Origin of the sequence: Iamia sp. SCSIO 61187 (assembly GCF_019443745.1) — a bacterium.
Lineage (GTDB): Bacteria > Actinomycetota > Acidimicrobiia > Acidimicrobiales > Iamiaceae > Iamia.
Genome location: NZ_CP050948.1, coordinates 3736789 through 3793997 on the forward strand (window position 1 = coordinate 3736789; position 57209 = coordinate 3793997).

The 57209-nt window shown below is 73.7% G+C and carries 50 protein-coding genes and 1 pseudogene (2 of these 51 only partly in view); 16 read left to right on the plus strand and 35 right to left on the minus strand.

Annotation, left to right across the window (positions count from 1 at the left end):
• Window positions 1–410 carry the 5' portion of an SH3 domain-containing protein gene (locus HC251_RS17840; protein WP_219941960.1) on the minus strand. It extends 397 nt beyond the left edge of the window, so the window shows 410 of its 807 coding nt (coding positions 1–410); it begins with the start codon at window positions 408–410; the stop codon falls past the left edge of the window.
• Between the two features lie 80 nt (window positions 411–490).
• On the opposite strand from HC251_RS17840, the gene HC251_RS17845 reads away from it, so the two are divergent.
• Window positions 491–2038 (plus strand): acyl-CoA synthetase, encoded by a 1548-nt coding sequence (locus HC251_RS17845; RefSeq protein ID WP_219941961.1) that lies wholly within the window; start codon window positions 491–493, stop codon window positions 2036–2038.
• Window positions 2039–2053: 15 nt separating this feature from the next.
• Here the strand turns inward: HC251_RS17845 and HC251_RS17850 are convergent, their stop codons facing one another.
• Window positions 2054–2662: a DsbA family protein gene (locus tag HC251_RS17850; RefSeq protein WP_219941962.1), complete on the minus strand. Its 609-nt coding sequence runs from the start codon at window positions 2660–2662 to the stop codon at window positions 2054–2056.
• A gap of 78 nt (window positions 2663–2740) precedes the next feature.
• Here HC251_RS17850 and HC251_RS17855 point away from each other — a divergent pair, with 78 nt between their 5' ends.
• Entirely contained in the window at window positions 2741–3556 is an 816-nt protein-coding gene (locus tag HC251_RS17855; RefSeq protein ID WP_219941963.1) for an aldo/keto reductase, read from the plus strand.
• Window positions 3557–3571: 15 nt separating this feature from the next.
• Here the strand turns inward: HC251_RS17855 and HC251_RS17860 are convergent, their stop codons facing one another.
• From HC251_RS17860 to HC251_RS17870, 3 genes are all read right to left on the minus strand, one after another.
• Complete coding sequence (locus tag HC251_RS17860; protein ID WP_219941964.1) at window positions 3572–4258, minus strand: TIGR00266 family protein; 687 nt, start codon at window positions 4256–4258, stop codon at window positions 3572–3574.
• Window positions 4259–4324: 66 nt separating this feature from the next.
• Window positions 4325–4918 (minus strand): TetR family transcriptional regulator, encoded by a 594-nt coding sequence (locus HC251_RS17865; protein ID WP_219941965.1) that lies wholly within the window; start codon window positions 4916–4918, stop codon window positions 4325–4327.
• A gap of 12 nt (window positions 4919–4930) precedes the next feature.
• The gene (locus HC251_RS17870; protein ID WP_219941966.1) at window positions 4931–6154 is read right to left on the minus strand and encodes an acyl-CoA dehydrogenase family protein; all 1224 of its coding nucleotides are present in this window, start codon (window positions 6152–6154) and stop codon (window positions 4931–4933) included.
• A 110-nt stretch (window positions 6155–6264) separates the two neighbouring features.
• Between HC251_RS17870 and HC251_RS17875 the strand changes: the two genes are divergently transcribed.
• Complete coding sequence (locus tag HC251_RS17875; protein ID WP_219941967.1) at window positions 6265–7740, plus strand: wax ester/triacylglycerol synthase family O-acyltransferase; 1476 nt, start codon at window positions 6265–6267, stop codon at window positions 7738–7740.
• 13 nt (window positions 7741–7753) lie between these two features.
• On the opposite strand, the gene HC251_RS17880 is transcribed toward HC251_RS17875, so the two are convergent.
• Complete coding sequence (locus HC251_RS17880) at window positions 7754–8437, minus strand: DUF4190 domain-containing protein (RefSeq protein WP_219941968.1); 684 nt, start codon at window positions 8435–8437, stop codon at window positions 7754–7756.
• Between the two features lie 44 nt (window positions 8438–8481).
• Here HC251_RS17880 and HC251_RS17885 point away from each other — a divergent pair.
• From HC251_RS17885 to HC251_RS17895, 3 genes and pseudogenes are all read left to right on the plus strand, one after another.
• Window positions 8482–9624 (plus strand): annotated as a pseudogene (locus HC251_RS17885) (cation:proton antiporter); the annotation flags it as partial.
• Between the two features lie 496 nt (window positions 9625–10120).
• On the plus strand, window positions 10121–11785 hold the full coding sequence (locus HC251_RS17890) for an acyl-CoA synthetase (protein WP_219941970.1): 1665 nt from the start codon (window positions 10121–10123) through the stop codon (window positions 11783–11785).
• A gap of 88 nt (window positions 11786–11873) precedes the next feature.
• Window positions 11874–12545 (plus strand): VOC family protein, encoded by a 672-nt coding sequence (locus HC251_RS17895; protein ID WP_219941971.1) that lies wholly within the window; start codon window positions 11874–11876, stop codon window positions 12543–12545.
• A gap of 30 nt (window positions 12546–12575) precedes the next feature.
• Here HC251_RS17895 and HC251_RS17900 read toward each other — a convergent pair whose 3' ends face one another.
• The 9 genes from HC251_RS17900 to HC251_RS17940 all read right to left on the minus strand — a co-directional run bounded on the left by HC251_RS17900 (window position 12576) and on the right by HC251_RS17940 (window position 22988).
• The gene (locus HC251_RS17900; RefSeq protein ID WP_219941972.1) at window positions 12576–13376 is read right to left on the minus strand and encodes a crotonase/enoyl-CoA hydratase family protein; all 801 of its coding nucleotides are present in this window, start codon (window positions 13374–13376) and stop codon (window positions 12576–12578) included.
• Between the two features lie 34 nt (window positions 13377–13410).
• Complete coding sequence (locus tag HC251_RS17905) at window positions 13411–14022, minus strand: hypothetical protein (protein ID WP_219941973.1); 612 nt, start codon at window positions 14020–14022, stop codon at window positions 13411–13413.
• Entirely contained in the window at window positions 14019–14849 is an 831-nt protein-coding gene (locus tag HC251_RS17910; RefSeq protein WP_219941974.1) for an ABC transporter ATP-binding protein, read from the minus strand. The genes HC251_RS17905 and HC251_RS17910 overlap by 4 nt, the downstream gene beginning before the upstream one ends.
• Window positions 14846–15634: an ABC transporter ATP-binding protein gene (locus HC251_RS17915; RefSeq protein ID WP_219941975.1), complete on the minus strand. Its 789-nt coding sequence runs from the start codon at window positions 15632–15634 to the stop codon at window positions 14846–14848. Before HC251_RS17915 ends, HC251_RS17910 begins: the two co-directional genes overlap by 4 nt.
• Window positions 15631–17733, minus strand: a complete 2103-nt coding sequence (locus tag HC251_RS17920; protein WP_219941976.1) for an ABC transporter permease — start codon at window positions 17731–17733, stop codon at window positions 15631–15633. Before HC251_RS17920 ends, HC251_RS17915 begins: the two co-directional genes overlap by 4 nt.
• A 15-nt stretch (window positions 17734–17748) precedes the next feature.
• Window positions 17749–19179 carry an ABC transporter substrate-binding protein gene (locus tag HC251_RS17925; RefSeq protein ID WP_219941977.1) on the minus strand — a complete coding sequence of 477 codons (1431 nt, stop codon included), beginning with the start codon at window positions 19177–19179 and terminating at the stop codon, window positions 17749–17751.
• Window positions 19180–19186: 7 nt separating this feature from the next.
• A complete protein-coding gene (locus HC251_RS17930; RefSeq protein WP_219941978.1) occupies window positions 19187–20566 on the minus strand; it encodes an ABC transporter substrate-binding protein in 1380 nt (459 codons plus the stop codon).
• 89 nt (window positions 20567–20655) lie between these two features.
• The gene (locus HC251_RS17935; protein ID WP_219941979.1) at window positions 20656–21795 is read right to left on the minus strand and encodes an acyl-CoA dehydrogenase family protein; all 1140 of its coding nucleotides are present in this window, start codon (window positions 21793–21795) and stop codon (window positions 20656–20658) included.
• 11 nt (window positions 21796–21806) lie between these two features.
• Complete coding sequence (locus HC251_RS17940; protein ID WP_219941980.1) at window positions 21807–22988, minus strand: acyl-CoA dehydrogenase family protein; 1182 nt, start codon at window positions 22986–22988, stop codon at window positions 21807–21809.
• Between the two features lie 203 nt (window positions 22989–23191).
• On the opposite strand from HC251_RS17940, the gene HC251_RS17945 reads away from it, so the two are divergent.
• A complete protein-coding gene (locus HC251_RS17945; RefSeq protein WP_219941981.1) occupies window positions 23192–24634 on the plus strand; it encodes an HNH endonuclease signature motif containing protein in 1443 nt (480 codons plus the stop codon).
• 36 nt (window positions 24635–24670) lie between these two features.
• Here HC251_RS17945 and HC251_RS17950 read toward each other — a convergent pair whose 3' ends face one another.
• Complete coding sequence (locus tag HC251_RS17950; RefSeq protein ID WP_219941982.1) at window positions 24671–25597, minus strand: alpha/beta fold hydrolase; 927 nt, start codon at window positions 25595–25597, stop codon at window positions 24671–24673.
• Window positions 25598–25775: 178 nt separating this feature from the next.
• On the opposite strand from HC251_RS17950, the gene HC251_RS17955 reads away from it, so the two are divergent.
• Complete coding sequence (locus tag HC251_RS17955; RefSeq protein ID WP_219941983.1) at window positions 25776–26711, plus strand: DUF559 domain-containing protein; 936 nt, start codon at window positions 25776–25778, stop codon at window positions 26709–26711.
• A 90-nt stretch (window positions 26712–26801) separates the two neighbouring features.
• Here the strand turns inward: HC251_RS17955 and HC251_RS17960 are convergent, their stop codons facing one another.
• Together HC251_RS17960 and HC251_RS17965 are read right to left on the minus strand one after the other, a co-directional pair.
• On the minus strand, window positions 26802–28466 hold the full coding sequence (locus HC251_RS17960) for an acyl-CoA synthetase (protein WP_219941984.1): 1665 nt from the start codon (window positions 28464–28466) through the stop codon (window positions 26802–26804).
• A gap of 51 nt (window positions 28467–28517) precedes the next feature.
• On the minus strand, window positions 28518–29687 hold the full coding sequence (locus tag HC251_RS17965; protein ID WP_219941985.1) for an LLM class flavin-dependent oxidoreductase: 1170 nt from the start codon (window positions 29685–29687) through the stop codon (window positions 28518–28520).
• 98 nt (window positions 29688–29785) lie between these two features.
• Between HC251_RS17965 and HC251_RS17970 the strand changes: the two genes are divergently transcribed.
• Window positions 29786–31024 carry a CaiB/BaiF CoA-transferase family protein gene (locus HC251_RS17970; protein WP_219941986.1) on the plus strand — a complete coding sequence of 413 codons (1239 nt, stop codon included), beginning with the start codon at window positions 29786–29788 and terminating at the stop codon, window positions 31022–31024.
• 22 nt (window positions 31025–31046) lie between these two features.
• Here HC251_RS17970 and HC251_RS17975 read toward each other — a convergent pair whose 3' ends face one another.
• The 4 genes from HC251_RS17975 to HC251_RS17990 form a co-directional block, all read right to left on the minus strand.
• Entirely contained in the window at window positions 31047–31532 is a 486-nt protein-coding gene (locus HC251_RS17975; RefSeq protein ID WP_219941987.1) for a hypothetical protein, read from the minus strand.
• Window positions 31529–32221 carry a hypothetical protein gene (locus HC251_RS17980; protein WP_219941988.1) on the minus strand — a complete coding sequence of 231 codons (693 nt, stop codon included), beginning with the start codon at window positions 32219–32221 and terminating at the stop codon, window positions 31529–31531. The genes HC251_RS17975 and HC251_RS17980 overlap by 4 nt, the downstream gene beginning before the upstream one ends.
• 88 nt (window positions 32222–32309) lie before the next feature.
• Window positions 32310–34121, minus strand: coding sequence for a M3 family oligoendopeptidase (locus HC251_RS17985; RefSeq protein ID WP_219941989.1), 1812 nt, complete (start codon window positions 34119–34121; stop codon window positions 32310–32312).
• 87 nt (window positions 34122–34208) lie between these two features.
• Window positions 34209–35813, minus strand: a complete 1605-nt coding sequence (locus tag HC251_RS17990) for an alkaline phosphatase (protein WP_219941990.1) — start codon at window positions 35811–35813, stop codon at window positions 34209–34211.
• Between the two features lie 82 nt (window positions 35814–35895).
• Between HC251_RS17990 and HC251_RS17995 the strand changes: the two genes are divergently transcribed.
• The gene (locus HC251_RS17995; protein WP_219941991.1) at window positions 35896–36627 is read left to right on the plus strand and encodes a DUF3152 domain-containing protein; all 732 of its coding nucleotides are present in this window, start codon (window positions 35896–35898) and stop codon (window positions 36625–36627) included.
• A 45-nt stretch (window positions 36628–36672) separates the two neighbouring features.
• Complete coding sequence (locus HC251_RS18000; protein WP_219941992.1) at window positions 36673–38922, plus strand: acyl-CoA dehydrogenase; 2250 nt, start codon at window positions 36673–36675, stop codon at window positions 38920–38922.
• A gap of 43 nt (window positions 38923–38965) precedes the next feature.
• On the opposite strand, the gene HC251_RS18005 is transcribed toward HC251_RS18000, so the two are convergent.
• Together HC251_RS18005 and HC251_RS18010 are read right to left on the minus strand one after the other, a co-directional pair.
• The gene (locus HC251_RS18005) at window positions 38966–39175 is read right to left on the minus strand and encodes a hypothetical protein (protein ID WP_219941993.1); all 210 of its coding nucleotides are present in this window, start codon (window positions 39173–39175) and stop codon (window positions 38966–38968) included.
• A 61-nt stretch (window positions 39176–39236) separates the two neighbouring features.
• The gene (locus HC251_RS18010; protein WP_219941994.1) at window positions 39237–41975 is read right to left on the minus strand and encodes an AAA family ATPase; all 2739 of its coding nucleotides are present in this window, start codon (window positions 41973–41975) and stop codon (window positions 39237–39239) included.
• A 74-nt stretch (window positions 41976–42049) separates the two neighbouring features.
• On the opposite strand from HC251_RS18010, the gene HC251_RS18015 reads away from it, so the two are divergent.
• Window positions 42050–42877 (plus strand): hypothetical protein, encoded by an 828-nt coding sequence (locus HC251_RS18015; RefSeq protein ID WP_219941995.1) that lies wholly within the window; start codon window positions 42050–42052, stop codon window positions 42875–42877.
• Between the two features lie 409 nt (window positions 42878–43286).
• Window positions 43287–44465, plus strand: coding sequence for an HNH endonuclease signature motif containing protein (locus HC251_RS18020; RefSeq protein WP_219941996.1), 1179 nt, complete (start codon window positions 43287–43289; stop codon window positions 44463–44465).
• A 209-nt stretch (window positions 44466–44674) separates the two neighbouring features.
• On the opposite strand, the gene HC251_RS18025 is transcribed toward HC251_RS18020, so the two are convergent.
• From HC251_RS18025 to rsmD, 11 genes are all read right to left on the minus strand, one after another.
• Window positions 44675–44935 carry a hypothetical protein gene (locus HC251_RS18025; RefSeq protein ID WP_219941997.1) on the minus strand — a complete coding sequence of 87 codons (261 nt, stop codon included), beginning with the start codon at window positions 44933–44935 and terminating at the stop codon, window positions 44675–44677.
• A 27-nt stretch (window positions 44936–44962) separates the two neighbouring features.
• Complete coding sequence (smc, locus tag HC251_RS18030) at window positions 44963–48472, minus strand: chromosome segregation protein SMC (protein ID WP_219941998.1); 3510 nt, start codon at window positions 48470–48472, stop codon at window positions 44963–44965.
• 49 nt (window positions 48473–48521) lie between these two features.
• Window positions 48522–49355, minus strand: coding sequence for an Fpg/Nei family DNA glycosylase (locus HC251_RS18035; protein ID WP_219941999.1), 834 nt, complete (start codon window positions 49353–49355; stop codon window positions 48522–48524).
• Window positions 49348–50190: a ribonuclease III gene (rnc, locus tag HC251_RS18040; protein ID WP_219945740.1), complete on the minus strand. Its 843-nt coding sequence runs from the start codon at window positions 50188–50190 to the stop codon at window positions 49348–49350. The genes HC251_RS18035 and rnc overlap by 8 nt, the downstream gene beginning before the upstream one ends.
• Window positions 50187–50456 carry an acyl carrier protein gene (locus HC251_RS18045; RefSeq protein WP_219942000.1) on the minus strand — a complete coding sequence of 90 codons (270 nt, stop codon included), beginning with the start codon at window positions 50454–50456 and terminating at the stop codon, window positions 50187–50189. Before HC251_RS18045 ends, rnc begins: the two co-directional genes overlap by 4 nt.
• Before the next feature lie 156 nt (window positions 50457–50612).
• Window positions 50613–51608 (minus strand): phosphate acyltransferase PlsX, encoded by a 996-nt coding sequence (plsX, locus tag HC251_RS18050; protein WP_219942001.1) that lies wholly within the window; start codon window positions 51606–51608, stop codon window positions 50613–50615.
• Between the two features lies 1 nt (window position 51609).
• Window positions 51610–51789, minus strand: coding sequence for a 50S ribosomal protein L32 (rpmF, locus tag HC251_RS18055; RefSeq protein ID WP_219942002.1), 180 nt, complete (start codon window positions 51787–51789; stop codon window positions 51610–51612).
• Window positions 51790–51928: 139 nt separating this feature from the next.
• On the minus strand, window positions 51929–52474 hold the full coding sequence (locus HC251_RS18060; RefSeq protein ID WP_219942003.1) for a DUF177 domain-containing protein: 546 nt from the start codon (window positions 52472–52474) through the stop codon (window positions 51929–51931).
• Window positions 52471–53172 (minus strand): DivIVA domain-containing protein, encoded by a 702-nt coding sequence (locus HC251_RS18065; RefSeq protein ID WP_219942004.1) that lies wholly within the window; start codon window positions 53170–53172, stop codon window positions 52471–52473. The genes HC251_RS18060 and HC251_RS18065 overlap by 4 nt, the downstream gene beginning before the upstream one ends.
• A complete protein-coding gene (gene coaD, locus HC251_RS18070) occupies window positions 53169–53648 on the minus strand; it encodes a pantetheine-phosphate adenylyltransferase (protein ID WP_219942005.1) in 480 nt (159 codons plus the stop codon). Before coaD ends, HC251_RS18065 begins: the two co-directional genes overlap by 4 nt.
• Window positions 53645–54217 carry a 16S rRNA (guanine(966)-N(2))-methyltransferase RsmD gene (rsmD, locus tag HC251_RS18075; protein WP_219942006.1) on the minus strand — a complete coding sequence of 191 codons (573 nt, stop codon included), beginning with the start codon at window positions 54215–54217 and terminating at the stop codon, window positions 53645–53647. The genes coaD and rsmD overlap by 4 nt, the downstream gene beginning before the upstream one ends.
• Before the next feature lie 78 nt (window positions 54218–54295).
• Between rsmD and HC251_RS18080 the strand changes: the two genes are divergently transcribed.
• The 3 genes in view from HC251_RS18080 to HC251_RS18090 are tightly spaced (each overlapping or abutting the next) and all read left to right on the plus strand, a layout consistent with a single transcriptional unit that may run on beyond the window.
• Complete coding sequence (locus HC251_RS18080) at window positions 54296–55585, plus strand: NAD(P)/FAD-dependent oxidoreductase (protein WP_219942007.1); 1290 nt, start codon at window positions 54296–54298, stop codon at window positions 55583–55585.
• The gene (locus HC251_RS18085) at window positions 55582–56592 is read left to right on the plus strand and encodes a DUF1365 domain-containing protein (protein ID WP_219942008.1); all 1011 of its coding nucleotides are present in this window, start codon (window positions 55582–55584) and stop codon (window positions 56590–56592) included. Before HC251_RS18080 ends, HC251_RS18085 begins: the two co-directional genes overlap by 4 nt.
• Window positions 56589–57209: the start of a cyclopropane-fatty-acyl-phospholipid synthase family protein gene (locus HC251_RS18090; RefSeq protein WP_219942009.1), read on the plus strand. The gene runs 750 nt beyond the window's last position; the window shows 621 of its 1371 coding nt (coding positions 1–621); its start codon is at window positions 56589–56591; its stop codon lies beyond the right edge, outside the window. Before HC251_RS18085 ends, HC251_RS18090 begins: the two co-directional genes overlap by 4 nt.

The following is a 57209-nucleotide window of genomic DNA, read 5'->3' on the forward strand; positions in this document are numbered from 1 at the left end:
TCCTCGAGCGTCCGGTTCCGTCCCGTGGCGGTGGCGTCGGCGGCCAGCGGGCCGAGCTCGACGACGACGTCGAAGGAGGTGCCGGGCCCGGCGCGGACGTTCAGGGTGTCGTCGGCCTCGACGCCCACCACGGCGAGGACGGCGCCCTCGTAGGGGTAGATGTCGATGGGCTCGCCGGGCAGGTCCTCGTCGGGGACCGACGGAGTCGACGAGGTTCCGTCGGCGGCGGTCGTGGTCGTCGAGCCGTCGGCGGCGGTGGTGGTGTCGGTCGCGGACGACGACGCGCCGCCGGCCTCGGTGGTCGACGATGCGGTCGTCTCGTCCTCGTCGCCGCCGTCGTCGCCGCACCCGGCCGCCCCGAGCACGAGCACCACGGCGACGGCGACGGTCAGGGCGAGGGGGCGACGCATGGTGTCCACCGTAGGAGCCGAGCCCGGGCCCTGCGGTCCGCGCCTAGAACGTGTTCTCGTTTTCCGCCTAGGCTCGGGGCATGGGAGATCTCGGGTTCTGGAGGCTGGCGGAGGCGGACGGCGACTGGCTGGCGGTCGTGGACCCGGCGGGCGGCGAGCACCGCGCCGGGGACCTGCTGGCCCGCTGCAACCAGGCCGCCCACGCCCTGCGGGGGCTCGGCCTGGGCGAGGGCGACACCCTCGCCGTGCTCCTGCCCAACTCGATCGAGCTCATCGAGCTGTTCCTCGCCGCCCTCCAGATCGGCGTGCGCATCACGCCGATCAACTTCCACCTGGTGGGCCCGGAGGTGGCGTACATCCTCGACGACAGCGACGCCAAGGCCTTCGTGGCCCACGAGCGCTTCGCCGCCGTCGTCACCAAGGCGGTCGACGAGGCCGGCTTCCCCGCTGACGCCCGCTTCGCCGTCGGGTCGATCGACGGGTTCCGGCCCTACGCAGAGCTGTTCGACGGCGAGCCGACCACCGCCCCCGAGGGGCGCACCACGGGGGCGGCGATGCACTACACGTCGGGCACCACCGGGCGGCCGAAGGGCGTGAAGCGCCCGCTCGCCGGCATCGACCCCAGCGACATGTCCGAGCTGATGGCCTACCTGCCCAACCTGTTCGGCATCGGGCCCCACGACGGCCACGTGCACCTCACCGTCTCGCCGCTCTACCACACGGCCGTGCTGATGTGGACGGGCAACGCCCTCGCCCTCGGCCACACCGTGGTGCTCATGGACAAGTGGTCGGCCGAGGAGACGCTGCGCCTGATCGACCGCCACCGGGTGACCTACTCGCACATGGTGCCGACCCAGTTCGTGCGCCTGCTCGACCTCCCCGAGGAGACCCGGGCCTCCTACGACGTGTCGTCGCTGCGGAACATGGTCCACGGCGCGGCGCCGTGCCCCCACGAGATCAAGCGGCGGATGATCGAGTGGTGGGGGGACACGATCCAGGAGTACTACGCCGCCACCGAGGGCGGCGGCACGCTCATCTCGGCCAAGGAGTGGATGGAGCGACCCGGCTCGGTCGGCACGGCGTGGCCCGGCAGCGAGATCCGCATCTACGACGACGAGGCCAACCAGCTCGGCCCCGGCCAGATCGGCACCGTCTACATGCAGCTCATGGCCGACTTCGAGTACAAGGGCGACTCGGCCAAGACCGAGGCCAACCGCATCGGGAGCTTCTTCACGGTCGGCGACCTGGGCGAGCTCGACGCCGACGGCTACCTGTACCTCCGCGACCGCAAGAGCGACATGATCATCTCCGGCGGGGTGAACATCTACCCGGCCGAGATCGAGGGCGAGCTGATCAACCACCCCAAGGTCCAGGACGTCGCCGTGTTCGGCATCCCCCACCCCGACTGGGGCGAGGAGATCAAGGCCGTCGTCGAGACGCCGCAGGGCGTCGAGGGCACCCCCGAGGTCGAGGCCGAGATCCTCGAGTGGGCCGCCACCCGCATGGCCAAGTTCAAGCTGCCCAGGTCGGTCGACTTCGTCGACGCCCTGCCGCGCGAGCCCAACGGGAAGCTGATCAAGCGCCGCCTCCGCGACCCCTACTGGGCCGACCAGCAGTCCCAGATCTGACCCCCACCCCCGACGTCAGTCGAACTGGGGGTCCTCGTGGCGGGTGCGCTTCAGCTCGAAGAAGTGGGGGTAGCCGGCGAGGAGGACGGCGCCGTCCCACACCTTGCCGGCGTCCTCGCCGCGGGGGATGCGGCTGAGCACCGGGCCGAAGAAGGCGACGCCGTTGACGTGGATCGTCGGCGTCCCGACGTCGTCGCCGACGGCGTCCATGCCCTCGTGGTGGCTCTTGCGCAGGGCGTCGTCGAGCTCGTCGGAGTCGTAGACGTCGAACAGCGAGGCGGGGAGCCCGGCGTCCTCGAGACCGGCCTTGACGATCGCCGGCAGGTCCTCCTCGCCCCGGTCGTGGATCCGGGTGCCGACGGCGGTGTAGTACGCCGCCAGGCCCTCCTGGCCGTGGTCGCGCTCGACGGCGATCGCCACGCGAACCGGGCCCCAGCCCTTCTCCATCAGCTCCTGGTAGTGCTCGGGCAGGTCGCGGCCCTCGTTCAGCACGGCGAGGCTCATCACGTGGAAGGTGGCGTCGATGTCCCGCACCTCCTCCACCTCGAGGATCCAGCGCGAGGTGATCCAGCACCACGGGCACAGGGGGTCGAACCAGAAGTCGACGCGGTCGCGATCAGCCATGGGGGCCCTCCAGGGGGGTGACGGGTGCCGTCGGTCTACCGAGTTGGGGAGCCCGTTCCACCCCGATAGGCATGCCGGATGCTGCGCACCATCCAGGGCACCGACGTCCCCGCCATCGGCTTCGGCACCTGGGAGCTGGTCGGCGACGACACCTTCCCCGGGGTCACCGCCGCCCTCGAGCTGGGCTACCGCCACATCGACACCGCCCAGGCCTACGGCAACGAGGCGGCCGTGGGCGAGGCCATCACCGCCTCCGGCATCGACCGGGACGAGATCTTCCTCACGACCAAGGTGTGGAACGACAACCTGACGCCCGAGGCGATCAAGAGCTCGACCTACGAGAGCCTCTCGAAGCTGCAGACCGACCACGTCGACCTGCTCTTGATGCACTGGCCGCTCAGGCTCGACCAGCTGGAGACCAACCTGGCCGCCTTCGTCGAGCTGGCCGAGGCCGGCGCGGCCCGTCACATCGGCGTCAGCAACTTCCCGCCCGACCTGCTCCGCCGGGCGCTCGACGCCGCCCCGATCTTCACCGACCAGGTCGAGCACCACGCCTACCTGGCCCAGCCCGAGCTGCTCGCCCTCACCGCCGAGCACGGCATCCTCTTCACCGCGTACTCCCCCCTGGCTCGCGGCGACCTGCTCACCGACGCCGCGGTGGTCGCCATCGCCGAGGAGCGGGGGGCGACCCCGGCCCAGGTGCTGCTGCGCTGGGTCCTCGACGAGGGCGACCACGTGTCGGTCATCCCCAAGGCCACGGCCCGGGAGCGCATCGAGGAGAACCTCGGTGCCCTCGACGTCGAGCTCACCCAGGGCGACCGTGACGTGCTCGCCGCCCTCGACCGCGGCCGCCGCCAGGTCGACCCTCCCTGGGCTCCCGACTGGGCCCGGTAGTCCCGCCGCCCGGCGCTAGGCCCGGCTGCCGAGACCGTTCGACGACAGGTAGCTGATCAGCCCGGCCGGGTTGCGGCTCTGCATGAGGACCTCGCCGGGGCCGGTGAACTCGAAGACGAACCCCTCGCCCGTCTTGGCCGACTGGATGAAGCTGCCCTGGGCGGCGCGGCGCAGCTGGTACTGGATGTTGGCGTGGGCGGCGACGAAGTGGCCCGAGTCGACGACGACGGTCTGACCGGCCTCGAGGGCGATGCGGTCGATGGCCCCGAAGGCCGAGATGACCAGCGAGCCCTGGCCCCCCGCCTGGAGGAGGAAGGCGCCCTCGCCGCCGGCGAACATCTTCATGCCGGTGAACTGGGTGTCGACGGTGACGTTGGTGTCCGACCCGAGGAAGGCGCCCTTCGAGAGCAGCCACGGGTTGACGCCGTCCATCGGGATGACGGCGAGGTCGCCGGGGAGGTTGGCGGCCAGGTCGACCCAGCCGCCGCCGGGCCCGGCGGTGAGGGTCGTGATGAAGAACGACTCACCGCCGAGGGCGGCCCGCTTGAGCGACTTCATCACCCCGCCCTGGGCCTTGGCCTCGAGGTGGGTGTCGGCGGCCATGGCCATCATGGCCCCGGACTCGGCCCGCAGCGGCTCGTTGGGGGCGAGGAGGCAGCGAGCGATGGCGAAGCTGGGCTGATGGCGGAGCTGGACGTCCATGGTCGCCATCTTGGCCGGTCCGGACGGCGACAGGTGCCGCACGGATGGTGCCTGGCACCATCCGTGTCAGCTGAACTGGTCGAGCAGGAGGCGGCTGGCGTTGGTGATCTCGGTGCTCACGTCGGTGGTGCCCGCCCAGCCGTTGACCCAGCCCAGCAGGGCGCCGTACCAGACGAAGTTGAGGACCCGGGCGACCTCGGCCCGCACCTCGGGGTCGAGGTCCTCGGGCATGGCCCGGTCCATGACCCGGGCGAACGAGCCGGCCACCTCGCCCTGGCACGACGCCGCGCCCTGGTCGGGCGAGGAGATGGCCAAGATGACCGCCTCGGTGAGCTTGGGCTGGCGCTCCATGGCCTCGGTGGCCCGCCGGAGAACGTCGCCGACCCGCTCGGCCGGGGTGGCCCCCTTGGGGGGACGCCGGGCGATGCGGCGCTCGAGGTCGTTGGTCCAGGTGACCAACGAGGCGGCCAGCAGGTGGTCCTTGGAGGAGAAGTAGCGGTAGATCGTCCCCAGGGCGACCTCGGAGCGGGCCGCCACGTCGCGCATCTGCACGGCGTCGTAGCCCCCCTCGGCGGCCAGGTCGAGGGCGGCGCGGATCACCCGCTCGCGACGCGCCGCCTGGGCGACGGTGAGGCTGCTGGTGTCGGTGGCTGCGCTCACGATCCTCCGAACCTACCGCCGGCCGCCCACCAGCTCGCGGAAGGGCACGTCGTCGACGGCCGCCTCGCGCGGCAGGCCCAGGACCCGCTCGCCGATGATGTTCCGCTGGACCTCGTTCGAGCCGCCGGCGATGCCGATGGCCGGCGCGTGCAGGAACCGGGCCTGCCAGGCGCCACCTCCCGGGCCCCCGCCGTCCCGCATCCCGTCGGGACCGAGCAGGGCGAGGGCGGCCCCGCCCAGGCGGCGGAGGTACTCGGCGGCGAAGAGCTTCATGATCGACGTCTCGGCACCCGGCTGGGGGCCCTGGCTGAGCGCCGTCTGGAGCCGATAGCCGTGGTAGGTCTGGATCCGCTGCCGGATCCAGCAGTCGACCAGCGCCTGGCGGAGCACCGGGTCGTCACCCCGCCCCATCTCGGTGGCCAGGGCGCAGAGGGCGGCGGCGTCGGAGGCCTTGTTGCCCCCGGCGATGAGCCCCCGCTCGTTGGCGAGGGTCGTCGCCGTCACCGCCCAACCGCCGTGGACCTCGCCCAGCACGCCGTCGCAGGGGATGCGGACACCGTCGAGGAAGACCTCGCTGAAGTGGCTGGACCCCGTCATCTGGCGCAGGGGCCGGATCTCGATCCCCGGCGACCGCATGTCCACGAGGAAGTAGGTGATGCCCCTGCGCTTGGTGGCGTCGGGGTCGGTGCGGGCCAGCAGGATCCCCCAGTCGGCGTGGTCGGCCGACGACGTCCACACCTTCTGCCCGTCGACGACCCACTGGTCGCCGTCGCGCACGGCACGGGTGCGGAGGGCGGCCAGGTCGCTGCCGGCCTCGGGCTCGCTGAACAGCTGGCACCACATCTCGTCGCCCCGGAGCATGGGGCGGAGGAAGCGCTCCTTCTGGGCGTCGGTCCCGTGGCGCAGGATCGTGGGCCCGGCCATGCCGATGCCGACGGCGAAGGGCCCGACGGTCACGCCGTAGCGGGCCATCTCCTGGTTCCAGATCGACGACTCGAGCGAGCCCTCGCCCCGCCCCCCGTACTCGGTCGGCCACGTGTTCCCGGCCCAGCCGTGCTCGAACAGGGTGCGCTGCCAGGCCTTGGCCCGGGCGACGTGCGTCGCCGCGTCCGCCGTCCCCTCGAGGTAGCCGCCGGAGAAGTCCTCGGCGCTCCCCTTGGCCGGGGCGTGGGCGTCGAGCCACGCCCGGGCGGCGGCGCGGAAGGAGGCCTCCCGGGGGGTGTCGTCGAAGTCCACCCCGATGAGATTAGAACAGGTTCTCGTTCTGATGACCGCCCGGCGCCCCGTCGACCGTTCCGTGGGAGGCTGCCGGGCGACGCCGACGCACGAGGGACGAGGGTGAGCTCATGGAGCGACTGACCGGGCTGGACGCCGCCTTCTTGTACCTCGAGACCCCGACGCACCACATGCACGTGGCCATGACGATGGTGCTCGACCCGGCGACCATGCCCGACGGGTACTCCTTCGAGGCCATCAAGGACTTCATCGCGTCGCGGACGGACCGCATCGCCCCGTTCCGCCGTCGCCTGGTGTCGGTGCCCCTCAACCTCCACCACCCGGTGTGGGTCGAGGACCCCCACTTCGACATCGACTACCACATCCGCCGCATGGGGGCGCCGGCGCCCGGCGGGCGTCGGGAGCTGGGCGAGATGGCGGCCCAGATCGCCAGCGTGCCGCTCGACCGCTCCCGGCCGCTGTGGGCGATGTGGGTCATCGAGGGGCTCAAGCAGGGCCGCATCGCCGTGGTGTCCAAGGTCCACCACTGCGCCATCGACGGGGCCAGCGGCGCCGAGCTGATGGTCCACCTCTTCGACCTGGACCCGAAGGACGCGGTGGTGACGGGTCCTCCGCCCGAGCTGCCGTCGGAGCGGATCCCCAACGAGGTCGAGCTGATCGGCCACGCCATCACCTCGAAGGTGCGGCGGACCATGGGCCTGGGCGGGCTGCTCAACGAGACGGCCCGCAGCGTGTCGCGCGTGGTCAGAGCCCGGCGCGACCCCGAGGGCCTGGTCGGGGCGGCCCCGCTCACCGCACCCCGCGTCCCGTGGAACGGGCCCACCTCCGGCCGGCGCGACGTCGGCTTCGCCCGGGTCCCGCTGGCCACGGTGAAGGACCTCAAGACGGCCCTCGGGTGCACCGTCAACGACGTGGTCCTGGCCCTGTGCGCCGGCACCCTCCGCCGCTACCTCGCCGAGCACGACGCCCTGCCCGAGGAGCCCCTCGTGGCCGTCTGCCCGGTGTCGGTCCGCGCCGAGTCCGACACCGCCGGGTCGAACAAGGTGTCGGCCCTTTTCACCTCGCTCGCCACCCAGCTCGACGATCCGATCGAGCGGTTGGACGCGATCCGCACCACGACCCGCGGCGCCAAGGAGGAGCACAACGCGGTCGGTGCCACCATGTTGCAGGACTGGGCCGAGTTCGCCGGCCCCAACGTCTTCAACCTGGCGTCGCGGCTCTACTCGGGCATGAACCTGGCCAACGTGCACCGCCCGGTGCACAACCTGATCGTCTCGAACGTGCCCGGCCCGCCCTTCCCGCTGTACTTCGCCGGGGCCGAGGCGGTGGCCGCCTACCCGATGGGCCCGGTGATGGAGGGCTGCGGCCTCAACATCACCGTGTTCAGCTACCAGGAGTCGGTCGACATCGGCTTCATGGTGGACAAGGAGCTGGTGCCCGACGTGTGGACCATGGCCGAGGCCGTCGAGCCCGCCCTCGACGAGCTGGTGACGGCGGCCGGGCTCGCCCGCCCGGCCCCACCGGCCCGCACGCCGGCGAAGCGGACGAAGAAGGCAGGCCCGGCCCGGGCGCGCTCCGCGTCCTGACCGCCGGCCGAGCTCAGCCGGCGGCGACCACGGCGACGACCACCGCCACCGCGAGCGCCACGATGGCGGTCCCCACCCAGCCGATGATCACGCCGGCCAGGGCCAGCCCCCGGCCGTTCGTGCCCCGCTCGGCGATGCGCCGCAGGGCGATGTGGCCCAGGACCGCCCCGACGGGGCAGGCGAGGATCGGCAGGAGGAAGCTGAAGCCCAGCACCAGCCCGATGAGCGACGTGAGGAACGACCCCAGGGCCATCCCCTCCATGGGCGGGGGCGGCGGCGGGTACCACCCCGGTGCCGGGCCGTAGCCCGGGGGGACGCCGTACCCCGGGGGCGGCCCGTACCCCGGCGGCGGCCCGTACCCGGAGGGTGGTTCGTACCCGTACCCCGGTGGTGGACCGGACCCGGGGGGCTCGGAGGCCGGCGGCCAGGATGCCGGTGACGGGCCGCTCCACGGCATCGGATCCGGGCCGAGCGGGGGCGGGGAGATCCAGACCGACCCGCCGGCGGCGTCGCCCGCCCCGACGGGACCGGGCCCGACGGCGCCGTCGACCTTGGTCAGGTCGACGCCTTGCACCTGCGTGGGATCGGCGGACGCCCACCGCGGGTCGCCGGCGTCGTCCTCCACCGCCCCGCCGCAGTGCGGGCACACGACGTCGGTGGCCCCCACCGACGAGGAGCAGAGCATGCAGTGCGCCATCGCCGCCGCAGGCTACCCGTGACCCCGCCTGGTAGGACGAGCAGATGACCGCACTGCTCGCCTTCGCCGGGGTGCTGCTGGTCGCGGTCCTCGTGTCGGAGCGGGCGCACCGGACCGTGCTGTCCACGGCCGTCGTCTTCCTCGTGGCCGGGTTCCTCCTCGGCGACGAGGTGCTGGGCGCGGTCGACCTGGGGTCGGGCGACGAGCCCGTCGGGGTCGTCGCCGAGCTGGCCCTCTTCGCCGTCCTCTTCACCGACGGGATGAAGGTCGGCGTCAGGGAGCTGCGCACCGCCTGGCGGCTCCCGGGACGGGCGCTGCTCGTGGGCCTGCCCCTGACGATCGTCGTCATCGCCGTCTTCGGCCGCTTCGTCGCCGGGCTGCCCTGGGCCGAGGCGTTCCTCATCGGCGCCGCCCTCAGCCCGACCGACCCCGTCTTCGCCTCCGCCATCGTGGGCCGGGACGAGGTGCCGCGCCGGCTGCGCCACCTCCTCAACGTGGAGAGCGGGCTGAACGACGGGCTCGCCCTCCCGATCGTCCTCGTCCTGCTGTCGGTGATCACCGACGAGGGCGCCGACGCCACCAGCCTGGCGGGGGAGGTCCTGCTCGGCGTGGCCCTGGGGGTCGCCATCCCCTGGTTGGCCATCCGGCTCGAGCGGAGCCGCTTCCTCTCGGCGTCGACGCCCTACGAGCCGCTCAACGCCCTCGCCATCGGCCTCCTCGTCCTGGCCGCCGCCTCCCTGACCCACGCCAACGAGTTCCTCGCCGCCTTCGCCGCCGGTGTCACGGTGGCGACGATGAGCCCGGCGGTGCGGGACGCCTTCCACCGCTTCGGCGACCTCCTCGCCGAGCTGTTGAAGCTGGGCGCGCTCATGCTCTTCGGGGCCCTCATCTCCCCGTCGTTCCTCCGGGAGATCCCGCTCAGCGGCTACCTGTTCGCCCTGCTGGTCCTGGTCGCGGCGCGCCCGATGGCCCTCGCGGTGTCCTTCGCCCGCAGCGGGCTGACCCGGAAGGAGTGGTACGCGGCCGCGTGGTTCGGTCCGAAGGGCTTCGCCTCGGTGGTCTACGGCATCATCATCCTGGAGGCCGGGACCGGGCGCAGCGACGAGCTGTTCCACCTGATCGCGCTCGCCGTCGTCGCGTCGATCCTCGCCCACTCGTCGACCGACGTGCTCGTCGCCCGTCGCTTCGCCGAGCCCCCGCCAGCCGGACCGACGGCGAGGGCGCGACCGGTGACCCTGGCGCCCGACGACGCCGTCGACCAGGCGGTCGGGGCCCTCTCCGCCTGCGCCGACGCAGCGGCGGCGTGCGCCACGGGGTGGGAGGCGAGCGACGACGAGGCCCGGGCGCACGGTGCGCACCTGGCGCGCGACTGCGCCGAGCTGTGCCGGGTGACCGAGCACGTCCTGTCGACCCCGGACGACCTCCACGACGACGTGGCTCTGCCGCTGCTCCGTGCCTGCGTGGCCGCCTGCCACGGCACGGCGGTCGCCCTCGACGCCGCCGACAGGCCGGCAGGGCCGTGCGCCGGCACCGCCGACGCCTGCCGCCATGCGGAGGATGCCTGCCTCAGCCTGCTGGGCGCCCTCCGCTGAGGACAGCCGACCGGACCGGCCGAGGGGTGTTCCCTCAGAACCCGCGACGAAAACGAGAACGTGTTCTCGTTCTCTCTGGTACAACCGGGGGATGGCGTTCAACATCGCTGACCTGTTCGAGCGCGCCGTCGACGCCGTCGGCGACCGCACCGCCCTCGTCGTGGGCGACGACCGGCTCTCGTTCGCGCAGGTCGAGGAGCGGGCGAACCGCCTGGCCCACCACCTGGCCGACGCCGGCGTCGGCGTCGGCGACCACGTCGGGGTCCACGGGCAGAACTCCACGGAGTGGATGGTCGCCATGATGGCGGCGTTCAAGCTGCGGGCCGTCCCGATCAACATCAACTTCCGCTACGTCGAGGACGAGCTGGCGTACCTCTTCGACAACGCCGACCTCGTCGCCCTCGTCCACGACGTGGCCTACGCCCCGCGGGTCGCCGCCGTGGCGCCGAAGATCGCCCACCTCCGCCACCTCGTGGCCATGCCCGGGCCGCCGGACGACGAGTCCCGGGCGGCGGCCACCGAGGCCGACGTGCAGGCGGCGCTGGCGCGGCTCGGCTCGGTCTCCTTCGCCGACGCCCTGGCCTCCGGCTCCCCGGCGCGGGACTTCGACGAGCGCTCCCCCGACGACCGCTACGTCCTCTACACGGGCGGGACGACGGGCATGCCGAAGGGCGTGGTGTGGCGCCACGAGGACGTCTTCTACGCCCTCGGTGGGGGGATCGACGCCTACACCCAGGAGCGGGTCACCTCCGACGCGCAGCTGGCCGAGAAGGCGGCCGCCACCGAGACCCCGATGGTCACCCTGTCGGCCCCGCCGCTGATGCACGGGGCCGCCCAGTGGTCGACCCTGCGCTTCTGGTTCGAGGGTGGCACCGTCGTGTTCGTCCCCCGCTTCACGCCCCACGGCATCTGGGAGGCGATCGCCCGCGAGAAGGTGAACACGGTGATGATCACCGGCGACGCCATGGCCCGCCCGATGATCGAGGCCCTCGAGGAGGACCCGGGACGCTACGACCTGTCGTCGCTCTTCGTCGTCTCCTCCAGCGCCGCCGTGTTCTCCCCCACGGTCAAGGACCGCTACCTCGAGCTGCTCCCGAACGCCCTCATCATCGACTCGATCGGGTCGAGCGAGGGTGGCATGAACGGCATGGTCGCGGTGCAGAAGGGCCACACCGAGATGAAGGGCGGCGGGCCCACGGTCGACCCGTCCCGCGACGCCGTGGTCCTCGACGACGACCTGGAACCGGTGACCCCGGGGTCGGGGGTGATCGGCCGGGTGGCCCGGGGCGGCAACATCCCCGTCGGGTACTACAAGGACGAGGCCAAGACCGCCGCCACCTTCGTCGTCGCCGCCGACGGCCGGCGCTACGTGGTGCCCGGCGACTACGCCACGGTCGAGGCCGACGGCAGCATCACCCTGCTGGGCCGGGGCTCGGTCTGCATCAACTCCGGGGGTGAGAAGATCTTCCCCGAGGAGGTCGAGGCCGCCCTCAAGGCCCATCCCGACGTCTACGACGTGGTGGTCGTGGGCGTGCCCGACGAGCGGTGGGGGTCGACGGTCGCCGCCGTCGTGCAGCCCCGCCACCCCGGCGCCCCGCCCACGCTCGACGACCTCGACGCCCACTGCCGCTCCCGCATCGCCGGCTACAAGGTGCCCCGCCAGCTCCACCTGGTCGGCGAGATCGTCCGCTCCCCCGCCGGCAAGCCCGACTACCCGTGGGCCCAGCGGGTCGCCCAGGGCGCCCGCCTCTCCTGAGGGGTGGGACGCGACGTGCCCGGCACGTCGCGTGCCGTCTCGCGCAACTCCGTCGGATCCGATCGTCGGCTCGCCCTACGGTCCCGGGATGACCGAGGTGCGGATGAAGGACTGGTGCATCGCCGCCCTCGACCCGGAGCGGGTCGGACGGTTCTGGGGCGCGGCGCTGGGCCTCGACCGGTGGGTCCACACCCGCCCCGGCGTCGTCGGGGTGGGTCCGCAGGGCACGGCGCAGCTCTGGATCAACCGCACCGACCAGGCCAAGGTCGTGAAGGACAGGGTGCACCCGGACCTGCTCGTGCCCGACCTCGACCGGCTGCTCGCCCTCGGGGCGACGGTGCACTCCGAGCAGGACGTCTTCACCGTGCTGGCCGACCCCGAGGGCCACGAGATGTGCGCCTTCCCGGGCGGGGACCCCGAGGGACCGCCCGCCACCGTCTTCGCCTGGTGCACCGACAGCGCCCGGCCGGTGGAGGTCGCGGCGTGGTGGGCGGCGCGCACGGGGGCGACCGTCGGCCCCGGTCCCGACGGCACCCCCCGCTACCTCCACGGCGTGCCCGGCCTCGGGGACGTGACGTGGAAGTTCGTCCCGGTCGACGACGAGCGGGTCGGTGAGAACCGGGTCCACTGGGACCTGGAGGGCGATGCAGACGAGCTGGAGGCAGCCGGCGCCACCGTCGCCCGCCGCCCCGACGGCGACATCGACTGGACCGTCATGCGCGACCCCGACGGCAACGTCTTCTGCTGCTTCGCCCCGTAGGGACGGCCTCGCCCCCGGGCGCTCGGCGACCTACTCGCCGGTGAAGACCGGCGGCCGCTTCTCGGCGAAGGCGCGGGGGCCCTCCTTGGCGTCCTTGGTGCCGAAGATGATCGGCTCCCCGATGGTGAGCTCGTGGGCCAGGCCGTCGGCCTCGGTCATGCCCGCCGTCTCCCGCATCGAGCGCAGCACCGCCTTGACCGCCAGCGGCCCGTTGGCGGCGACGAGGTCGGCCAGCTCCCGGGCCCTGGCCAGCGCCTGACCGGCCGGCACCACGTGGCCGACGAGCCCGATGGCCTTGGCCTCCTCGGCGCTGATCCGCCGCCCGGTGAGGAGCAGGTCGGCGGCGTTGGTGAACCCGATCTGGCGCTGGAGGCGCACCGTCGAGCCGCCCAGCGGGAACAGCCCCCGCTGGACCTCGGCGATGGCGAACTCGGCGGTGTCGCCGGCGACGCGGATCTCGGTGGCCTGCAGGATCTCGGTGCCGCCGGCGACGCAGTAGCCCTCGACGGCGGCGACGATCGGCTTCGACGGCCGGAAGTGGCGCAGCAGCGCCTTCCAGTGCATGTCGGGGTCCTCGCTCCACCGGGCCTGCACGTCGTCGGGCATCCCCCCGGCCAGGGCCTTGAGGTCCATGCCCGAGCAGAAGCACCCCTCGGCCCCGGTGAGGATCCCGACCCGCAGCTCGGGGTCCTCGTCCAGCAGCTTCCACGCGTCGGCGGCCCGGACGAGCATGTCCGGGCTGAAGGCGTTGCGGGCCTCGGGCCGGTTCATGGTGACGGTCAGCACGTGGCCGTCACGCTCGACGAGCAGGTCGGGAGAGCCCTCGGTCATGCCCCGACCCTAGGGCAACGACCTAGAACGCGTTCTACTTCTTGTCGAGCGGGTCGGCGCGGAGCGGCTCGCGTCGGACCCGTGGCGCCTGGCCGCCACCGGCGGGCGAGGTCTCCACCGCGTGACCCGTGTGGTCGGCCGCGGCGTCCACCCGCTTGGCCAGGTCGACGTCGGGCGCCGACCCACCGGTCCGGGGGGCCGCGCCGTTGGTCAGCGCCGCCTCGATGCGCCCGAGGGCGTCGATCGTGCGGTCGGTCTGCACCTGGTGCTCGTGGACGATCCGGGCCAGCCAGAACCGGAACAGCCGGGCCAGCGAGAAGCGGGTGATGAGGGCGCAGCCGAGGACGATCAGCCCGAGGCCCAGCGCCCCGCCGGAGAGGGCGTAGGGGATCTGCTCGGCCGGGCTGCTGGTGCCCGACGCCCCCCAGTAGCCGATGAGGACGGCGATGATGCCGACGGCGACGATCACACCCCCGGCGACGAGCATCATCCGCTCGCGGTCGGCGTTGGGCTCGGGGACGTGGATCTGGCTCACCCGGTCGGCGAGCCCCGCCGCCGGCGAGCTGGCGAGTGGCGCAGACGATCCGGGCGAGCTGGCGGGGGGCGCAGACGGCGCGGGTCCGCCGGTGGGCGTCGGGTCGGTCATGAGGAGGCTCCCAGGTAGGCGGCGGACAGCTCGGACTCGATGGCGGAGGGGTGGCCCACGGACGTGATGCGACCGTTGGCCATGATGGCGGCGACGTCGGCCACGCCGAGGACGGTGCGGGCGAACTGCTCGACCACCAGCACCGACACGCCGTGGCGGGTGATGCGGTGCACCTGCTGGTAGAGCTCGTCGACGATGATCGGGGCCAGGCCCATCGACAGCTCGTCGAGCAGCAGGAGCGACGGCGAGGTGACCAGGGCCCGGGCCAGCGACAGCATCTGCTGCTCGCCGCCGGACAGCGTCCCGGCCAGCTGGTCTCGGCGGGCGCCCAGCTTGGGGAAGATGCCGTAGGTCCGGTCCTCGACGTCGGCCATCCTCACCCCCCGGTAGGTGGCCATGCGGAGGTTCTCGCGCACGGTCAGGGACCGGAACACGCCCCGTCCCTCGGGCACGGTGCAGAGGCCGGCCGCGGCCAGGTCCTCCGGGGCCGCGCCGGTGACGCGACGACCGGCGACGAAGACGTCGCCCTCGGTCGGGCGCATCTGGCCGCTGGCCACGCACAGGGTGGTCGTCTTCCCGGCGCCGTTGGGCCCCAGCAGAGCCACGACCTTGCCCGCCGGCACGACGAGGTCCACCCCGTGCAGGACCTCGATCTTGCCGTAGCCGGCCCTGACGCCCCGCAGCTCCAGGACGGGGGGACCGCTGTCGTCGCCGACGGCCGCGACGCTGTCACCGACGAGGGCGGACACGTCGATGTGGGTGTCGAGGTCGTCGTCGGCGGGCCGGCCGTGGCCGTTGGTCGTCGCCTTGCCGAGCTCGGGGCTCATCGGGCCGCCTCCGCCACGGGGGTGGCCCCGAGGTAGGCCTCGATGACGCGATGGTCGCCCTGGACCTCGGCCGGTGTCCCGTGGGCGAGCACCCGCCCGAGGTCGAGGACGTAGACGTCCGACGCCAGCCGCATCACCAGCGGGACGTCGTGCTCGACGAGCAGGATCCCGAGCCCGGCGTCGGCCAGCTCCTCCAGCACCGAGGCGAAGTGCTCGGTCTCGGCCTCGTCGAGCCCCGAGGCCGGCTCGTCGAGCAGCAGCAGCCGGGGCCGGGTGGCCAGGGCCCGGGCCAGCTCGACCATGCGGGCGGTGCCGGTGGGCAGCTCCTCGGCCCGCACGTCGGCCAGGTCGCCCAGCCCGAGGTGCTCGAGCAGCATCGCCGTCTCCTCGACCGCGCTGGTGTCGGTGGCGGCGCCGGGCACCCGAGGGGCCCGCTGGCCACCGCCCTGGCGGCGGAGGAGCTCGGCGGCGAGGAGGACGTTCTCGGCGACCGACAGCGATCCGAACAGCTCGAGGCGCTGGAAGGTCCGGCCCATGCCCAACCGGGCGCGCTTGTGGGCGGCCATCCCGCTGATGTCGCGCCCGTCCCACAGGACGAGGCCGGAGCTGGGGCGCTCGAGCCCGGTGATGACGTTGAACGTCGTCGTCTTGCCGGCGCCGTTCGGCCCGATGAGGCCGGTGATGCGGCCGTCCTCGGCGAAGAGGCTGGCGTCCGACACGGCGACGTTGCCGCCGAAGCGGACGGTGACGGAGCGCAGCTCGAGCAGAGGTGCGGCCGGGCTCATGATCCGCTCCTCGGCCCGACCGGCTCCGGTCGACCCCAGCTCAGGCCGAGCACGTGGTCGAGGTGGGCGACGTCCTCGGCGTCCAGCCGCCGTCCGCTGCTCAGCATCTGCTCGGGCTCCCTGGTGGCCGGGCGTCGGTCGGCGTCGGGCTCGTCCCGGCCGGCCCGCAGGCGGCCGATCGCCTCCGCCACGTCGGACGCACCGTCGGCGATCTGGCGAGCCGCCCCGTCCGGCGACTGGGCCAGGCCGATGCCGGCCAGACCGGGCAGCACGTTCATCGCGCTCTTGAGCCAGCTCACCTTGTTGCCCAGCAGGGGCATGCCCACGAAGAGGAACGCACCGAACGCCGCCCCGAACACCGAGGTGATGCCGCCGATCACGGCGACGAGCAGGAGGGGCAGGCCGCCGAGGGCGCCCCCCTCGAGCAGGCCGTACTGCGCCAGGCCCACGTTCGACGAGTTCCACATGGCCAGCAGACCGCCGCCGAAGCCGGCGATGGCCGAGGCCAGGACGAAGACCTGGAGCTTGGTGGCGGTCAGGTCCATGCCGAGGGTGACGCAGCCGTCGGGCGAGTCCTTCATGGCCGCCAGCCGCCGCCCGAACGGACCGTTGCGGATGACCGTCAGCCCCACCGCGATGAGGGCGAAGGCGACGGCCATGGCCACGAAGAAGGCCTTGTCGCTCTCGAGGAAACCGGGCCGGTCCGCCCGGGCCCCACCGGTCGCGAACGGGCGGAGGGCGGGGAAGATCGTGTTGTTGCCGTAGACCACGTTCTCCATCAGCAGCGCGAACGCCATGGTGGTGAGGGCGAGGTAGAGGCTCCGCATGCGCAGGGCCGGGAGGGCGACGAAGGCGCCGACGACGGCGCAGATCACCACACCGGCGACGAGCCCGCCCACCGGGCCCATCTTCCACACCGCGCACGCCGCCAGGCCGGAGAGCCCGAGCTGGGCCAACGACACCTGGCCGGCCCAGCCGGTGAGCAGGACGAGCGACAGCATGACGATGCCGAGGGCCAGGCCCTTGCCGTAGTTGAGGCGGGTGGTGACGGTGAACAGCTCGAGCTGGGCCACCACGGCGGCGACGAGGACCAGGGCCCCCATGCCCGCGGCGACCGTCGTGGTCGAGGGCCGGGGGACGCGGAAGTTCAGCTTCTCGGAGCGCAGCCCGCCCCGGTCCTCGCGCAAGACGATCAGCACGACGAGCAGCATCAGAACCGGCACCGCCGAGCCGAGCGTGCCGAGCTTGCCGCTGATGTTCTCGCCGAACCAGTCGTTGATGTCGATCAGGGCCAGGAGCTGCTCGGTCTCGGCCAGGATCAGGGCGCCGAGGAAGGTGAGCGGCAGGCTCCGGAGCCGGCCGACCATGGCGGCGGCGTAGGCCTGGATCACGAGCAGGGTGAGGGCGATCGCCGTGAACTGCGAGAGGTTGGGGGCGATGAGGATGCCGGCCAGGCCGGCCAGGGAGCAGCCCAGCATCCACGCCACCGACGAGACCCGGTCCGGCGAGCGCCCGTTGAGGGCGGTGAGCTCGCGGCTGTCGACGACCGCCCGCATGGCCACGCCCAGCCGGGTGGTGAACAGCAGGGCCCGCAACCCGAAGGCCACGGCCACGGCGATGGCCAGCGACAGGGCCCGGTGGTAGGTGACGTTGACCGAGAACAGCTCGAAGCTCTCGCCCGGGAAGAACCCCGGCAGCGAGTAGCTCTGGTCCTGGGGCCAGAGGATCCCGGCGATCTGGACCAGGGCGAACAGCAACCCGATGGTGGCCACGATGCCGGCGATGGTCGAGGCACCGGCCAGGCGGCGCATGATCACCCGGTCGAGCACGAACCCGATGGCGGGGGCGACGACGAACAGGCACAGGACCAGGGCCAGCCACGGGTTCAGCCCCATGCCCCCACCGAAGAACGCGTCACCCCCCGACGACGTCGAGGTCATCTGCCAGTAGGCGAAGGCCACCACCATGCCGATGGCACCGTGGGCGAAGTTGAAGATGCCCGAGGTCGTGTAGGTGACGACCAGCCCGCTGGCGGCGATGGCGTAGATCGCCGCCGACTGCAGGGCGAAGATGACCAGGTACTGGAGGATCTGCTCCATGGGTGCGGCGGCTCCCTAGCCGGCGTAGGACTCGTCGGACTCGATGACGAAGGCGGGGTCGCACTCGAAGCCCTCGTCGGGGTGCTCGCGCGTGAACTCGCCGTCGGTGATCCGCAGGTAGAGGAAGCAGTCGTTGTGGAGCGCCTCGCCCGGGTTGGTGGGCATGTGGAGCCCGCCGCCGTCCCACTCGGTGATGCCCTCGAGGGCGGTGACGAGGCCGTCGCGGGTGATGTCGTTGCCCAACGAGTCGACCGCGGTGGCGAAGAGCAGGCCGGCGCTGAAGGCCTGGACGCCGAGCGAGGTGATCTTGTCCTCGTCGGCCCCGGTCTCGCCCATCCACTCGGTGTAGAGGCCGAGCGCCGGCGTCTGGTCCGTCTCGCTGAACGGCGTCGTGTTGGTGAGGACGTAGGCGCCGTTGGTGAGCGCCTCGGCGGCGACGGCCCGGTCGTAGTACTGCTGGCCGAGGTCGATGACGTTGAACTCGAGGCCCTGGGTGTTGGCCTCACGGAGCACCGCCAGCATCTCCGACGAGGCGCTGACCATGGTGAAGTAGGTGACGCCGGCGGACTGCATCTCCTCGATGGCCGGGCCGAAGTTGGTCTCGCCGAACGGGACGGGGACGTCGGCGACGAACTCGAAGCCGGCCTCGGCGGTGCAGTTGTCCTTGATCTGCTGAGCGCGGACGCTCGCGGTGGGCAGGTCGGTGTAGACGATGGCCGCCTTGGTGACGTCGTCGGGGAACTGCTCGGCCATCCACAGGCACGGCCCCACGTTGAAGTGCTGGGACTGGGTGGCGGGGATGGGCTGGAAGAACAGCTCGGACTCGGACCGGTTGGAGGTGGCCGAGTAGGCGCCGACCTCGGGCAGCCCGCAGCCGATGCGGGACTCGATGCCCAGCTGGTCCTGCACCGACCCGGTGCCCACCAGGGCGAACAGGTCGTCGGCGCACGCCTGCTTGGTGACGTCGTCGGTGGCCGTGATCATCGAGTCGTAGGTCTCGAGCTCGAGGGTGCGACCGTTGATGCCGCCGGCGGCGTTGCAGAACTCGACGAAGGCCTTGACGGACTCCTCGATGCCGACGGTCGGCAGCGGCACGCTGGGGTTCTCCTTGTCGGAGATCACGCCGATCCGGATGGTGTCCTCGGTGACCCCGGGGGTGTCGGCCGGCAGCTCCCCCTCCGCGGCCTCGGCCGAGCAGGGGTTGTCGATCGTGCCGATGGTGTCGGACTCGGGGGTCGGCACCTCACCGCCGTCGCCGGACCCGTCCTCGCCCCCCTCGTCGCCGCCGCCGCCGTCCTCGGCGCTCAGGCCGTCGTCGCCCCCACCGCCGTCATCGGCGTCGTCGGCGCGCGACCCGCAGGCGCTGGCCCCCAGGAGGAGAAGCAGCGCCACGAGGGCGGCGCCGAGGCGGTGGGTGCTGATCGTGGTCCCCCGGGATCGGTTCATCGGTGTCCTAGCTCTCGAAGCGCTCGTCGGATGTGTGGATGTACGCCGGATCGCAGTCGTAGCCCTCTTCTGGGTGCTCACGGACGAACTCCCCGCCCTCGACCCGCAGGTAGAGGAAGCAGTCGATCGTCTCGTTGGTCCCGGGGCTGCCCACCAGGTTCAGACCCCCGCCGTCCCACTCGGTGATGCCCTGGAGCTCGGTGACGAGACCCTCCCGGGTGACCTCGGCGCCCAGGGCGTCGGTGGCGGTGGCGAAGAGCAGACCGGCGCTGAAGGCCTGGACGCCCAGGGTGCTCTGCACGCCGCCGACCTTGTCCAGGTACTCCTGGTAGAGGCGGAGGGTGGGGTTGGAGTCGGCCTCCGAGAACGGTGCCGTGTTGGACAAGACGTAGGCCCCTTCGGCCACGGGCTCGGTGGCGAAGTTGGCGTCGTAGTACTGCTGGCCGAGGTCGATGACCTCGAGCTCCAGCCCCTGGGTCTCGGCCTCCCGCAGCACGGCGAGCGTCTCGGAGGTGGCGCTCACCATCTGGAACATCTCGACGCCCTGCTCCTGCATCTGCTCGACGATCGGGCCGAAGTTCGTCTCACCGAAGGGGAGGGCCTCCTCGACCACGTACTCGAACCCCGCCTCGGAGGAGCAGCCCTCGACGACCTGCTGGCCGCGCACCGACGCCGCCGGCAGGTCCGTGTAGAGCATCGCCACCTTCTTCACCGCGTCGGGGTGCTGCTCGGCCATCCACAGGCAGGGGCCCACGTTGTAGTCGGTCGGGCTGAGACCGGGGACGCCGGTGAAGAAGTCCTCGGACCCGGCGCGGGCCGAGGTGGCCGAGTAGCCGGCGACCTCGACCAGGCCGCAGCCCTCCCGGGTCTCGATGCCCAGCTGGTCCTGCACCGACCCGGTGCCCACCAGGGCGAACAGGTCGTCGGCGCACGCCTGCTTGGTGACGTCGTCGGTGGCCGTGATCATCGAGTCGTAGGTCTCGAGCTCGAGGGTGCGACCGTTGATGCCGCCGGCCTCGTTGCAGAACTCGACGAAGGCCTTCACCGCCTCCTCGATGCCCACCGTCGGGAGGGGCACGGCCGGGTTCTCACGATCGGAGATCACGCCGATCCGGATGGTGTCCTCGGTGACCCCGGGGGTGTCGGCGGGCAGCTCGCCCTCCGCCGGCTCCCCCGAGCAGGGGTTGGGGATCGTGCCCAGCTCCTCGGACTCGGGGGTGAGGTCGTCGTTGGCGGCCTCCTCCTCCTCGGACCCGCCGCCCTCGCCCTCGGCCTCGAGGTCGTCGCCGCCTCCCCCTCCCCCGTCGTCCGCGTCGTCGACGCGAGACCCGCAGCCGACGGCGGTCAGCGCGAGGAGGAGGGCGAGCAGCAGGGCGACACGGCGCATGGGGGAGGAGCTCCAGATCGGGTCGGTGTCTCGGGTCACACTACATCTGACGGGTCGTCAGATGTGAGGGGTGCGGGTCACGGTGTGGATCACGCCGCGCCCACGATCCGGCCACCCAGTGCGACGAGGTGGGGGCTGGCGGTCCCGAGCGTGTGCTCGGCCGCCTTGGCGGCCCGGAAGAAGCGGTGGAGGGGGTAGTCGGTGTCGACGCCGATCCCTCCGTGGACGTGCTGGGCCCCGTGGACGACGCGCTGGCCGCCCTCGGCGGCCCAGATCTTGGCCACGGCCAGGGCCTCGTCGGCGGGGAGGCCCTCGGCGAGCAGCCAGGCGACGTGGATGCTGGTGAGGCGGATGGCCTCGGTGTCGATGTAGGCGTCGGCGAGGCGGTGGGCCACGGCCTGGAAGGTGGCGATCTTGGTGCCGAACTGCTCGCGCTCGGAGGTGTAGGCGGCGGCCAGGCGCAGGGCGGCCTCGCACGTCCCCGCCTGGCGGGCGCAGATGCCGGCGGTGCCGAGGGAAGCGATCGTACGGACGACCGCGGCCCCGTCGTCGGGAGCGCCGAGGAGCCGACCGGGCGCGTCGCGCAGCACCAGCGTCGAGACGGGCTCGAGGTCGGTGCCGACGTTCCGGGAGGTGCTGACGCCCGCGCTCGTCGGGTCGATCAGGGCCACGACGACCCGGCCCTCGGCATCGGCGGCGGGCACGAGGACGCGCACGGCGACGCCGGACTCGGCCAGGTGGACGCTGGGCACGACGTGCTTGGTGCCACTCAGCAAGACGTGGTCGGGCCGCTCGGCGTCCGGGGTCGCCGTCGTCGCCGGCGTGTCCGGCGGCAGGCTCCCACCGTCCTCCACCAGCGCCGCGGTCAGCACGAGCTCACCCCTGGCCACGGCGGGGAGCACCTTCGCCTTCAGGGCGTCGGACCCGTGCTGGGCGATCGGCAGCGCACCGAGCATCAGGGTCGACCACAGGGGCACGGGGGCGGCGGTGCGGCCGACCTCCTGGCACAGCAGGGCGGCCTCGAGGACGCCGTAGCCACCGCCCCCGTCGGCCTCGGGGAGCACGAGGCCCAGCAGGTCCGCCTCGGCGAGGAGGCGCCAGAGCTCGGGGTCGAAGCGGTCGCCGGCCGCCTCGGCGGCGGCGAGGGCCTCGGGCGAGCAGCGGTCGCCCAGGATGCGGGCGGCGAGCTCGACGATGGCGGTCTGGTCGTCGGTGAGGGTGAAGTCCACGGGTCGGTCCCTTACATCCGGGGCATGCGCGGCATCTGCAGGCCGAACATGGCGATGAGGTCGCGCTGGATCTCGTTGGTGCCGCCGCCGAAGGTGAGGATCAGCGTCCCCTGGTACGAGCGCTCGAGCCGGCCGGCGAGGAGGGCCTCGGGGCTGTCGGCCCGGAGGGTGCCCCGGGCGCCGAGGATCTCCATCAGCAGGCGGTAGGCCTCGATGAACAGCTCGGTGCCGAAGACCTTCGACGAGCTGGCGTCGGCCGGGTTGGGCGACTGGCCGGCGGCGTCGAGGGCGGCGATCTTCCAGTTGATGAGGCGGAGGAAGTCGAGGCCGGCCCGCACCCGGGCCAGGTTGACCTGCACCCACTCCTGGTCGGCGAGGCGGCGGCCGTCGGGCAGGGTCGTCTCCTTGGCCCAGGCGATGGTGTCCTCGTAGATCGACTCGACCATCCCCGGGGGCGACAGCCCGACCCGCTCGTAGTTGAGCTGGTTGGTGATCAGGTGCCAACCCTGGTTGAGCCCGCCGATGATGGCGTCGTCGCCCACCTTCACGTCGTCGTAGAAGGTGTTGAAGGTGCTGGCGTTCACCATCGTCGAGATCTTCGAGTACGAGTACCCGGGGTCCGTCGTGGGGACGGCGAACATGGTGATGCCCCGGTGCTTCGGGGCATCGGGGTCGGTGCGGGCGGCCAGCCAGATGTAGTCGGCGTAGCTGGCCAGCGACGTGTAGATCTTCTGGCCGTTGATGACCCACTGGTCGCCGTCCTTGACCGCCTTGGTGGTCAGGCTGGCCAGGTCGGTGCCGCTGCCGGGCTCGGTGTAGCCGATCGAGAAGTGGAGCTCGCCGGCGAGGATCTTGGGCAGGAAGAACGCCTTCTGCTCCTCGGTGCCGAACTCCATGATCGTCGGGCCGACGGTGTTGACGCTGAGGAACGGCACCGGTGCCCCCGAGCGCCAGGCCTCGTTCATGAAGATGAACTGCTCGACCGGCCCGAAGCCCCGACCCCCGAACTCGGTGGGCCAGCCCACGCCGAGCCAGCCGTCGGCGCCCATCTGCCGCACCGCGGCCAGGCAGGCCGGGTCGCCGGTCTCGCCCGCCGTCGCCGCCGCCGCCACCTCGGGCGTCATGATCGCCGCGAAGTAGGCACGGAGCTCCTTCTGGAGCGCGGTCTGCTCGGGCGTGTAGGCGAGGTGCACGGCCGTCCTCTCCGGGTCGGGACTAGAACACGTTCTAGTTCACCGACGTGTCGCCTGCCACCTGCCCCCGCACCCGACATCTCCCGTGGGGACCTGGCGCACGTCCCCGCACGGGCGCTCGGGACCCCCGGGGAGGCGACGCAAACCCTTGATCTTCCCAGGTCTCGCGTTTCACTCCAGCCGGTTCGGGGTACCCCGTACACATGTTCCCCCTGTGTGACGAGGTCCCGAAGGAGCAGCCACCGCTGCCTCCTCTCGACGCCTCTGCGGTGCTGGGGGTGGTGGCCGGGGACCTTGATGACGCGGCCCTGGCCGAGCGCCTCACGGAGCTCCACCGACTGCGGAACCAGCTCGACGCCGCCCTGGCCGAGACCTCCAGGGTGTTCGACGCTCGGGCCGGGTGGGCGCGGGACGGCGCCCGCAACGGTCCGACCTGGGTGACCGCCCGCACGGGCACCAGCCACGGCCGGGCCAAGGGCGACATCGTCCACGGCCGGGCCCTGTGCGAGATGCCGGTGGTCGCCGCCGCCCACGCCGAGGGCCGTCTCTCCCGCGAGCAGGTCGACGCCCTGGTCCGAGCCCGTACGGGGCTGGAGCCCATGTTCGCGTCGGTCGAAGCGATCCTGGCCGACGAGGTCGCCCGCACCACCCTCGCCGGCGGCCAGCGGTTCCTGCGCCGCTGGGTCGCCGAGGTCCGCGACCGGCTGGGCCTCGACGACGGCGACGGCTCCGCCCCCACCGACCCCTCCGGTGTCCACCTCTCGCCGACGTTCGAGGGCCGCTGGCGCCTCGACGGCAACCTCACGACCGAGCAGGGCGAGATCTTGGCCGGCGCCATCGAGGGCCAGGTCGACGACATGTTCCGCACCGGCACCTTCACCGGCGACGACGGCCTCTCCCCTGCCGAGCGCCGGGCCATCGCCCTGGTCGAGCTGGTCACCCGAGGCACGCGCAGCACCGGGGACGACGGTTGCGCTCGCCCCCTCGTCCTCGGCGTGCTCGACCTGCGCCCCGATCCGGATCGACCCGCCGAGCTCGACCCGACCCTGTCGAGCCTGCCCATCGGCCTCGCCGGCCGTCCTCCCGGGGTGACCGTGGGGATGGCCGAGGCAGAGTGGGCCGGGGTGATCCCCCGGGAGACCGTCGAGCGGTGGCTGTGCGAGGGCACCTTCCAGGCCGTGGTCATCGGCCCCGACGGCGAGCTGAACATGGGCCGCAAGGTGCGCACCGCCACCCGGGCCCAGCGCCGCGCCCTCCGGCTGCGCGACGGCCACTGCGTGTTCCCCGGCTGCTCGGCCGGACCGCACCAGTGCCAGGCCTACCACATCATCTGGTGGGAGCACGACGGCCCGACCGATCTCGACAACCTGGTCCTGCTCTGTCGGTACCACCACCAGGCGGTGCACGACCGGGGCTTCACCATCACCCGCGACGACGGCATCGTCGAGGTCCGCCGCCCCGATGGCAGCCCGGTCACCTCGGTCCGATGTCCCCGGGCCGACGCCCGACGGGGCCGGCCCCCACCCCGGGCCCGCGAACCCATCGACCAGCCCGATCCCACCGAGGTGATGGAGACCCGCGCCATCCGCCGCCGGGTCGACGCCCTGATCGCCGAGGTCCAGGGGCCCAGCCCCGCTCGTCCCTGAATCGAACGAGGGGGCGCCGGACCCCGGCGCACTTCGTCAGGGGAGGCGGGAGACGGTGTCGTCGACGGCGCGCCGGAGGGCGCCGCCGAAGAGCGGTCGGGCGCAGACGACGTGGCCGTCGCGCACCTTGTGCATGGTGGCGGTCGGGATCTTGAGGGCGAGGCGCGCCTGGTCGATCGGCGCCACCGCCTTGTCCTCGGTGGTGACGAGGACCGTGGTCGGCACGTCGATGTCGCCGATCCACCGCGACGAGTCGTAGGTGCCGATGGACGCAGCCGCCTCGGCGACCAGGCGCCAGTCGTGACGGCGCATCTCGGCCCGGGCCCACCGGCGGAAGCTGTCCGGCCGACCCCGGTCGCCGGCGGGCATCTGGCGCTGGACCCAGCCGACCGGGAGGCGGGTGACGACGTCGCCCAGCCGGGTGGTCCCGGCCACGGCCCCCATCGCCGTGACGAAGACCAGCTGCTCGCGCCGACCGGGCAGGAACCGGTCGCTCGTGGCGCACATGACCAGGCCGGCGACGTGGTCGCGGTGGCGCTTCCAGAGGAGCTGGGCGATCGGTCCGCCCATCGAGTAGCCGACGACGATCGCCGGGTCGACGCCCTCGACCTCCATCAGGGCGGCGACGTCGTCGGCGCAGTCGGCGAGGGTGAAGCGCTTGCGGGTGCGCAGGCCGCGGGCGTGGCCCCGGTGGTCGATGGCGAGGACCCGGTAGCGCCGGCCCAGGGCTCCGAAGGTCTGGAACCAGTTGAGCCCGCCCGACGCCGTGAGCCCGTGCAGCAGCACGACGGTGCGCGCTCCCGGCGGCCCCGGCACCTCGCGGACGAACGTCGTGCCCCGCCCCGGCAGCTCGATGCGCCGCCCCAGCGGCAGGTCGGGCAGCAGCAGGGCGGCCTCGGCCTCCGCCTCGGCGGCGTCGGCCTCCGTCTCGGTCTCGGTCCCGGGCTCGGAGATCACCGCCATCGGCCCAGCCTAGGGACACCTGACACCCCGTCAGGTCATCGTCCCCGCCCGTCCCGCCCACCCCGCCCCTCCCGAACTCGGTGGCAGATGTCGGATCTCCGTCCCACATCTGCCACCGAGTTCAGGGGTGGGGGGAGCGTCCGGCTTCGCTGTCGCACCCCAGCGGTACAAGAGGGCCATGGATCGTGACACGCGACGCCGCCTCCTCCAGATGAGCGAGCAGAACCACGGGCTCCTGGGCCGCCGCGAGGCGCTGGCGGCCGGGGTGTCGGCCGAGGCGTGGCGCAACCTCACCAACCGGGGCGACTGGGTCGCCCTGTCGCCCCGTGTGGTCCGACGCTCCGGGGCGCCGCGGACCCCGATCCAACGAGCGCTCGCCGGGGTCCTCGACGTCGGCCCCCCTGCGTTCGTGACGGAGACCTCGTCGGCCGCCATGTGGGGCGTCCCCGGCCACCGGATCGAACCGGTGCGCGTGATGGTCCTCCGCGGCGTCAACGAGACCGCGACGGACCTGGCGATCATCCATCGACCCACCCACCTCCCCGACCCGTTCGCGGCGGTCATCGATGGGGTGCCGGTGGTGCGACCGTCGCTGATGGTCCTGCAGCTCGCGGCCCGGATGCCCCCCGAGCGACTCAAGGCCGTCGTCGACCGGCTCTGGTCCCGGCGCCTCCTCTCCGGACCATCGCTGCGACGAGAGCTGGAGCCCGTCCTCGGCCGGGGTCGAGCCGGGTCGGCCGCCATCCGTCAGCTGCTCGCCAGCTTCCCCGAGGGCTACGTGCCCCCGGCCAGCGGGCTCGAGTCCCGGTTCGCGTCCCTCGTCGCCCACGCCGACCTGGGCCGCTTCCGGCGCCAGGTCGATCTCGGCGACGACGAGTCCTGGTCCGGCCGCGTCGACTTCGTCGCCGAGGCGTGGCCGCTGGTCGTCGAGGTGCAGAGCGAGCTGTACCACGCCTCCCTGACGGACCAGGATGCCGACGATCGGCGCCGCCGACGCCTGCGGGCCGCCGGGTTCACCGTCGTCGAGGTGTGGGATACCGAGGTCTGGCACCGCCCCGCCGCCGTCGTCGAGCGGGTGCGTCGGGCCCTCTGGCAGCTGCGGGCTGCGGCCTGAGCTCCACCCCGTCGAACTCAGTGGCAGATGTGGGATCGCCGTCCCACATCTGCCACCGAGCTCGGCTGCGGGGCGGGTGGGGTGGGCCGGTCAGGGGGTGGGGGCCACGGCGGTGCGGGCGGCGCTGGCCGCCCAGCGGTAGTCGGCCTTGCCGGCCGGGGTGCGCTGGACCCGGTCGACGACGACGAGGTGCTTGGGCAGCTTGTAGCCGGCCAGGTGGGTCCGGGCGTGGTCGCGGAGATCGTCGAGGGTCGGCGGCTCGACGCCCTCGGCGGGCTGGACCACGGCGGTCACCGCGCTCCCCCAGCGCTCGTCGTCGACGCCCACCACGAGCACGTCGGCCACCGCCGGGTGGCCGTGGAGCACGCCCTCGACCTCCTCCGGGTAGACCTTCTCGCCCCCGGTGTTGATGCACTGGGAGCCCCGGCCGAGCAGGCGGACGGTGCCGTCGGCGTCGACGGTGCACATGTCGCCCGACAGGACCCAGCGCACGCCGTCGACCTCGACGAAGGTCTCGGCCGTCTTGGCCGGGTCCCCGTCGTAGCCGATCGGGATGCGGCCCGAGGTCGCCAGCCGACCCACCTCGCCCGAGCCCGGCTCGACCGGCTGGAGCGACGCGTCGAGCACGGTCGTCGTGGGCCCCACCGTGAACGAGGCCACGCCGCCGGCCGACGCCGCCCCCGACTCGCCCTCGCCCGGCTGGGTGCGGGCCGCGCCCTGCACGCCGGACTCCGACGAGCCCATGCCGTCGGTGATGACGCAGCCGGGGAAGGCGGCGACGAGCCGGGCGCGGACCGACGACGACAGCGGGGCGGCGCCGTTGCCGATGGCGTAGAGCGAGGACACGTCCCAGCGGTCGGGGTGGGCGTCGCGGGCGTCGAGCAGCGGCTTGGCCACGGCGTCGCCGACGACGGTGAGGACGTTGACCCCCTCGCGGGCCACGAGGTCCCACGCCGCCTCGGCGTCGAAGCTGCCGGGGACGAGGACGACGGTGCCCCCGCCGAAGAACCACATGAACGACGTCCACTGCGCCGCCGCGTGCATCAGCGGGGCGATGGGCATGTAGACGAGCTTCTCGACGAAGCGGTCGCCCATCTCGGCCAGGTCGGTGATCGGGCCCGACAGGCGCATCGGGTCGCCGCCGCCGAGGCAGGCGTAGAACGCATCCTCGTGCCGCCACAGCACGCCCTTGGGCAGCCCCGTGGTGCCGCCGGTGAACATCAGGTAGTGGTCGTCGCCCGAGCGGCCCTCGGTGACGACCGGCCCGTCGGGGGCGGCGTCCAGGGCGTCGGCGTAGGGCACCGCCCCGGCGACGTCGGCCTCGGCCGGCGGCGAGCCGTCGATGTCGTCGACCGCGAGCACCGCCCTCATCGAGCCGACCACGTCGGGCACGCCGGCGACGGCGTCGGCCAGCGAGCGGTGGTAGACGAGGGCGGCGGCGCGCGACGTCTCCAGCACGTACCGCAGCTCGCCGGCGACGTACCGGAAGTTGACGTTCACCGGGATCGCCCGCAGCTTGAAGGCGGCGATCATCACCTCGAGGTACTCGGGTGCGTTGCGGAGGTCGATCGCCACCCGGTCCCCGGGCCCGATGCCGGCGGCGCGGAGGTGGTGGGCGATGCGGTCCGCCCGGGCGTCGAGCTCGCCGTAGGTGCGCCGTTCCGGGCCGACCACGAGGGCGAGCCGGTCGGGCCCGCGGGCCGCGGCCCACTCCCAGATGTCGGCCAGGTTGAACGAAGCGGGTGCGTCAGCCATCGGGGCGGCAGTGAAGCAGGTCACGGGCCGGTGCGTGTGACGGCGAGCACGTCAGACGACGTCGAGGCCGTCGACGACCCCGGGGACGGTGCCGCCGACGCGGGCCGCGTAGGCCTGCCGGTACCGGGTCGTGGAGTGGGTCTCGTCGGTGTCGAAGCGGGGGATCACCTCGGTCCCGAACAGCTCCATCGAGGCCAGGACCGTCTCGGTCGGCAGGGTGTTGGTGGTGGGGCTGAAGGTCAGCTGGTCGAAGCCCAGGTCGACCCACCGCTGGATGCTCCGGGCGCAGTCGTCGGGGTCGCCGATGGCGACGTAGCCCTCCTTCGACAGGTACTCGACCTGCTCGGGGGTGGGCTCGGGGATCTTGTTCGGCCACTCGGGGAGGTCCTTGGGCCGGGGCACGTTGTCGAGCCAGTGGTACGCCAGGCTCGAGTAGTAGTTCATGCCCATGTTCGAGGCGACCTCGAAGGCCTTGGTGCGGTCCTCCATGCACAGCATGTTGGTGACGCCCATGATGTTGTCGTTGACGTAGTCGCCGACGGGCGTGGCCCCGCCGATGGCGCCCTTGTAGCTCGTGATCAGCGGCTCCATCTGCGACGGCTTGCCCAGCGCGAAGCAGAACGCGCCGAGCCCCATCTCGCCGGCCTCGGTGAACGTGCCGGGGCTGCCGGCGGCGACCCACATGCCGGGGTGCCCGGTGCCGTGCGGGCACGGGAAGATCTTCCGCTCCGGGACCGAGAAGTGCTCGCCCTCGTAGCTGTAGACCTCGTCCTTCCACATCTTCGGGATCTCGCGGATCGTCTCCCGCCACATGCTCTTGGTGTCGTCGACGCTCGGGATGCCGAAGCCGAGCACCTCCGTCGACGACGAGCCGCGGCCGGTCCCGAACTCGAAGCGGTTGTTGGTCAGGTGGTCGAGCAGGGCGACGTTCTCGGCCACCCGCACCGGCTTGTTGACCGGCGGGGTGATGTTGAAGATGGCCGAGCCGAGGTGGACCCGCTCGGTCTGCGCCGCGCAGAAGGCGAGGAAGGCCTCGGGCCCGGGCATGTGCGAGTACTCGTCGAGGAAGTGGTGCTGCGGGCACCACACGTACTTGAAGGCGTAGGCGTCGGCGGCCTTGGCGATCTCGACGTTGCGGAAGATGCGCCGGTGCTCGGCGTGCGGGTCGCGATCCCGCTCGAACTGGGGCACGAACAGCTGGGCGAAGACTCCGAACTCCATGGCCGAAAACTAGAACACGTTCTCATTTTCTGTCCACCTGCCGACGAGCCCCTAGTTTCTGACGGGTCGTCAGATCTCTCGGGACCGGAGGAGCGCACATGTCGGAGCAGGATCGGGTCGGGCCCCTGGCCGGGGTGCGGATCGTCGAGTGCTCGATGCTCGGCCCCGGCGCCATCACCACGCACCTGGCGGACCTGGGGGCGACGGTCATCAAGGTCGAGCCGCCGACCGGCGACTACATCCGCCGGATGACCTGGCCCATCGTCGAGGGCACGTCGCTCATGCACCTCCACATCAGCCGGGGGAAGCGGTCGATCACCCTCGACCTGCGCACCGAGGAGGGCAGGGCCGTCTTCCTCGACCTGGTCCGCGACGCCGACGCGGTGGTGGAGGCCATGCGCCCGGGCGGGCTCGAGCGGCGCGGCCTCGGCTACGAGGCGCTGAAGGAGATCAACCCCGCGATCGTCTTCTGCACCATCTCCGGCTACGGCGCGACCGGTCCCTACGCCACCATGCCCAGCCACGGGATCGCCTACGACGTGTGGGCCGGGCTGGTGAAGCCGGAGACCACCGAGGAGGGCTTCTGCTTCATCCCCGAGCACCCCTCGGTGGGCATCCACGCCGGCCCGCTGTTCGGGGCCCTCGGGATCCTCGCCGGGATCACCAAGGCCCGGGCCACGGGCGAGGGCTGCCAGCTCGAGATCGCCCAGAGCGACGCCGCCGCAGCCATGGACTGGCTCCGCAGCGAGACCTACAAGGCCTACGAGCGCCCCGAGAGCGAGGTCACCGGCAACGAGGCCGACGGGTTCGAGCGCCGGGCACCCGGCACGGCGGGCATGAAGGACGGCGTCCGCTACCAGTTCTACGAGACCTCCGACGGCCACATCCTCTTCATGTCCTCCGAGCGCGAGTTCTGGAAGAACTTCTGCGACGGCATCGGCCGGCCCGAGCTGTTCGAGCAGCACCCCGGATCGCAGTACGCCGACCACGCCCGGGGCAACGAGGAGCTGCGGGTCATCCTGCGCGATGTCTTCCGGGAGCGCACCACGGCCGAGTGGGTCCGCTTCGGCGACGAGCACAACACCCCGATCGCCCCGGTCAACACGCCCCAGACCATCGCCGACGACCCGCAGTTCCAGGACCGCCTGCCGTGGATCCCCAAGGAGCTGGTCGGCGCCGACCAGGTCCCCAGCCCGCTCAAGTTCCTCGACGCACCGATCCCGGAGCCGACCAAGGCGCCGACGGTCGGCCAGCACACCGACGAGATCCTCACCGACGTCCTCGGCTACGACGCCGACCGCATCGCCCGGCTCCGGGCCGACGGCGCCCTGGGCTGAGGACCCGGCGCCAGCGCCTCCCTCAGCCTGACGCGCACCCCTCGACGGGGCGGGCCTCGATGGGGCCGAAGGTGGTCCCGTCGGCGGCCTCCAGTCCGTCGACGCGGAACCCGGTGGCGCAGCCGCCGGGTTCGCGCTCGACCGCGACGCGGCCCTGGACGCCGGGGGACGTGGCCGCCGCCGCCCCGGCGCGGCAGAGGCCCGACGTCAGGTCCTCACCGTGGAGCACGACCACGTCCACCTCCTCGCTGGGGAGGATGGCCTCGTCCACGTCGGCCTCGGCGCCGACCGTGACGGCGATCGACCCGGCGTCGTCGGCCGCCCACAGGCGATCGTCGTCGCACCGGCCCGAGGCGGTCAGCTCGGCGGCGACGGGGCTCGGCACCAGCGCCCCCAGCGACTCGACGTCCCCGTCGGCCCCCGGGTCACCCTCGGCGCACCCGGCGAGCAGCAGGACCAACGCCACGGCTGTCGCCCGCGTCCGGGCGGAGCCGGTCGATGCGGTCACGTCCCGGGGTGGAAGGGACTGCCGGGGCCGGGGACCATGAGCTCCTCGCGCCACGCCGTGCACCACTGGCGGCGGGACTCGGCGAAGCCGGGCAGGACGGCGGGACCGTCCACGCCGGCCTCGAGCATGGCCGTGTGGGCGTCGAGGCTGGCGGCCCAGACCGTCACCACCTCGACATCGGTCATCAGCACCTCGAAGGCCCCCACCAGGTGCACCCCGACCTCGGCCGCGGCCGGCGCCCAGCGGTCGACCACGGCCGCGAGGTAGTCCGAGCCGGCGCCGGGCTGGACCCGGGTCAGCTCGTGGACGGCGACCTCACCCCGGACGCCGCTCGCCGCCGCCTCCATCGGGTCGGGGGCGCCCGGCGCCGACACCAGCAGGCGGTCGAACCCACCGGTCCGGCTCTTGTAGGCCTCGTCCCACCAGCCCGCCAGCTCGGTGTTGCCGGCCTTGGCCAGGTTGGTGCGCCGGGTCAGCCGGGTCCACCCCTCCCACCCGTCGACCACGTCCCACAGGTTCACCACCTGGGGCCACCGCCCCGTGGTGCCCACCACCTCCCACGTCCCGGCCAGGGCCAGGCCCCGGTCGGCCACCGTGCCGGGGTCGAAGCCGACGACGTGGGCCATGTACGGCGCCGCCCCCCGACCGACGACGTCGACGACCTCGTGCAGGTACAGGCGGCGCTCCACGGTCCCGAGGCTGCCAGACCAGACCCCGGGGCGGGCGCCGCACGAGCCGCCGCCGCACGACGGATCGCCTCCGAGGCGATCCGTGCGCTCAGCCCATGAGGGCGACGGCGGCCTCGATGCGGTCGCCGATGACGTCGAGGCTCGACGCCCAGAAGGCCTCGTCGCGGATGTCGATCCCGAAGCGGGCTGCCAGCGGGGCAGCGTCTCCGAGGCCGGTGGCGCCGAGGAGGTCGTCGTAGCCGCCGCGGAAGCGCTCGGGGTCGCGCCGGAACTCGGCGTAGAGCCCGAGCCCGAAGAGCAGGCCGAAGGTGTAGGGCCAGTTGTAGAAGGCGGTGTAGTAGTGGCCCTTCACCGCCCACATGTGCGGGTGGCGGTGGTCGGGGTCGACGCCGTCGAGGTAGGCCGCGTCCTGGGCCTCGGCCATGAGGGCGGTCATGCGGGCCGGGCCCACCGCCCCCCGGGCCCGCTCGGCCGACAGGGCCTGCTCGAACAGGAAGCGGCTGTGGATGTCGACGACCACCTGGGCCGAGCCCACGAGGTCGCCGTCGAGGATCGCCAGGCGGGCGGCGACGTCGTCGCCGACGGCGGCCAGGCCGGCCTCGACCATCACCGTCTCGCAGAAGATCGACGCCGTCTCGGCCAGCGCCATGGGCGTCGCCCGCAGCAGCCAGGGCCGATGGCCCAGCTGGGTGTTGTGGTAGGCGTGGCCGAGCTCGTGGGCGAGGGTCTGGACGCTGTTGAACGACCCGTCGAAGCTGAGCAGGACCCGGCTCTCCTCGTCCCGCACCGGCATGCAGAAGGCGCCGCCGACCTTCCCCGGCCGGGGCTCGGCGTCGATCCACCCCTCCCCCACGGCGCGGTGCAGCAGGGAGACGAGACCGGGCGAGTAGGTGCCGAAGGCATGCTCGACCGCAGCCACGGCCTCGTCCCAGGTGAAGCGGCGCGGGGTGCCCAGCGGGGCGAGGAGGTCCCACCACGGCAACCCCCGGTCGCCGTGGCCGAGCGACGCGCCCTTGGCCCGGTGGTAGCGGGCGAAGGTCGGGAGCGACGCCCGCACCGCGGCGGTGAGGGCGTCGAGCGTGGCCCGGTCGACGTTGTTGGTGGCCAGGGACACCTCCAGCGGGCCCTCCCACCCCCGCCGGCGGTCGAGGGCGACCATCTCGCCCCGGTGCGACGCCAGGGCCAGCGCCAGCGGCATCTCGACCGAGCGCCACGCCGCCACCTCCCCGTCGAAGGCGGCCCGGCGCACCGCCCCGTCGGGGTGGGCGGCGAGACCCCGGGCCTCGGTGACGGGCATGTCGGTCGGTCCCTCGTCCGGCAGGTCGACGGTGGCCGTGAGCGTGGCGGTCATCTCGCCGTGGAGCCGGGCCCAGGACCGGCCGCCGGTGAGGCCCAGCTCGGCCGCCAGCCCCTCCTCGGCCTCGCTCATCTGGTGCGACGCCAGACGGGCCGCCCGCTCGAGCCAGAAGGCGTGGTCCCGGGCCACGGGGCCGGTCGCGGCCAGGGCGTCGGCACCGAGGCGGGCCACCCAGCCCTCGACCCGCTTGATCAGCGGGCTCAGCGAGGCCGTGCTCGCCTGGAGCTCGACCGACAGGCGGGCGGCCTCGTCGTCGCGGGCGTCGGTCGTGGTGTGGGCGTAGAGGTAGGCGCCGACGAGGCGGGAGCGCGCCATGAGCTCGTCGAGGGCGGTGAGGACGAGCTCCACCGTCTCCCCGTCCTCGGCGCTGACGGCGCGGGGCTCGCCGGCCCGCACGTCCCGCTCGTCGCACAGGGCCTGGAACCGGCCCACCGAGGAGGCGACCTCCTCGAGGGCGCCGAGCAGGTCCCGGTCGTCGAGCCCCCGGAAGTAGGGGCTGAGGTCCCAGCGGGGCAGGGCGGGGGCGGGCTCGACCGTCGTCATCCCGCCAGTCTGCCGGTCCCGCCCGGCGGCCCGACCCTGCGGCCCGACGGTGTGTGCCTGGCCCACACCGTGGGGTCCGGCACCGCGTCAGCCGGTGAAGGTGGCCGGGGCGGTGACCGGGACGGCGGGCCCGGCGGTGGGTGGCCCGTCGGGCGGCGGCGGGCCGGCGGGCGCGACCCGGGCCGGCACCTGGCCGGTGTGGGCGGTGGTGATAGCCGAGTCGGGCACCGTCGCGTCGGCGACGACCTTGTACTCGTAGCGCATCGAGTCGGCGGTGAGGTCGACGACGGTGTAGCCCCGCTGGCGGACGTTGGCGTACTCGATGTAGGGGATCGACCCGACGATCTCGTCGGCCACGTCGGCCAGCTCGTCGGGGATCGACGCCGCCGAGGACACCGAGGTGCCGACCAGCTCGGTGCCGATCCGCTCGGTCGCCACGTCCTCGAGCTCGTGGTGCAGGCGGGCCACGCCGCCCACGTGGATGTCACCGGTGAGGATCACCGGGTTCAGCCGCTGGCGCAGGAGCTCCCACACCCGCTGGCGGTCCTGGGGGTAGCCGTCCCACTGGTCGGTGTTGTAGCCACCGGCGATCGGCAGGGGCACGAAGACCGTCTGCTGGCCGACCACGTCCCACACCGCCGGCGACGACGCCAGGCTGTCGGCCAGCCACCGGCGCTGGTCCGCCCCGAGCATCGTCCGGTCCTCGCCGGTGCGGGCCGGGCAGTCGGCCAGGCCCAGCGGGTTGGCCTCGGCCTCGACCTGGCACGGGGCCGGGTCCCGGTACTGGCGGCCGTCGAGCATGTGGAAGCGGGCCAGGTCACCCCAGTCGAACCCGCGGTAGATCTGGAGGTCGGGGCCGGTCGGGACGGGCAGGCGCACGGGCAGGTGCTCGAACCAGGCCCGGTACCCGGCCTGGCGCCGGGCCCGGATCTGCGCCGTCGTCTGGCCGCCCTGGCCGACCTCGTCGGCGTAGTTGTTGTCGACCTCGTGGTCGTCCCACACGACGATGACCGGGGCGGCGTGGTGGGCGGCCTGGAGGTCCGGGTCGCTCTTGTAGATCGCGTAGCGGTTCCGGTAGTCGTCCAGCGTGACGGCCTCGATCGTCGCCTCGGGGCGGACGGGCCCGGAGGCGGCGTTCTCGTAGATGTAGTCGCCGAGGTGGAACCAGAGGTCGACGCCCTCCTCCGACAGCCCCCGCAGGGCGGTGTAGTAGCCCGACGCGTACTTCTGGCACGACACGAAGCCGAAGCGGAGGGCGCCCGTCCCCGACGCCGGCAGGGTGCGGCCCCGGCCGACGGGGCTGCTCCACCCCTCGACGTGGAACTGCACGAACCACTCCCGGTCGGGGGCCAGGCCGGTGACGTCGACGTGGACGGTGTGGGCCAGCTCGGCCACGGCGGCGACGGTGCCGGACGCCGCGACGTCGCTCATGGCGGCATCGCGGGCGACGACCCACTCGACCGGCACGTCATCGGGCGGCATGCCCCCGCCGTTGGTGGGGTCGGGGGCCAGCCGGGTCCAGGCGATGAACCCCGACGAGGTCGGGTCGCCGGTCGCCACGCCGAGGGTGAACGGGTCGACCGGCAGCGGTGCCGCCCCGGCGGGCAGGGGGGCGAGCAGCGAGCGCAGCCGCACCGCGGCCACCGTCGCGGCGGCACCGACGAGAAGGGATCGACGACCGATGGGCTCCACGGCCGGTCATCGTGCCACGCCACCGGCCCCCGCGACCGGGTCGCGATCGCATCGGGTGCGCCGACGTGACACGGTGGCTCGGATGCGTCGCCCCTCTCGCGCCGAGGTGCTCCGTCGGTGGAGCCTGGCCGCCGCCCTCCTGCTGGTGGTGGCCGTGCTGGCCTGGGGCCTGGTGGGGCGCGACGACCCCGAGCCCGAGGCGGCAACGGCGACGACCTCGACCGACGCCGTCGCCGCGACCACGACGACGGCGGTGTCGTCGACGGCGCCGCCGACCACCCGGTCGACCGGGGTGTTCCTCCCCGACACCGGCCCGCCGGGGCCGGTGGTGGGCGGGGGCCCGCTGCGCACCTACCGGGTCGAGGTGGAGCAGGGCGCGGGCATCCCGGTCGAGGAGTTCGCCGGCTCGGTCGAGCGGATCCTGTCCGACCCGCGGGGCTGGACCTCGGCCGACGGCATCTCGCTCCAACGCCTGCCCGGTCCGGAGGCCGAGATGACCGTGACCCTGGCGACGCCGGCCACGGTCGACCTCCTCTGCTACCCGCTCCGGACCGACGGCGACGTCTCGTGCGCCAAGGAGGGTCGGGCCATCATCAACGTCCGGCGGTGGATCGAGGGGGCGGCCCCGTCGGGCCTGGACCTGGGCCGCTACCGGGAGTACCTCATCAGCCACGAGCTGGGCCACGTCCTCGGCCACCACCACGAGCCCTGCCCCGGGCCCGGGGCGCTGGCGCCGGTGATGCTCCAGCAGACCCTCGGGATCGCCCCCTGCGCGCCCAACCCCTGGCCCGCCCCCGACGTCCAGGCCGGCTGAGACCTCGGTACGACCGAAAACAGGAACGCGTTCTAGCATCGGGGCGTGGACCTGACGCTGACCGACGAGCAGGAGATGATCCGGGACGGGGTGGCCAGGCTGCTGGCCAAGCTGTCCGGACCGGAGCAGGTCCGGGCGGCCGAGGCCGAGGGCCACGACCCCGCCCTCTGGGACGCCTTGGTCGCCATGGGCATCCCGGCCATGACCCTGCCCGAGGCCGTCGGCGGTGGGGGCTCGACCCTCGCCGACCTCGGCGTCGCCCTCGAGGAGTGCGGCGCCGCCCTCGCCACCGTGCCCCTCGTCGAGGTCGCCGTCGCCGGTCGGGCCCTCGCAAGCCTGGGCCAGGAGCAGCGGGCCACCGCCGTGGCCGAGGGCGCCATCGCCGTGGTGTCCCCCCGCCCCGGGGGCACGCTCGTCCCCGGCGCCGGCGTCGCCACCTCCGCCCTCGTCCTCGACGGCGACAGCCTGGTCGCCGCCGACGCCAGCCGCGAGGTCGGCGCCGACCCCTGGTCGGTGCCCGCGGCCATGAGCCCGGTGGCGGCGGCCGACGTCCCCGCCGACGCCTGGCGGGTCGTGCTGGCCAGCGGAGAGGAGGCCCTCGCCGCCCACGCCCGCATCGCCGACGAGTGGCGGGCCCTCACCGCCGCCGTGCTGGTCGGCGTGGCCCAGCGGGCCCTCGACATCGGGGTCGCCTACGCCACCGAGCGCACGCAGTTCGGCGTCCCCATCGGGTCGTTCCAGGCCCTCCAGCACCAGCTGGCCGACGTGGCCACCGATCTCGAGGGCGCCCGGCTCGTCGCCCGCAAGGCCCTGTGGGCCCTCGACGGCGGCGAACCCGAGGCCGCGGCCTACCCGGCGATGGCCTTCGCCCTCGCGTCCCGCGCTGCGCAGCGCGCCACCGCCGTCTCCCTGCACGTCCACGGCGGCTACGGGTTCATGGAGGAGTACGACGTCCAGCTGTACTTCCGCCGGGCCAAGACGGTGAGGTTGCTGGTGGGTGACCCGCGCGACGACCTCCTCCACGTGGCCGACCGCTGCTTCGGCCCCGTCGGGGCGCCCCTGGCCGACGTCGACTCGGTCGTCCTCGGGCCGCTGGCCCCGGAGCGCCGCCCCGAGCGCGCCCGCCGCGACGGCCTCGAGTTCCGCCTGCCCGACGAGGTGGAGACGTTCCGGGCCGACGCCCGGGCGTTCCTCGCCCAGAACGTCACCGACGCGGTGATCGAGCGGGCCCACACCACCGGCACGATCCACGACTGGGGGCTCCACCGGGCCATGGCCGCCGACGGCTGGATCTCCGCCGGCTGGCCCGAGGAGTGGGGCGGCCAGGGCCGCTCCCCCCTCGAGATGAACGCCCTCACCGAGGAGATGTACCTGTCGGGGGCGCCGGTCGACGGCATCGGCGTGGCCAACCTGGTCGCCCACACCCTGATGCACGAGGGGACCGACTGGCAGAAGGGCGAGATCATCCCCAAGGTGCTCGCCGGGGAGGTGCTGACCTGCCTCGGCTACAGCGAGCCCGACGCCGGCAGCGACGTCGCCGCCTGCGCCACCAGGGCGGTGCGCGACGGCGACGAGTGGGTCGTCAACGGGCAGAAGATGTTCACCACCCTGGCCCACGAGAGCCAGTACGTGTTCCTGCTCACCCGCACCAACACCGAGGTGGCCAAGCACAAGGGCCTCACCATGTTCCTGGTGCCGATGGACACCCCGGGCATCAGCGTCACCCCGGTCCACACCATGGGCGGCGAGCGGACCAACATCACCTGGTACGACGACGTGCGGGTGGACGATCGGTGGCGGGTGGGCGACGTCGACGGCGGGTGGAAGGTGATGATGACCGCCCTCGTCTTCGAGCGGAACTCGGCCTGGTACGGCGAGGCCGTCCGCCTGCTGGCCCACGGACTGCGCTGGGCGCGGGAGTCCGGCCGCATCGACGAGCCGTCGGTCCGCGAGCGCCTGGCGTCGGCCGCGATGGGCAACGAGGTGGCCAACCTCCTGGGGTGGAAGGCGGCGTGGCTGGCCTCCACCGGCGCCCTGCCCGGCGTCGAGGGCACCATGGCCAAGCTGGCCACGACCGAGCACTACCAGCGGGCCGCCGACGACATGATCGACATGCTGGGCGCCGACGGCATCCGCCGCCGCGACGAGACGGGCGGGGCCGGCGCCCCGGCCGACGGGTGGATCGAGGCCACCTTCCGCCACTGCCAGGTGACCACGATCTACGGCGGCACGTCCGAGGTCCTGCGCGGCATCATCGCCGAGCGGGGCCTGGGCCTCCCCCGCGGCGGCCGCTAGGCGGCGCGCCCGGATCGTCTCCGAGGTGATCCGGGCACGGTGGTCAGTCCGCGTCGTCCGGTGCCCCCGGCGTGCTCGCCGCCAGCTCCTCGAGGGCGAGGGCGGCGGCGATGAGGTGGGCGCCGTGGGTCTGGTGCCAGGCGACCAGCTCGTGCCCCCCGGCCCTGTCGCCGGCGGCGACGAGGTCGTCGAGCCACCCCCGCAGGCGCTCGGCCGCACCGGCGAGGTCGGGGAGGTCGGGGATCGGCACCACGGCGCCATCCCACCTCGGGCGGCGCACCGTGCGCATCGGGGAGACCCCGTGCCCGGCGCCCTCAGCCCGCCGCCGGGCGCAGCCACGGGTCGTCGACGGCACGGGCGGCCAGGCCCCGGCGGCCCCGCACCTGCAGCTTGCGGTAGACCGCCGACAGGTGGGCCTCGACGGTGCGCTCGCTCAGGAAGACCGCCCCGCCGATCTCCCGGTTGGACGCACCACCCGCCGCCAGCCGGGCGATCCGGAGCTCCTGGGGGGTCAGGTCCTCGTGGCCCGGCCCGGCCTCACCCGGGGCGGCCCCGCCGGCGGCGACGAGCTCGGCCACCGCCCGACGGGCCCACGGCCCGGCGCCGACCTGGGCCAGCACCTCGGCCGCCGCCTCGAGGTGCGTGCGGGCCTCGGCCTTCCGGCGGCGCCGGCGGGCCCACTCCCCCCAGCACAGCTGGGTGCGGGCCCAGCCCAGGCGGTCGCCCTGGTCCTCCGACGCCTGGCACGACGATGCGAACAGCACGGTGGCCTCGTCGTCGTCCCCCACGACGAGCGCCCGGACGCGAGCGAAGCGGGTCGGGGCCAGGGGCTCGAGGCCGGCGGCGGCGAGGGCGTCGAGGAGGCGGCGAGCGTCGGCCGGCCGGCGGGCCCGGACGAGGGCCTCCACGTGCTCGGGCTCCCAGCGGCTGAGGTTCCGGCCCACCCCGACCCGGTCGGCGAGCCGCTCGTACACCGCCACCGCCTCGTCGGCGGCCCCCTCGGCCATGAGGAGCGACGCCTCGCCGACGAGGGCGACGGTGACGTCCGACGGCAGGTCCGATCCCCGCAGCACCTCCTGGGCCCGCCCGAGCGCCGCCCGATCACCGGCGGCGGCGGCGGCGACGCACAGGCCGTGGGCGGCGACGGTGGCCAGCCGGGGCGTGCCCAGCTCGGCCGCCAGCTCGATGGCCTCGTCGGCGGCCAGGACAGCGGCGACCTGGTCCCGGCCGTGGTGGTGGAGCTGGAGGGCGCTGAGCACCAGGGCCAGCGGGACCAGGGCCGCCGCCTCGCGCAGGGCCGCCTCGACCTCGCGCAGCAGGGCCAGGACCTCGCCGCCCCGGGCCCGGTAGCTGAGCATGGGCGCCATCACCGACCCGATGAGCGTCCCGGCCGCGGCCACCCCCTCGGCCGCCAGCACCTGGCGGGCGAGGGCGACCGCCGGGGCGGCGTCACCGGTGATGAGGCTGTCCAGAGCGGCAGCGATGGCAGCCGCCCGCAGCTGCACGTCGGGGGCGCTGCGCTCGGCAACGGCGGCCAGGTCGGCCACCGCGGCCAGGGTGCCCTCTGTGTCGATCGTCCGGACCAGGGCGCCGAGGGCCTCGAGCAGCGCCCGGGCCGCCTCGTCGGGCATGTCGTCCTCGATCTCGTGGGCCAGCGCGGTCAGCGCCTCCGCCGCCTCGGCGTCGCGCCCGGCGACGATCAGGGCCCGGCCCCGCATCCGGGCCAGCCGCGCCGCCACCGCAGCGCGGGCCTCCGACGGACCGTCGTCCCGACCGATCAGGGCCTCGGCCTCGTCGAGCAGCCGGTCGGCGTGCGCCGTGGACCCGAGGTCGAGGCGGGCCTCGGCGGCGCGGACGCGACGGGCCGCGGCGGGCAGGGGCAGCCCCGACAGGGCGGCGGCGCGCTCGAGCTCGGTCGCCGCCGCCGTCAGCGCGCCCGCGCGCCACAGCTCCTCGGCCGCGCCCTCCAGGCCGATCGCCACCTCCTCGTCGGGTGCGTCGGCGGCGAGGGCCCGGTGGACGGCGCGGGCGACGGCGTCGGGGGCGTGCCGGGCGAGGGCGGCGTGGGCCCGGCGCCGGTCGGGATCGGGGGCCGCCTCGAGGACGGCGGCGCGCAGGGTCGGGTGGGCGAAGGCGACGGTGCCTGCGGTCCGGTCCCGGGCGACGATCTGGGCCTCCTCGGCCCGGGTGAGCGCATCCGACGTGGCGCCCACCTCGGCGAGGACGGCCTCGACCACGCCGAGGTCGGGCCGGGCCGCGGTCGCCACGACCAGCAGCGCCGTCCGGCTCTCGGCGTCGAGGGCGGCCACCCGCTGTCGCGCCCCGGCGGCGAGCGTCGCCGGGAGGGGCAGCACCTCCGGGGGTGGGACGGTGCCGGCCCGCACCGCGGGGTCGAGCTGGCGGACGGCCTCGACGAGCAGCATCGGGTTCGTCCCCAGGTCGGCCAGGACCCGGGTGCGGAGGGCGGGCCCGACCCCCTCGTGGCGGAGCAGCTCCTCGGCCGACGCCCGGTCGAGGTCGACGATGGTCCGCTGGGGCAGGTCACCGGCGACGCGGCTGGCGGCCAGGAGGCCGATCGGGTCGTCGGCGATGCGACGGGCGACGTAGCCCAGGACCCGGCGGGTCTCGTCGTCGAGCCAGTGCAGGTCGTCGACGACCAGGAGCAGGGGCCGCGCCGCGCCGGCGGCGGCGGTGAGGACGTCGAGGGTCGCCACCGCGACGGCCCGGAGGTCCACCGGCCCGCCGTCGTCCTCGATCAGGAGGATCCGCTCCAGCGCCGCCCGGCGGGGGGCGGCCAGCCCGGCGAGGGCGCCCTCGTCGACCAGCGGCTCCAACAGGCTGGCCAGCCCGGCCCAGGCGAGGTCGGTCTCGGCCTCGACCGCGGTGGCCCGCACCACGGTGATGCCGTCGGCCCGGGCGGCGGCGGCGTCGAGCAGCACCGACTTGCCCACGCCCGGCCGCCCCACCAGGGCCAACGCCCGCCCCTGGCCGGATCGCACGTCGTCGAGGAGGGCGGTGACGGAGGCCAGGTCGTACTTCCGCCCGACCAGCATGGGCGATGACACTAGGGCCACGACACGGGGTTCTCCCGATGCGGGAGCGGGGGTCGCGGGCGCACGGTGGGGGCATGCACCCCACGACCACCACTCCCCTGCGCCGGAGCGCGCTCGCCACGATCGGGCTCGCCGCCCTCCTGTTGGCGGGGTGCGGCGGCGGCGGGGGCGACGACGAGGGCGCGGCCACCGAGAGCCCCGCCACCGAGCAGGCCGCCGCCCAGGAGGAGGCCCCGGACACCACCGAGGCCCCGACGACCACGGCTGCCCCCACCACGACCGAGGCGCCGACCACCGAGGCGCCGACGACCACCGCCCCAGAGACGGCGGCGTACTCCTTCGACGACACCTTCGACAGCGACACCGGCTGGGTGACCGGCTGCAACGACGTCGGCTGCGCCGGCATCGAGGACAGCTACTTCTACGAGGACATCTTCGCCGGGGAGAAGGAGATCGACCAGCACACCGAGTGGGAGGGCCGGGCCTTCTACGACGTCACCATCGAGGCCGGCATCGTCGAGTTCGGTGCCGGCACCCCGCAGGGTGGCGTCGTGTGCCACGCCGACCCCGAGGCCGACACCTACTACGACTTCACCATCGGGCCCGACGGTCGGGGCTCGGTGTACCGGTTCGAGGGCGGCGAGGGCGAGGCCCTGGGCGGCCCCTTCACCGTCGAGGGCTTCGTCCCCGCGTCGACGATCGTCCAGGCCTACTGCGCCTACAACGAGGACGGCTCGCTCCGGCTCGGCATGGGCATCAACGACGAGACGGTGGTCGACGTGGTCGACGAGGACCCCCTGCCACCGGGCGAGGTCGGCCTGATCTCCTACGGCGACACCGCCGAGCTCAGCACGGTCCACTACGAGCTGGTGACCGTCCGGGCCAGCGAGCTCGTCGGCTGACACCGATCGCGTCCCGGCGGTGGTGCGGCAACGGCGCACCACCGCCGGGGCGACGTGATCCCCAGACGGCACGGCCGACCCCCTCGGACCGACCGGCGAGACCGCTCCGGGCACCCGCCCGGAGCGGCGACGCGCCCGGGCCCCCGTTCGACGCTCGGCGGGCCATCCGGTCGTCGGCCGCTGCGAGTCGGTCGTACCGATGGCTCGTACGGCGGTGGCGCTGCGGGCTGGTGGAGTGGCCTCATCTCGTTGGAATGCTGTGTGGCGATCTGAGCGTCTCGTCGTCGTCTTCGGTCCAACCGACCACAACCGACCTGCGGGCCTCACACGGCCACACAGGAGCCGGGAAACCAAGCGATTTCTCGGGTTTCCAGGGTTCGATTCCCGTCTGGCGGGTATCATGAGTGTCATGTTCGAGGCGCTCGCCACAACCATCGATGACCTGGACATCCCGGTCGACGGCGACGCCCTCGAAGAGGCGCTGTTCCTGCGCGATCGTCTCGACGCCAAGATCTCCCAGGCGGTCGGCCGGTTCGAGTCCACCAACGAGCACGACACCGCCGACGGGTGCCCCACCATGGCCACCTGGCTGCGGGTCAAGGGGCAGATGACCGCCCATGACGCCCACCGGATGGCCAAGACCGCCGGCCGCCTCGAACGCCTCCCCGCCCTCCAGGCCGCGTGGCTGTCCGGCGAGGTGTCGGGTGGGCATGTCGCCGCCGTGGTGGCGAACCTCAACGACCGCACGACCCCGTTGTTCCAGTCGGATGAGGACAACCTCGTCCGCGTGTTGGGTGAGCTCGACGTCGCCGGGGCGGTGGTGGCCATGAAGGCCTGGGCCGCTCACGCCAAGGAGATCGTCGACGACGAGCCCTCCGGTGAACCCGACCCGGACCGGTCAGCGCACCTGTCGCCGACGCTCAACGGTGGGCGGTTGGATGCGAACCTCGAACCCGAGGCGTTCCACGCCGCCCAGGCCGCACTCCGTTTGGTGATGGGGCGCCGCTCCGACGACGACGAGCGGACACCCGCGCCGCGGCGTCACGACGGGCTGGCCGAGATCTTCAACCACTTCCTCGACCACCAGTCCGATCACAAGGGCGGACGCCACCGGCCCCACGTGAACATCACCATCGGACTCGAAGAGCTCACCTCAGGCCGGGGGCAGGGGTGCTTCGACGACGGGACCCCGATCACCGCCGACGCCGCCCGCCGGCTCGCGTGCGATGCGAACATCCACCGGGTCATCACCCGAGCCGATGGCACCGTCCTCGACTACGGGCGCAGCATACGGACCATCCCCGCCCCGTTGTTCCAGGCCCTGTGCATCCGGGACAAGGGGTGCCGGTTCCCGGGCTGTGACCGCCCCGCCCACGTCACCGACGGGCACCACATCGCCGAGTGGATCGCCCACCGAGGACCGACGAACCCACGCAACCTCGTGCTGCTGTGCCGGTACCACCACGGCGTCGTCCACCGCCCCGGATGGACCATCGAACTGATGCCCGACGCCACCGTCATCATCACCACCCCCGACGGACGGAAGCGACGATCCCAGCCCGTCGACCGACGGGCCCTCGCCGCCTGAAACTCGACACCAGGTGAGCCCGCAAACCGTGCGGGCTCACCACCGCGCTACGGAAGGTGCCAGGCACCTTCCGTGCCCCGCGCCGCCTCACGGACCAGCAGGAGGAACCTGGGTCTCTGCGCTCAGGACCCCGACATGACCTGCCGAGCGGAACCGCGGGGACCACGAGGCGCCAGACACCTCGTGGACGCGCGTGGGTCGGCGCCTCGTCAGGCGTCGGCCGGGACGAACTGGTAGTGCCAGGCCGCTCGGGGGCCGATGTCGATCAGGACGTAGGTGCCACCCTTCTCGGCGATCTCGAGGCGAGGCGGGTACACCTCGAGGCGAGACTGGCACGGGCCGCCGTGGCAGGGGACACCGAGTCGGTCGCCCGGCTCGAGCACCTGGGGCTCGCCGCTCTGGTCGTACCAGTCCGGGGAGTGGCGCGGCCCGGCCGGGACCGGCATCCATCGCGTGCCCTTCCACGACATGGCCGCAGGCTACGACCAACCTGAGGATCAGGTGGCGGCGTTGGCCTTCTCGCTGATCACCTTGCTGCTGCCGCCGGGCTGCATGGTGACGCCGTAGAGGAGGTCGGCGGCCTCCATGGTGCGCTTCTGGTGGCTGACGATGATCAGCTGGGCGTCGGCCCGGAACTCGGCGACCAGGCCGAGGAAGCGGTGGAGGTTCACGTCGTCGAGGGCGGCCTCGACCTCGTCCATCACGTAGAAGGGCGAGGGCCGGGCCCGGAACACGGCGAACAGGTAGGCGAGGGCGGTCAGCGACCGCTCCCCGCCCGAGAGCAGCGACAGCTTCTTGACGTTCTTGCCCGAGGGCTTGGCCTCGATCTCGACGCCGGTGCCGAGGAGGTCCTCGGGGGAGGTCAGCGCCAGGCGCCCCTGGCCGCCGGGGAAGAGCGTCTCGAAGAGGTGGCGGAAGTTGCCCTCGACGTCGGCGTAGGCCGACGCGAAGACCGAGACGATCTCGGCGTCGACGGCCCGGATGACCTTGGCCAGGTCACGCCGGGCGGACTTCACGTCGTCGAGCTGGGCCTCGACGTGCTCGTGGCGCTCCTGGAGGGCGGTGAACTCCTCCAGCGCCAGCGGGTTGATCGGCCCCAGCAGGCGCAGCTCGCGCTCGAGGTCTCGCACCCGACCGGCGACGGTGGCCCCCTCGGGGACCGTCGGCTCGGGGGCGGCGAGGGCGGTGTCGGGGTCGGCGTCGAGGTCCCGGCGCATGGCCTCGACAGCGGACTCGATGCGGACGGTCAGCTCCGAGATGTCGAGCTCGGCCCGCTGCAGGCGCTCGCGGGTCTCGCCCAGGCCCTTCTCGGCCTCGACCCGCCGAGCCCGCGTCCCCTCGAGCTCGGCGGCGACGGCCCGGGCGGCGTCGGACTGCTGACGACGACGCTCGCGCAGGGAGGCCAGGGCGACCTCGACCTCCTCGGACCGGGCGGCCACCACCGCGGCCAGCCGGGTGACGGCCTGCTCCTGGCGCTCGAGCCCCGTCCGGCGGGCCTCGGCCTCGGTGCGCTCGGCGCTGTGGCGGGAGAGGCGCTCCTCGATGTCGGCCCGGCGACCGGTGAGGAACTGGGTGCGCTCCTCGATGCTCGCGGCCCGGACCTCGAGGTCGCCCCGCAGGGCGGCGACCGATCCGGCCCGGTCGTCGATGCGGGACCGGGCGTCGGCCGCGGCGCGGGCCCGGTCGGCCCGGCGGGCCTCGTCGGCCTCGAGCCCGGGCAGCTCGGCCTCGAGGGCGGCGAGGCGCTCGCCGTCGCGGGCCACCCGCTCGTCGAGCTCGCCGGCGTGGGTCTGGAGCGACGCCGCCTCGGTGGCCAGGTCCCGGCGGTCGGCGTCGGTGCGCTGGAGGGCGTCCCCGGCCGCGACGAGGCGGCTGTCGTTGCGATCGAGCGCCCGGCTGGCCTCGGTCTCGGCGGTGCGGGCCTCGGTCAGGAGGCGCCGGAGCTCGCCGACCTCGGTGGCGGCGGCGTCGGCCTCGGCGGCGGCGGCGGCCGCCCGCTCCTGGGCCTCGGCCAGGGCGGCGCCGGTGGCCCCCGAGCCGGCGGCCCCGACCCGCCACCCGTCGGGGGCGAAGCGGTCACCGGCCCGGGTGACGACCACGGTGCCGGGGGCGGCGAGCACGGCGTCGACGGCGTCGGGCCAGGCGTCGACGACGACGGCGGACCCCACGAGCGCGTCGAGCAGACCCTCGACGCCGGGCGCCACCGCCCGCACGTGCGGCCGCAGCGCCTCGCCGTCGCGGATCGCGTCCGAGGCATCCCGGGCGGGACCGGACGCCGAGGTGAGGGGGACGACGGCACCGGCCAGCTCGCCGGCGGCCAGGGTCTCGAGGGCGCGCCGAGCCCCCTCGACCCCGTCGACCACGACCGCACCGAGGGCGGCGCCGGCGGCGGCCTCGAAGGCCGCCTCCCAGCCCTCGTCCACGGCGACCAGGTCGAGCAGCGTGCCCAGCACGCCGCTGACGCCCGCGAGGCGCTCGGCTCCGGCCCGGGCCCGGGCCTCGTCGAGGGCCAGGCCGAGGGCGTCGGCCCGGGCGGCCCAGCGGTGGCGCTCGGCGTCGGCGGTGCGACGGCGCTCCTCGGCGGCCTCGGCGGCGGTCTCGACCTCGGCCCGGCGGGCGACGGCGACGTCGGACTCCTCGACGAGGGTGCCCTCGGCGGCCTCGGCCTCGGCCAGCTCGCCCCGCAGCCGTTCGGCCTCCTGGTCGAGGCGGGCGGCCTTGGCGGCGAGGGCGTCGATGCGCTCGGCGACGCGCCGGCGCTCCTGCTCCCACCGCTCGACCGACGACCGCACCGCGGTGAGCTCGCCCCGGACCTCGGCGGCCCGGCTGACGCCGACGCCGCCGGCCTCGGCCCACGCCTGCTCGGCCCCGCCGGCGTCGTCGCCCCACTCCTCGGCGAAGCGCTCCCGCTCCGCCGCCAACACGGCCTCGGCCTCGGCCAGCGCCTCGGCGTCGGGGGCCAGGCGGGCCCGCTCGGACTCGACGGCCTCCAGCTCGGCGTCGAGGCGGGCGGCATCGGCCTCGAGCGAGGCGATCACGGCCTGGTCGACCGACGCCCCCCGCTGGCGCTCCAGCCCGCGGCGGCGCTCGGCCAGGACGGCCGACAGGCCCCGGGCCCGCTCGCGCAGGGCCTCGCACCGGGCCAGGTCGTCACCCAGGTCGTCGCCACCGAGGGCGGAGAGCCGGGTCTCGGTGGCCACCACGAGGGCGTCGAGCTGGCTCAGCTGGGCCTTGGCGTCGGACTCGCCGGCGCGCAGGTCGCGCCGGGTCCGCTCGGCCGCCTCCAGGCGGGTGCGCAGGCGCCGCAGCTCGTGGCCGGCGAGGAACAGGCGCAGGGCGCCCAGCTCCTCGACCAGCGACTCGTGGCGGCGCGCCGCCTCCGCCTGGCGCTCGAGGGGCCGGAGCTGGCGGCGCACCTCGCGGAGCAGGTCCTGGAGGCGGAGGAGGTTGGCCTCGGTGCCGGCGAGGCGGCGCTCGGCCTTCTCCTTGCGGCGCCGGAACTTCAAGATCCCGGCCGCCTCCTCGATGATGAGCCGGCGGTCCTCGGGGCGGGCGTTCAGCACGGCGTCGATCTGGCCCTGCGAGATGATGACGTGCTGCTGGCGGCCGACGCCCGAGTCCGACAGGAGCTCCTGGATGTCGAGCATCCGGCACGGGACTCCGTTGATGGCGTAGTCGCTGTCGCCCGAGCGCCACAGGGTGCGGGTGATGGTGACCTCGCCGAAGTCGATCGGGAGCAGACCGGCGCTGTTGTCGATGGTCAGGCTGACCTCGGCCCGCCCCAGGGCCGGGCGCTTGGCCGTCCCGGCGAAGATGACGTCGTCCATCTTCTGGCTGCGCACCGCGCTCGGCGCCTGGGCGCCCAGCACCCAGGCGATGGCGTCGACGACGTTGGACTTGCCGCTGCCGTTGGGGCCGACGACGACGGTGACGCCCGGCTCCATCTCCAGGGCGGTGGCGTCGGCGAAGGACTTGAAGCCCTTGAGGGTGAGCGTCTTGAGGAACACGGTCAGTCCAGCCGGGGAGGGGGCACGAGCAGGGTCCCGGAGGGGACCGTCAGACCTGGCAGTCGGGGCACATGAACAGGTTGGCCTTGGCGAACTTCACCTTGGTGATGGTGCCCCGGCACCGGCTGCACGCCTTGCCGGCCCGCTCGTAGACCTCGAGGTACTCCTGGAACCCGCCGGGCTTGCCGGCGAGGTCGTAGTAGCCGTCCTCGCCCAGGGTGGTGCCGCGGTGCTTGGCCCCGTCGTGGAGCGTCTCGACCAGGGCGCGGTACAGGCGGCGCATCTCCTGGGACGTGAGGCGGTTGGACTCGCGGTCGTGGCGGAGGCCGGCCTGCCAGATGATCTCGTCGGAGTAGATCGGGCCGATGCCGACCACGGCGGTCGGGTCCATCAGGAAGCTCTTGATGGGCTGGGCCCGGCTGAGCAGCAGGTGCCCGAAGGTCGTCCACGAGATGGGCTCGACGACGGGGTCGAGGCCCAGCTGGGTGAGGATCGGCTCCTGCTCGAGCAGCTCGTCGGGGGTGGCGACCCAGATCTTCATCTTCCCCGTGGTGTCGACCATGCGCAGCTGGCCGCCCTGGGTGAAGGAGATGACGACCTGGGTGCCCTTGGCCACCTCCTCCTTGGGGGTGGTCTTGCGGAGGTGGCCGCCCTCGCGGATGTCGAGGACGAGCAGCTCACCGCTGTCGAGCTTGAGGGTGAGGATCAGCCCGCGGCGGTCGGCGCCGCTGACCTTCACGCCGTCGAGGCGCTCGATGAGCTGCTTCTTGGGGACGGCGCCCATGGCCGTCCGCCCCGTCACCTCCGTGGTCTTGACCCGCTTGCCCCCGACCTCGCGGTCGAGGTCGCGTCGGAGGGTCTCCATCTCGGGCAGCTCAGGCATCGTCGGTCTTCTCAGTCGGGGCCGAGGGGTCCTCGGCCGTTGCGGTGGTCTCGGTGGGGGGATCGGCCTCGCCGGCGGCGAGCGCCTCGGTGGGCGGATCGGCCTGGCCGGCGGCGAGCACCGGGGCGGGCGGGTGGGCGGCGAGCAGCGCGTCGTAGGCGGCGCGGGCCGCGAGCTGCTCGGCCTGCTTCTTGGACCGGCCCGTGCCCTCGCCCCAGGGGGTGCCGCTGATGCGGGCGATGGCGGTGAAGGTCTTGTCGTGCTCGGGGCCGGTGTCGGTGACGCGGTAGGAGACGACCTCGCGCAGCACCCGGCTGACGTGCTCCTGGAGCCGGCTCTTGTCGTCGAGGTGGCCGGGCTCGCCCGACGCGCTCCGGATGCGATCGCCGAGGAACGTCATGACGGCGGCCCGGGAGGCGTCGCGACCGCCGTCGAGGTGGACGGCGCCGATGACGGCCTCGAGGGCGTCGGCCAGGATCGACGGCTTCTCCCGCCCGCCGGTGGCCTCCTCGCCCTTGCCCAGGCGGACGACGGCACCCAGGCCGAGCTCCTCGGCCGTCTCGGCCAGGGTGGTGGCCCGGACGACCGTGGCCCGGGCGCGCGACAGCCAGCCCTCGTCGGCGTCGGGGAACCTGCGGTACAGCTCCTCGGCCACGACGGCGCCGAGCACGGCGTCACCCAGGAACTCGAGGCGCTCGTTCGACGTCCCGCCGGCGTTCTCGGCGCACCACGAGCGGTGGCACATGGCGATCTCGAGCAGCCCGGGGTCGACGAAGGAGTACCCGATGCGGTCGGCCAGCGGCGCGACCGGGGGGACCGTGTCGCTCGCGCTCAGGACGCGTCGCCGCCCACCCGGCTGTGCACGTAGTCCACGGCGTCGCGGACGGTCTTGAGGTCTTCGAGGTCCTCGTCCTCGATCCGGAAGCCGACGGTGCGCTCGCCGATCTCCTCCTCGAGGGCCTCGACCAGCTCGATCAGGGCCAGCGAGTCGGCCTCGAGGTCGTCGGCGAAGGAGTCGCCCTCGTGGACCTCGGAGGCGTCGATCTCCAGGATGTCCACCAGCCGGTCACGGATGAGCTCGAACACCTCTTGACGAGTCATGGGTGCTTGCTGGCTGTGGGTCTCGGCGGGCACGTCGGCTCCCTGGTCGTCGGACAGCCGGTTGACCTTACCGGAACGCAACTTTGTGCGCTTGTGAAGCGGAGGCCGGCGAGCGACCCGCGTCTCCCGGACGCGACGTGCCGGGCCGTCGCGTCCTCAGGCGGGGGCGAGGGCGGTGGTGAGCTTGCCGACCAGGTCGGAGGTGACGGACTCGGCCGCGACCCGGCAGGCGTTCACGATGGCCGTGGCCGACGACGAGCCGTGGCTGATGATGCACACGCCGTCGACACCGAGGAGCATGGCCCCACCCGTGGCGTCGGGGTCGAGCTGGCCGTAGAGCGGCAGCAGCGCCGGCATGAGGGCGTCACCGGCGGCGCGGGTGGCGTCGTCGGTGTCGAAGGCGCCCAGGATGGCCCCGACCAGGGACCGCATGGCCCCCTCCAGGGTCTTGAGGGCGACGTTGCCGGTGAAGCCGTCGGTGACGACCACGTCGACGCCGGGGAACATCAGGTCCCGCCCCTCGACGTTGCCGACGAAGCGGGCGCCGCAGGCCTCGGTCCAGGCCGGGTCGTCGAGCAGGGCGTAGGTCTCCTTGCGGAGGGTGTCGCCCTTGCCGGGCTCCTCGCCGATCGAGAGCAGCCCGACCTCGGGGGCGTCGATGCCGAGGCGGTCGCGGGCGAACACGGCGCCCATCTGGGCGAACTGCACCAGCCACTCGGCCTGGGCGTCGGCGTTGGCCCCGGCGTCGAGCAGCACGAGGGGGACGTCGTGGCCGGGGCGGGGCAGCGGCGTGGCGATGGCCGGGCGGGCCACGCCCCTGATCCGGCCCATCCGCAGCAGGGCGGCGCCGAAGGTCGCCCCGGTGTTGCCGGCGCTGACCATGGCCGAGGCCCGGCCGTCGCGGACGGCCTCGGCCGCCCGGACCAGCGACGAGTCCTTCTTGCGGCGGACGGCCTTGCCCGGGTCGTCGTGCATCTTGATGACCTCGGAGGCGGGGACGACCTCGAGCGAGGTGCTCAGCCGGTCGGGGTCGCCGACCAGCACGATCGGCAGGCCCAGCTCGGACGCAGCGCGCTCGGCGCCGGCCACGATCTCGTCGGGGGCCTTGTCACCCCCCATCGCATCGACGGCGATGGGTGCGGGGAGGTCCACGTCAGTCGACGTCGATGGCCTGGCGGTCCTTGTAGAAGCCGCAGTTGCCGCACACCCGGTGGGGCAGCTTCACCGCGCCGCAGCGCGAGCAGGTGCTCCGCGGCGGAGCGTCGAGGCGCCAGGCGCTGGCCCGACGACTGCGGCTCTTGGACTTGGAGGTCTTCTTCTTGGGGACGGCCATCGCAGTCGTTCCTGGTTTCGTCTATCGGGTCGCCTCGCCTTGCGGCGCGGCTCCGTGCGGGTGGGCTCGGGGATGCCCGAGGCACAAGGGGGAGAGCGTAGCGGCGGCACCCCGGACGCGGCGAAGCCGCCGACCGGGATCAGTCGAAGCGCAGGTCGTCGAGGGCCGACCACCGCGGGTCGGCCAAGGGCGTCGGGGCCGCCTCGTCCTCGTCGTCGCGCTCCTCGAGGGCGGGGTCGCCCTCGACCCGGGCGGGGAAGCGCTCGGGGTCCGGTCCGGCGCAGTCCTCGGCGCACAGCGGCACCAGCGGCAGGCTGAGCAGCACAGCGTCGTGGATGACCGGCCCCAGGTCGATGCTGTCGTGCTCGACCGGCCAGGTCTCGCCCTCGACGGGGTGCGGGGAGAAGATCTCCCGGAGGTCGACCTCGACGGTCCCGACGACGGACCGGAGGCAGCGGCGGCACTCCCCCTCCCAGGGGGCGGTGGCCGTGCCGGCCAGGACGATGTCGAGCCCGGCGGCCTCGACGGTGGCGTCGAGGGTGATCTCGCCGTCGGGCGGGACGGTGGCGGTCGAGGTGCCCAGGGGCCCCAGGGCCTCGGCCGGGAAGGTGCGGACGACCGGGCGCTGGGTGCCGGGCCGGCGGCGGACGTCGGCGATGTGCTCCAGGGTGCGGAGCCGGCTCACCCGTCGTCCTGGTCGAAGAAGGGCGCGTCACCACCCGGGGGGACGGTGGCCTGGGCCGGCGGCTTGCCGAACCCGCCGTGGGGGACGTCGGTCGGGGCCATGGGCACGGCGGCGACCTCGTCGGTGCCGTCGTCGTCACGGCTGTCGGCCGGGGCGGCCATCGGTGCCGCGTTCAGCTTCTCGCGCCCGGCGTGGACCATCTTCATGGTCCGGTTCAGCACGATCTCGAACTGGGCCAGGCGCTGGTCGCAGAAGTCCTCGCACTCGTGGCGCAGCCGACGGGCCTCGTCCTGGGCCTCCTCGACGATCCGCTTGGCGCGCTGCTCGGCGGCCTTGACCACCTCGGTGCGCTGGACCATGGCCTCGGCCTTGGCGCTGGCCTGGTCGAGGATCTCGTCGCCCTCGCCCTGCACGCGGGCCAGGAAGTCCTCGCGCTCCTTCAGCAGCCAGCGGGCCTGGCGGAGCTCGTCGGGCAGGCGGTCGATGGCCTCGCCCAGCAGGTCGAGCACCTCGTCCCGGTTGATCATCACCGACGACGACAGCGGCATGGGTCGGGCCGAGGCGACCAGGTCCGCGGCCCGGCGCAGCAGGGCGTCGGCCTCGGGTCCGGCGAGCGGGTCCCGCGAGCGGCGTCGCGTCGCCTGCGGGTGCTGGCCACTGGCCTCCCCGGCGGTGGGCAGGTCGTCGTTGAACGTCATCGTCCGAACCTCTCTGCGAGTCGCTGGGTCACCGGGGTCGGCACCATCGAGGTCACGTCGCCGCCGAACCGGGCGATCTCGCGGATCAGCTTCGACGCCACGAACGAGTGCTCGGTGGCCGACGGGATGAACACGCTGTGCACCCCGGAGATGGCCAGGTTCATGTGGGCCTGGTGCATCTCCGACTCGAAGTCGGAGACGGCCCGCAGGCCCTTGATGATGAAGTCGGCCCCGACCTCCTGGGCCACCTCGACCACGAGCTTGGAGAACCCGACGATGCGCACGTTGGGCAGGTGGCTGGTCGACTCCTCGAGCATCTTGGTGCGCTCGTCCACGTCGAACATGGGCTCGCCCTTCTGCGGGTTGCGCAGGGCGGCCACCACCACGTCGTCGAACAGCCCGGCGGCGACCTCGATGATCTCGATGTGGCCGTTGTGGACGGGGTCGAACGACCCCGGGTAGAGGACCGTGGTCACGACGGACCGCCGTTCTCACCGGTGAGGGCGGTGACGAGGGTGAGCATCTGCACCACCGTACCGCCGTAGGCCTTCTCCCTCCGCAGCGACCACGTGGCGTCGCCGGCCTCGACGACCGGGCGATCCGACTCGACCACGACGACCCCGTCGGCGGCGAGCCGGGCGGCCACCAGGCCGAGGAGCCGGTCCCAGTCGGCCTGGGCGTGGGGCGGGTCGAGGAGGACGAGGTCGAACCGCTCGGAGGTCCGCTCGAGGTGGTCGTGGACGTCGCCGCCGATGACCCGGGCGTCGGCATCGAGCCCGGTGGCGGCCAGGTTGGCCTCGACCACGACCCGGGCCGCCCGCTCCTGCTCCACGAAGGTGCAGGTCGCAGCGCCGCGGGACAGGGCCTCGATGCCGAGCGCGCCACTGCCGGCGAAGGCGTCGAGCACGCGGGCCCCGTCGACGGCTCCCATGCTGCCGAGGGCGTTGAACACCGCCTCCCGCACCCGGTCGGTGGTGGGACGGGTGCCGGTCCCCGCAGGGGCGGTGAGCCTCCGGCCACCGGCGGTGCCGGCCACGACGCGCATGGGCGCAGTCTGCCGCTCCCACCAGGGCGCGGACGGACTTGGGGCAATCCGGTCCCATCGGGGCAGCGAACAGGCATCGTGCGCATCGCCATCGTGGGTGGGGGCGTGACCGGCCTCGTCGCCGCTCACCACCTCCACCGCCACCACCAGATCCGGCTCTTCGAGGCCGCCGACCGCCTCGGTGGCCACGCCCACACGGTGGACGTCGAGGTCGACGGGCAGAGCTTCCCGGTCGACACCGGCTTCATCGTCTGCAACGACCGGACCTACCCCCGCCTCACGGCCCTGCTCACCCGGCTCGGCGTGGCGACGGTCCCGGCCGAGATGAGCCTGTCGGTGGCCGACGAGCGGGCCGGCGTCGAGTGGGGCACCGCCCTCGGGCGCATGCGGGCCCGGGCCACGCACGGGTCGGGCCGGGTGACCCCCCTGGGCCACGCCGCCCACGCCCGGGTGCTGGCCGCCATCCCCCGCTGGCACCGGGCCGGCGTCCGCCTGCTGGCCCAGGTCGACCGGGGCGAGGCCGACACCGCCGAGACGCTGCGATCCTTCCTCGCCCGCCACCACCTCCCCCGCGCCCTGGGCGAGGCCTACGTCGTCCCCCTCACCGCCGCCGTCTGGTCCGCCGACCCGACGACGGTCCTCGACTTCCCGGCCACGACGATCTGCCGGTTCCTCCGCAACCACGGGATGCTCTCGCTGGGCGAGCGCCCGCAGTGGCGCACGGTCGTGGGCGGGTCGCGGTCCTACGTCGACGCCATCAGCGCCCCCTTCGCCGAGGACGTGCGGCTCAAGGCGCCCGTGACCGAGGTCCGCCGGCGGCCCGACGGGGGGATCGACCTCCGCGTCGCCGGGGGCCCGCCCGAGCACTTCGACGCCGTGGTCCTGGCCGTCCACGCCCCGACCGCCCTCGCCATGGTGGCGGACGCCGACGAGGACGAGCGGGCCGTCGTCGGCGCCGTGCGCACCCAGCCCAACCCGGCCGTCCTCCACACCGACCGGTCGATGCTCCCCCGCCACGAGGCGACGTGGTCGTCGTGGAACGTCCTCCTGCCGGCCGAGCCGCAGAGGGCGGTGGCGGTCACCTACCTGATGAACCGGCTGCAGCCGCTCCCGGTCACCACGCCCGTGTGCCTGAGCCTGAACCGCGACGACGAGATCGACCCCGAGACGGTCCTCGGCCGCTACGACTACGCCCACCCCGTGCTCGACGGGCTGGCCATCCGGGCCCAGGCCCGGCTGCCCCGCATCCAGGGCCGGGGTGGGCTGTGGTGGGCCGGAGCCTGGACCGGCTACGGCTTCCACGAGGACGGGGCCCGGGCGGCCGAGCACGTCTGCGAGCGCATCGACCCCGGGAGCACGCGGTGGTGAGCGCCCTCGCCGCCCCGGACGCCGTCGGGACCACCCCCACCGGGCTGCGGAGCTGCCTCTACGAGGGGACGATCGGCCACAGGCGCCGGATCGACGTGCAGCACGGCTTCAGCCAGCCCATCGTGCTCGCCCACCTCGACCTGGCCGAGCTCGACGAGGCCTTCGCCGCCCACCCGCTCTGGTCGACGTCGCGCCCCGCCCCGGTGCGGTTCCGGCGGCGCGACCTCCACGGCGACCCGTCGGTCCCGCTCGACACCGCGGTGCGGGCGACGCTCGCCGACCGCCTCGGCACCGCCCCCGCCGGGCCGATCCGGCTCCTCACCCACCTCCGCCACTGGGCCTGGACCTTCAACCCGATCAGCCTCTACTTCGCCTACGACGCCGAGGACACCCGGGTCGAGGCGGTGCTCGCCGAGGTGACCAACACGCCGTGGCACGAGCGCACGGCCTACGCCCTGGCCGCCCCACCCCCCGAGGAGGCCGAGGCCACCGGCATCCGCTTCGCCAAGGCCATGCACGTCTCGCCGTTCATGGACCTCGACCTCGACCACGTCCTCCGCTTCAGCCCCCCGGGCCGGGACCGCTTCGTCGTCGAGATGGACGACCGCCGCCGAAGCCATGTCGCAGACGGGGTCGTCGACCCCACCGGGTCCGCGAACCGGCCTCTTCCCGCCGAAGCTCGCTCCGCTCGCCGGCTCGGGCTGGCGCCCGGCCCAGGAGCCCCAGGGGCTGCCGCCAGGCCGGACCAGACCGGTTCGCGGGAGGTCGGCACCGGGCTGGACGACGTGGACGCCGGCGACCTCGTGTTCTCGGCCCGGATGGTCCTCCACCGGCGCCCCCTCGACCGGGCGTCGATGACCCACGTCCTCCTCCACCACCGCCTGCCGGCGCACCGCGTCTCGGCGGGCATCCACCTCAACGCCCTGCGCCTCTGGCGCAAGGGCGCCCCGTTCCGTCGCCACCCCCGCCACACCCACCCCGCCGCACCACCCGGAGCCCATCGATGACCACGTCCGCCGAGCCCACCCACCGCCCTGAGGGCGTCGGCTCCGCTCCCACCGGCTCCCCCGGTGCCCGCCCGGCCCTCGAGGGCGCGCCCGACCGGAGCGCCGCCGGCGCGATCCGCCCCACCACCGTCCGGCCCGCCCCGCGGCGGGCGACCGCCATCGACCGGGCCAGCAGGGCCGTCCTGACGCCCCTGCTCACCCGCATCCGGGGCGGACGGCTGACGCTCATCGAGGCCGACGGCCGGGTGACGGCCTTCGGGGAGCCGACCGACCTCGACGTGACCGTCCGCCTCCGGACGCCGGCGGTGTGGCGGGAGGTCACGACCCGGGCCAGCACCGGCCTGGGTGCCAGCTTCATCGACGGGTGGTGGGACACCGACGACCTGACCGGCCTCGTCCGCCTGGCCATCCGCAACCTCGACGTCCTCGACCGGATCCGGACGCGGTGGGACGCCGTCACCGCACCGGTCGCCGACCGGGCCCGCCGGCTGCGTCCGGAGAGCAAGGAGCGGGACCGGCGCGACATCGCCGCCCACTACGACCTCGGCAACGACTTCTTCGAGCTGTTCCTCGACGCCGAGACCATGGCCTACAGCTGCGGGCTCTACTCGGAGACC

Excerpts from the sequence above, each read along its gene's own strand:
- HC251_RS17845 (WP_219941961.1), top strand. The coding sequence starts at position 491 with ATGGGAGATCTCGGGTTCTGGAGGCTGGCGGAGGCGGACGGCGACTGG.
- HC251_RS17850 (WP_219941962.1), bottom strand. The coding sequence starts at position 2,662 with ATGGCTGATCGCGACCGCGTCGACTTCTGGTTCGACCCCCTGTGCCCG.
- HC251_RS17855 (WP_219941963.1), top strand. The coding sequence starts at position 2,741 with ATGCTGCGCACCATCCAGGGCACCGACGTCCCCGCCATCGGCTTCGGC.
- HC251_RS17860 (WP_219941964.1), bottom strand. The coding sequence starts at position 4,258 with ATGGACGTCCAGCTCCGCCATCAGCCCAGCTTCGCCATCGCTCGCTGC.
- HC251_RS17875 (WP_219941967.1), top strand. The coding sequence starts at position 6,265 with ATGGAGCGACTGACCGGGCTGGACGCCGCCTTCTTGTACCTCGAGACC.
- HC251_RS17880 (WP_219941968.1), bottom strand. The coding sequence starts at position 8,437 with ATGGCGCACTGCATGCTCTGCTCCTCGTCGGTGGGGGCCACCGACGTC.
- HC251_RS17890 (WP_219941970.1), top strand. The coding sequence starts at position 10,121 with ATGGCGTTCAACATCGCTGACCTGTTCGAGCGCGCCGTCGACGCCGTC.
- HC251_RS17895 (WP_219941971.1), top strand. The coding sequence starts at position 11,874 with ATGACCGAGGTGCGGATGAAGGACTGGTGCATCGCCGCCCTCGACCCG.
- HC251_RS17900 (WP_219941972.1), bottom strand. The coding sequence starts at position 13,376 with ATGACCGAGGGCTCTCCCGACCTGCTCGTCGAGCGTGACGGCCACGTG.
- HC251_RS17905 (WP_219941973.1), bottom strand. The coding sequence starts at position 14,022 with ATGACCGACCCGACGCCCACCGGCGGACCCGCGCCGTCTGCGCCCCCC.
- HC251_RS17910 (WP_219941974.1), bottom strand. The coding sequence starts at position 14,849 with ATGAGCCCCGAGCTCGGCAAGGCGACGACCAACGGCCACGGCCGGCCC.
- HC251_RS17915 (WP_219941975.1), bottom strand. The coding sequence starts at position 15,634 with ATGAGCCCGGCCGCACCTCTGCTCGAGCTGCGCTCCGTCACCGTCCGC.
- HC251_RS17920 (WP_219941976.1), bottom strand. The coding sequence starts at position 17,733 with ATGGAGCAGATCCTCCAGTACCTGGTCATCTTCGCCCTGCAGTCGGCG.
- HC251_RS17925 (WP_219941977.1), bottom strand. The coding sequence starts at position 19,179 with ATGAACCGATCCCGGGGGACCACGATCAGCACCCACCGCCTCGGCGCC.
- HC251_RS17930 (WP_219941978.1), bottom strand. The coding sequence starts at position 20,566 with ATGCGCCGTGTCGCCCTGCTGCTCGCCCTCCTCCTCGCGCTGACCGCC.
- HC251_RS17945 (WP_219941981.1), top strand. The coding sequence starts at position 23,192 with ATGTTCCCCCTGTGTGACGAGGTCCCGAAGGAGCAGCCACCGCTGCCT.
- HC251_RS17950 (WP_219941982.1), bottom strand. The coding sequence starts at position 25,597 with ATGGCGGTGATCTCCGAGCCCGGGACCGAGACCGAGACGGAGGCCGAC.
- HC251_RS17955 (WP_219941983.1), top strand. The coding sequence starts at position 25,776 with ATGGATCGTGACACGCGACGCCGCCTCCTCCAGATGAGCGAGCAGAAC.
- HC251_RS17960 (WP_219941984.1), bottom strand. The coding sequence starts at position 28,466 with ATGGCTGACGCACCCGCTTCGTTCAACCTGGCCGACATCTGGGAGTGG.
- HC251_RS17965 (WP_219941985.1), bottom strand. The coding sequence starts at position 29,687 with ATGGAGTTCGGAGTCTTCGCCCAGCTGTTCGTGCCCCAGTTCGAGCGG.
- HC251_RS17970 (WP_219941986.1), top strand. The coding sequence starts at position 29,786 with ATGTCGGAGCAGGATCGGGTCGGGCCCCTGGCCGGGGTGCGGATCGTC.
- HC251_RS17985 (WP_219941989.1), bottom strand. The coding sequence starts at position 34,121 with ATGACGACGGTCGAGCCCGCCCCCGCCCTGCCCCGCTGGGACCTCAGC.
- HC251_RS17995 (WP_219941991.1), top strand. The coding sequence starts at position 35,896 with ATGCGTCGCCCCTCTCGCGCCGAGGTGCTCCGTCGGTGGAGCCTGGCC.
- HC251_RS18010 (WP_219941994.1), bottom strand. The coding sequence starts at position 41,975 with ATGCTGGTCGGGCGGAAGTACGACCTGGCCTCCGTCACCGCCCTCCTC.
- HC251_RS18015 (WP_219941995.1), top strand. The coding sequence starts at position 42,050 with ATGCACCCCACGACCACCACTCCCCTGCGCCGGAGCGCGCTCGCCACG.
- HC251_RS18020 (WP_219941996.1), top strand. The coding sequence starts at position 43,287 with ATGTTCGAGGCGCTCGCCACAACCATCGATGACCTGGACATCCCGGTC.
- HC251_RS18025 (WP_219941997.1), bottom strand. The coding sequence starts at position 44,935 with ATGTCGTGGAAGGGCACGCGATGGATGCCGGTCCCGGCCGGGCCGCGC.
- HC251_RS18035 (WP_219941999.1), bottom strand. The coding sequence starts at position 49,355 with ATGCCTGAGCTGCCCGAGATGGAGACCCTCCGACGCGACCTCGACCGC.
- HC251_RS18045 (WP_219942000.1), bottom strand. The coding sequence starts at position 50,456 with ATGACTCGTCAAGAGGTGTTCGAGCTCATCCGTGACCGGCTGGTGGAC.
- rpmF (WP_219942002.1), bottom strand. The coding sequence starts at position 51,789 with ATGGCCGTCCCCAAGAAGAAGACCTCCAAGTCCAAGAGCCGCAGTCGT.
- HC251_RS18065 (WP_219942004.1), bottom strand. The coding sequence starts at position 53,172 with ATGACGTTCAACGACGACCTGCCCACCGCCGGGGAGGCCAGTGGCCAG.
- rsmD (WP_219942006.1), bottom strand. The coding sequence starts at position 54,217 with ATGCGCGTCGTGGCCGGCACCGCCGGTGGCCGGAGGCTCACCGCCCCT.